Source organism: Shimia abyssi (assembly GCF_003014475.1).
GTDB lineage: Bacteria > Pseudomonadota > Alphaproteobacteria > Rhodobacterales > Rhodobacteraceae > Shimia > Shimia abyssi.
The window spans coordinates 115,344-173,014 of sequence record NZ_PYGJ01000008.1 but is presented as its reverse complement, the minus strand read 5'-3'; the positions used below and the strand labels follow the sequence as shown (position 1 = coordinate 173,014).

The window sequence follows — 57,671 nt, the reverse complement described above, 5'->3', positions numbered from 1 at the left end:
GCTAAGCGATACGGATTTTGAGTAATCCAGACCGCCGCCTACAGGCGCGTACCAGATCGCGACAGCATCCGGGTCAGGGTCTAGACCTTGCGGCCTGTCGAGCCCGAACTTTTCGCAGTGATCAAGTCGAACCTTATCGACTTCATCGTCGTCGAGCCCTTCGAGCCAGTCTGGGTTCTTAAGCCATGCTGAGATCGCCTCATGCTCTTTTGTCAGTACATAGCTTGTGTACTCGCCCCCACTGCCGCCAATATGCCTGTACCAGTGGATTACGTCCTCGCGCTTCGGTCTTGGTGCAGCTTCTGGTGCAGTGTCAGGTTTTTCGCCGGCCTTGCGCGCCAGATGACCCTTCATGAAGTCCTTCGCGCCTTGCACCACCTGCGTCGGCATCTCGCGCAACGCTGAGCCCGCACCTAGATCACGGGCCCTGACCCACTCCAGAGCCCCCTCAATCGACTTGGGGTACCGCTTGTGCCAACGCGCCGTGTCCTTCACCTCAGACGCGTGAAACGCCTCATGCAATGCGTCTTCGACCTCGGTCGTGCTGACATAGTTCACAGCCCGAGCCGCAAACGCCACCGTCGCCGGGGGCAACGACGCGCCTGAGATAATATCTTCCAGCGCTAGGTGCATACCATCGCGCCCAGCCGGATACATCGACGCGAACTTTGCCATTGAAGGGCGCCCCTTCTCAGCGTCCATCTTTGCCCAATGCGCCCATATCGCTTTCTCTGAGCTACCTGATAGAGGTTTGATGGGTCTCGGGTCGCTGACGTCGACGAGAGAGCCTGTCAGGGTCACAAATTTGCTCGTAGGCGCCCCGTACAGGCCAAGATTGTGACGTTCGTGCCCATTTGCCAGCGCTGAAAGGCTTTCTGAGACGCTGCTGACAAGCATGCGTATACCCGTCCCGCTCGGCGATACCTCAGCATAAGCCGTGCCGATGATGGGCTTGACCCAGTCGTCGAGGGTTCCAGCCTTTACGTATGCGTCCGCGTCAAGAGCGATCAGGCCGGCCGCAGGCGGATACAGGCCGATACCGACAGGCAAACCCTGATCGATCAGAACCTCAACCGCTTCCTGCGCTTCATCAAATGTCAGTACGCCTCGGGCCTTTGCCGTGTTTGGCTTTGTCGCCAGTCCCGTGTCTGGATCTACGGGCAGCTTGGAGAACTTAGTTTCGTTCTCGGTGCTGAATGCACGCCACACCAGATAGGCTCTGGCATCCGCGTATTCAGCCAACGCGGCTTTCAGGATTTTGAAGTTCGGGACGGGTAGTTTACTCGTATCTTTGGCCATTGGTGGCACCTGTATGTTGTGGCCGGTAACCGTTGCCTGCACACTATCTTGCGTTGTGCCAAGCCGGAGTTTATAACTAGACCTATGGTGAAAATTGCTATCGGTCGGATAGCAGCGATAAAAGGGACCGCGAAAAATCGCGGTCCTTTTTTATGAGAGCAGCAACCGCTCCTCAGCATTCAGTCCGTGGCTCAAATCGAAACCGCTATCAATTTCGGCCTGTATCAGCCTACGTAATAGCCCGATATCTAAAGTGAGGTGCTCAGGCTGGCTCATGCTGCATCACCGCAACCAGTCAGGAATGCCTCGAGACGCCCTGCCACCCATTCCTCTGGCGGTTTGGCGCCTGTTTGCTCCAGCAAAACGTCCAGCCCCAGAAAACACTCACACTGGTCTGTGAATACCCCTGTGCGAGGGTCATAGATGTAGATGCCTTCAGGTACGCCATGATACTCAGGATAGCGCGACGTGCCTTCCACTGTGACTGGAGTGGACACGCTGCCGCCCATAGGATCGATCCGCCAAGCCAGTATATCGAGCAACTCCAAGGATCTGCCCTTTAGAGCCTTCACAGCCCGCAGTGGGGTGCGGTTCGGCACGACGGAGAACTCATGAGGCTGGGACCTGCGCAGCACTTCAACTGCCATCGCGGGGGACCCTTTGAACTCTACCGCCATTTTACGGGCATCGCTGAGTACCCCACACCAGACTTTCCAAACAGCCTCGGCACAATACGGACATTAGTTGAGTTGTTGAGGACCGCAATGAGGCGCGGACGCTGGAAGTCGGCCCGCCAATCCAAATCGCACAACGACCCGCCTAAAACTCAATCTGGTATCTGGCAGCCACACCAACACTTGCCGAAGATGAACTATTGAGTGTTTTCGCTGTAAACACTTCTATGGAAGCAACACTGTTGCCACTCATTATGTCCAACCCGCCTCGGATCGACATAACGTTTTGATTATCGCTTGGCCTGTTGATTGTGTAAGTCGTCTCTGGCGTATCGGAATAATACAGTGTCTGAGTGTATCCACCGATTCTTTGGTGACTGAATTCCCCTTCAATCCATCCAGTCAACATACCCCAACTTTGGATGAAAGAGCGTTCTGCATTTACACCCGCACTGAAGCTGTGGAAATCTTGATCGGCTGCATTATAAGAAAGGCTAAGCCCAGTTGCATTAGATTCAGAGTAGGAATCCAATTTCGTTCTCTGAGCATCATATCTGGCATAAAGTGAAAGCAATGACCCACCAGTCATTTGTCTGGACTGGGTAACCCTCAACGAAATGAATTTAGCGTCGCCATTGCGATTACCTACCTCAAACCCTCCTGCACCTGTGAGGTAGCGCTGGGTTTGATAGTCCAAATTGCTGACGCCAATTACGCCGTCAAAGTATGAGTTTTGACCAAATTTGTGTGTGAAATACGCAGCAATTGATCGAGATTCTGCGTCTAGTGCGGAACCCAATTGCCCTATGTCGGATTTTGTCTGACCATATCCGAAGCTCAGTCCAACAATTGTGTCGCTGCGTACCTGATAGTCGATACCGATCGCATAGGAGGCAAGGGACGAATAGTCCGATTCAACGTATCTTCCTTCTTGCCAACCGCCAATCAAAAGACACTCCTCCAAGAGTTCTCCACATTCGAATTTCTCCCGAAGTTCTTCTAAGCGACGCGTTATGCTCTGTCGGTGGTTTTCTACCAACTCACGGGCAACACCAAATTGTCGTTCGATAAGTTCTATTACTTCTTGATCTTCACTCGGGTCTGGGCGGCCCTCTTCGATAATGAGACCGTAAGTTACCGTGCCAGTGTTGCCCTGGCTGTCAACAGCTTGGACAGTGAAGTTGAATGTTCCGGCAACTTCGGGAAGGCCGAGAATAACGCCTGTTGATGCACCTAACAGCAAGCCACTTGGCAATTCACCGCCTACTACAGAATAGGAATAAGGTGCGATGCCGTCTTTGGCTGATAAGCGTGTACTGTATTCTACAAAAGTCTCACCTGCAGGAACCGTCGCTGGATTGATAGCGATAATGCCTTTTGCTGGTGCCACATTGATGATGTAATCTTTGGTCCCGGTGTTGCCCTGCGAGTCTTCGACCGTGATGCCAATCACAAAATCTCCCGTTTCTTTGGGCGAACCAGCCAAATCTCCATCAATCGTCAATGTGATCCCGCTCGGTAAAGCGCCGGATTCAAGAAAAAACTCGTAAGGTGCTTCACCACCTGCGGCACTAAGTGCTTGAAAATATGTGCTCCCGAACACGGCATCACTCAGTGTATCCGGTGTGATTGTGATGAGGCCGGGGATCGCATCGATGACGAGAGTGTAGTCGCGGGTTCCCGTGTTGCTCTGTTCATCAATTACAGTGGCTGTAAACGAGAATGTGCCGGTCTCAAGCGGGGTGCCGGACAACAATCCCGTCGTCTCCAACGCTATACCGGCCGGAAGCGACCCGGAGGTTTGGGCAAAGTTGTAGGTCCCGGACCCACCCGTCGCCGTGAGCTGCTCGGAATATGCTGTGTTATAAGTCCCGTCGGAAAGCGACGATGGCGAAATCGATAGATCCGTCAAGCGCTCAACCGTCAAAGTGTATGTGCGCTGGCCTGTGTTTCCCTCTGTGTCGTCCACGTTCACGGAGAAAGTGAAGTCGCCGGTTTCCGTTGGTGTTCCCGACAGCAGGCCGGAAGGGCTCAGAGCAATCCCCTCGGGCAATCCTGGTGTTGTTGAAGGCCCTCCGGCATTTACCGTCGAGAACACGTAGCTGCCAGTGCCCCCGTCTGCCGTCAATTGCTGGCTGTAAGCTTGATTGAAGGTAGCATTGCTCAAAACCGCTGGGGAAATTTCAATCACCGAGATCGTTAGGACTTCAAGCACGTAGGATTTCTGGCCTGTGTTCCCTTGCCCATCTACAACATCCACCGTCACCGGGAAGCTGCCCGTCTCCGTCGGCGTGCCTCGGAATGTTCCGTCTGAAGTGTCAAAGCTGATCCCCGCAGGTAATGTGCCTGTTAGGCTCGGCGTGTAATCTCCATCACCCCCGGTCGCCCCAAGCGTAACCTCGTAAACGCTGCCAAAGGTCGCGGGCGGCAGGCTCTCCGGTGTGATCACAATCAGATCGTCAACGGCATTTACAACCAGCGTATAATCCTGACTTCCCCTGTTGTCCTGCTCATCACTGACTTCGATGGTCAGGTCGAAGCTGCCCGTAACCGAGGCACTCCCATTGATCAGGCCATTTCCGGTCAACACAATCCCCGCAGGCAACGCCCCGGACTTCACCCTGAACTGATAGGTTCCATCAACGCCCCCTGAGGCCGTCAGTTGCTGGCTATAGCCCGTCCGGAACATCGCCTCCGGCAAATCAGTTGGCGAGATCGCAAGCGTTGTCAGCGCCTCAACCACCAGCGTATATGTCCGCTGTCCGGTATTGTCTTGGGCATCGGTTACTTCAGCTGTAAACTGGAAACTTCCTGTCTGGGTCGGCGTTCCAGAGATCAGACCGTTCGTATCCAGCGTCAGACCCGCTGGCAGTGTGCCAGAAGACCTCACGAAGCTATAGGCAGGTGAACCGCCAGAGGCCGACAGCTGTTGGCTGTAGGCCACTCCGAAACTGGCAATGGGAAGAGTTTCAGGCGCAATTGCGAGGGTCGAAACCGAATCGATCACAAGTGTATAGGCCTTCTGACCTGTGTTCCCTTGCCCATCTAAAACATCCACCGTCACCGGGAAGCTGCCCGTCTCCGTCGGCGTGCCTCGGAATGTTCCGTCAGAAGTGTCAAAACTGATCCCCGCAGGTAATGCGCCCGTTAGGCTCGGCGTGTAATCCCCATCACCACCGGTCGCCCCGAGAGTAACCTCATAAAACGTCCCGTATCGCCCGACAGGCAGTGTATCCGGTGTGATTGTGATGAGGCCGGGGATCGCATCGATGACGAGAGTGTAGTCGCGGGTTCCCGTGTTGCTCTGTTCATCAATTACAGTGGCTGTAAACGAGAATGTGCCGGTCTCAAGCGGGGTGCCGGACAACAATCCCGTCGTCTCCAACGCTATACCGGCCGGAAGCGACCCGGAGGTTTGGGCAAAGTTGTAGGTCCCGGACCCACCCGTCGCCGTGAGCTGCTCGGAATATGCTGTGTTATAAGTCCCGTCGGAAAGCGACGATGGCGAAATCGATAGATCCGTCAAGCGCTCAACCGTCAAAGTGTAGTCTTTAGTACCTGAGTTGGCGATTCGGTCGCTATCCAGAGCCTGGACTCGAAAAGAAAACAATCCAACCTCTATGGGTGTGCCCGTTATTCTGTCTCCGACAAGGTTGACGCCTGCAGGCAGGCCACCACTCACAACAGAATAGGTGTACGGTGCCGTTCCTCCGCTTGCAGACAAAAGCAAATCGTAGCCGACTCCAAATGTGGCAGGAGGCAATTCCGGCGGCGCAATTGCCACCAAGTCCGGATTTGGATTCACGGTGATGATGTAGAAGCGATTACCTGTGTTTCCCTGCCCATCCTCTACAGAGATTTCAATGTCTGGAAAGACCGCGCTCGTTGTAGGGACGCCCGAGATTAAACCGCTAGCAGAGAGGGCCAATCCATCCGGTAGTGCACCGCTGCTTAAACGAAATGTGTAATTGCCATCGCCGCCCGAAGCACCGATTTGCTGGGTATAAGACTGTCCATTTACGCCATCTGCCAGCTCTGACGGTTGCAATGACAATCCTGTTGTGGGCGCGATCAATAGTTCGTATTCACGGCTGCCTTCGTTTCGCTGTTCATCCTGAACTCCTATGGTGAAGTTAAAGGTACCAACTACCGCTGGCACTCCAGAAAGAGTTCCATTCGAATTGAGGCTGAGTCCTGTCGGCAGCTCGCCGTCAGAAACCGAATAACTGTACGCTCCGCTTCCGCCAGTGGCAGAAAAAATCTGGGAATAGGCCATACCAAAAGTACCTGCTGGTATGGAAGCGGGATTGACGACAATTAGAGAAGGATCCGGACTCACGGTGATCGTATAATCCTTGACACCTGAGTTGCCCTGACTGTCCGTGACGGTGACCTCTATCTGGAAATCACCCGTCTGGGTTGGCGTTCCAGAAATAAGCCCGTCTGTTCCGATTTGAATCCCTGTCGGCAGCGCACCTCCTGACAGCGCGAACGTCAATGCGCCGCTCCCACCTGTTGCCGTCAGCTGTTGACTGTAACTCGTTCCATAGGTCGCATCCGGCAGCACCGATGGTGCAATCTCCAACGAGTCGATTGAGTCTACTACCAGCGTATAATCACGTGAGCCGTCATTGTTCTGTGCGTCCGTAACTCCCACGGTAATCGGAAACGACCCGACCTGCGTTGGGGTCCCGGACAAGGTTCCATCTGCCGCCAGGTCCAAACCCGCCGGCAATGGACCCACATTCAGGCTGAATGTGTAGGGCGCTGCTCCGCCAGACGTGTTGAAGCTTACCGAATAGGCTTGCCCAAACTTACCTGTGGGCAAGCTCTCCGGCAGGATCGTTAGAAGTCCGCTTACCGCGTCGATCCGTAGAGTGTAATCTCGCGTGCCACTGTTCAATTGACCATCCAAAACGATCACAGTGATCGGGAAATCGCCGGTCTCGGTAGGGATCCCAAACAAAAGACCGTTTACGCCCAATTGCAGTCCGCTTGGCAATGACCCGGTCTCGATTCCGAAAACATAAGTTCCGTCCCCGCCGCTCGCCGTCAGTTGCTGCCCATAAGCATTTCCGAAAGAGCCCGCTGGCAGCGTTTCAGGCTGTATGTCCAGATCGGTCAATCGCTCAACCGTCAGTGTCAAGGCACGCTGACCGGTATTACCGGCACCATCCGAAACCGATACACCGAAAGTAAAATCTCCTGCTTCAGTCGGGACGCCCGAAAGCAATCCGTCCGCGCCCAAAATCACACCATTCGGTAGCGTCCCCGCACTCAGCGCGAACTCGTACGTCCCATCGACGCCACCGGAGGCTGTCAGTTGCTCGCTATAAGCTACGCCGAACGTCGCGTTATCAAGTATCGGTGGGGCAATCTCAAGCGTGTTGACCGGCACCACCACAAGATTGTAGTTCTTTTGGCCCGTGTTGCCCTGACCATCCGTCACAACCACAGTCAACGGAAATGTCCCGGTTTGCGTCGGCGTGCCCGCAAACGTACCGTCTGAGGGGTCAAAGGAGATCCCGTCGGGAAGATCCCCAGTTAGGCTGCCCGTGTAATTTCCATCACCCCCTGTGGCTCCAAGAGTGATATTGTAGGGTGCGCCAAACGTCGCCTGCGGCAGGACCTCCGGCGTAATCACAATCAGCCCGTCTACAGCGTTCACAACCAGCGTATAGTCCTGGCTGCCCGTGTTGCCCTGACCGTCGAGGACACTCACTGTGAAATCAAAGGACCCGGTCGCCGCAGCAGAGCCTGACAACAACCCCGCATTAGACAAGCTGATCCCGGCCGGCAGCCCGCCTCCACTAAGACTAAAACTGTAACTCCCGTCGCCTCCAGACGCCGTAAGCTGCTCGCTATAGGCTGCACCATAGTCAACTGACGGAACCGTTGGTGGCGATATGGTGAGCGTCGAGATCCGCGTCACGGTGATCGTATAATCCTTGACACCTGAGTTGCCCTGACTGTCCGTGACGGTGACCTCTATCTGGAAATCACCCGTCTGGGTTGGCGTTCCAGAAATAAGCCCGTCTGTTCCGATTTGAATCCCTGTCGGCAGCGCACCTCCTGACAGCGCGAACGTCAATGCGCCGCTCCCACCTGTTGCCGTCAGCTGTTGACTGTAACTCGTTCCATAGGTCGCATCCGGCAGCACCGATGGTGCAATCTCCAACGAGTCGATTGAGTCTACTACCAGCGTATAATCACGTGAGCCGTCATTGTTCTGTGCGTCCGTAACTCCCACGGTAATCGGAAACGACCCGACCTGCGTTGGGGTCCCGGACAAGGTTCCATCTGCCGCCAGGTCCAAACCCGCCGGCAATGGACCCACATTCAGGCTGAATGTGTAGGGCGCTGCTCTGCCAGACGTGTTGAAGCTTACCGAATAGGCTTGCCCAAACTTACCTGTGGGCAAGCTCTCCGGCAGGATCGTTAGAAGTCCGCTTACCGCGTCGATCCGTAGAGTGTAATCTCGCGTGCCACTGTTCAATTGACCATCCAAAACGATCACAGTGATCGGGAAATCGCCGGTCTCGGTAGGGATCCCAAACAAAAGACCGTTTACGCCCAATTGCAGTCCGCTTGGCAATGACCCGGTCTCGATTCCGAAAACATAAGTTCCGTCCCCGCCGCTCGCCGTCAGTTGCTGCCCATAAGCATTTCCGAAAGAGCCCGCTGGCAGCGTTTCAGGCTGTATGTCCAGATCGGTCAATCGCTCAACCGTCAGTGTCAAGGCACGCTGACCGGTATTACCGGCACCATCCGAAACCGATACACCGAAAGTAAAATCTCCTGCTTCAGTCGGGACGCCCGAAAGCAATCCGTCCGCGCCCAAAATCACACCATTCGGTAGCGTCCCCGCACTCAGCGCGAACTCGTACGTCCCATCGACGCCACCGGAGGCTGTCAGTTGCTCGCTATAAGCTACGCCGAACGTCGCGTTATCAAGTATCGGTGGGGCAATCTCAAGCGTGTTGACCGGCACCACCACAAGATTGTAGTTCTTTTGGCCCGTGTTGCCCTGACCATCCGTCACAACCACAGTCAACGGAAATGTCCCGGTTTGCGTCGGCGTGCCCGCAAACGTACCGTCTGAGGGGTCAAAGGAGATCCCGTCGGGAAGATCCCCAGTTAGGCTGCCCGTGTAATTTCCATCACCCCCTGTGGCTCCAAGAGTGATATTGTAGGGTGCGCCAAACGTCGCCTGCGGCAGGACCTCCGGCGTAATCACAATCAGCCCGTCTACAGCGTTCACAACCAGCGTATAGTCCTGGCTGCCCGTGTTGCCCTGACCGTCGAGGACACTCACTGTGAAATCAAAGGACCCGGTCGCCGCAGCAGTGCCTGACAACAACCCCGCATTAGACAAGCTGATCCCGGCCGGCAGCCCGCCTCCACTAAGACTAAAACTGTAACTCCCGTCGCCTGCTGACGCCGTAAGCTGCTCGCTATAGGCTGCACCATAGTCAACTGACGGAACCGTTGGTGGCGATATGGTGAGGTCAACCGGAGGCAAATTGGCCTCATCAATTGTCAAAGTGTATGAAGCGGTTCCGTTGTTACCTTCATTATCAACAACGTTGACAACAAGAGGAAATACGCCAGACGTCGTTGGTGTGCCGAAAACGAGTCCCGCGGACGAAAAAGAGATTCCCGGGGGCAAGGAAGAGTCATCTTCGATTGAAAATGTATAGGGTGAAATACCACCGCTTGCCGACAGCTGCTGCGAATAAGACTGATCTTCCACGCCATTTGGCAAACTTTCAGGCGAAACTACAAGCCCACCGATGACAGGTAGGATAATTAACGAATACTCGCGTGATACAGTGTCAGCTTGGCTGGCGGTGGCTTCTACCCGAAAGCGGAAACTGCCTGTCTCAGTAGGCGTACCAGATAGGACACCCTCTGCACTTAGTGAGACGCCGTTTGGGAGCGTTCCTGAAACCTGCTGAAATGCGTAATTGCCAGTGGAGTTTTCAACGAATAGAATCTGCTCGTATGTCAGGCCAAAGACGCCGTTACCTAAGGACGAGGGCTGAAGAATCGGAACTTCTGCCTCGCATAGGTTTGGGTTTCCTTGCCCGTCAATTTTTATTGAGAAGTCGAACTCACCGACAAGATCTGGGATTCGCGTGATTCTCACAGAGAACCGTTTGTTGCCGCGACCGTCGCACGTAGCGCCACTTACGACACCGTCTGAACTTAGAACGAAACCCTCCGGCAAGTTGTCGTCTAGTGCTTCAAACAAAAACGGTCCTTCAGAGGGCTCTGACGGAACAATTCGGTATTCGTAAAACACTCCTTCGTCAGCGTTTGGCAACTTTGTGTTCACAACAATCCCACCATCCTCATCGCTGGAACGCGCAAAGGACTGCGGAGTTACACCCCGCGAAGGAAGGGGGCCATCTGTTCCCGAAAGAAGTGGAAAAAGTGCGGCGCCGGCTACTACGCCTTTTGCTACTGACGCAGACGATGGAGGTGGTTCGACGTCGAGAACCACATTAACGCGAAAAACTAGAGTATCTACAATAGTTTCATAGAAACGAACAAGAACCTCGAATTCGGTTGACTCGACCTTTAAGGGTCGACCTGACAGGCGACCGCTTTTGTCTAGCTCCATCCCATTCGGCAAAGCTCCCGATCGAATTTCAAACTGATACTCTTTGAGCCGATTTTCGTTATCGTCATCGACCGGAAGCGTTCCAGTTGGACTAATCTGCCTTGGAGCGAACTGAAATTCTTGATAGGCACCAACCGTTATGTCCGGCAAATCAAGTTTTGTCATGTCTTGGGCAAGAAGGGGATTGCCTGAGATCCCAATCAAAGTGATCCAAAGCAATGGCGCCCAAACCTTGAAAAGCCTGAAAGACAAAAATCTCACGTGAATTCCAATGAAAAAACCTGAAAAAGCTGCTGTTCTAAACCGAAATACTGTCTTCTTTTTAATAAATGCTCAACCCCAACTCTTCAGTTGAACCGATACCACCAACACTTGGATCAATGAACGAACTCCTCAAATCTTTCATTACTTCCACTTGCCGCTCTTCTGTAACCGGAAGATAGCTGGAGACGGTTGTTAGGATGCTATCGTGGCCTAGGTTTTGAGACCAGGCTTTTTGTTGCTCCAGCGTGAGGTTCATGTCGTTCATCAGTTTGGCAAGGGTCTTACGGAAACTGTGTGGAGTGTAGGGATGAAGGCCCACGTCTTGAAAAGCCGAACGAACCACCTGATTGATTTTCTGGGAGTTTGCGTAGGGCTCGCGAGACAGGGTCGTGAAGGCGAATTTCCCGGCGACCATCTGCCTTTGGGGGCGCGGAAAGAGCGCGTCTTCAGGACCGAAGAGTTTCTCTTCTCGCAGGAAACGTACCCAGGTCGAAAAGCATACGAAGTAAATCGCGTCCACCGGAAAAAACACAGTCATAAAGGACTTGCTGTTCTTGGTATTCACCTCCCGCCCATCCTGAAAGACCGTTTGATCTACAAGGTTGATGTGCTTCAGGCGCAGCGAGCCGTTCAATATGCACTTGCTGAGCAAATTCCTGAAACGTCGGTAACTCAAGATTGGCATTGAACCGGGGGTTCAACCCCTGCCGTGCCATACGCCGATAATCCAGCGCTCTTTCCCTGGCTTGGTTCAAAGTTACTAGATCAGCTCCACCCAAACCAAAATCGGTGCGAAGCGGTCCCCCTTTCCGATTTCGTTGACCTTTGACAGTTACGCGAACAATCCAACGCCGCGCACCAGACGGATCAACGACCAGATAGAGACCTGCACCGTCACCGTGGCGACCTGGCCCCAGATTCTGAACCAGCTTTTTCGTTAGTCTCCCGCTCAACGCGGCCATCAATCATACCACATTTCATACCACCCAAGGAAACAACACCAAACCGATCGAAATAAATCGAGACAAAACTCAAAGTCATCTTTCCCGCTGAAATCGTTGAATTAAAGCCACCAAATTCAAGTTCAAACAAACGAAGAAAAAGGTGGGGTGGCGGAGGAGGTGGGATTCGAACCCACGGAGGGCGTTAACCCTCGTCGGTTTTCAAGACCGGTGCATTCGACCACTCTGCCACTCCTCCGACGCGCCCTGATTAATCGCGCCACGCGCCATCTGCAAGCCCAATCAGAGTGATTTTTTGCCTATACCCAACCACACGCTTTCCTTGCGCTACGCATCCAGCTAAACTCCGCGCAACAAAACAGACAGCCTCTGATGGATCAGGTCAGCGGTATGTTCACAAAAACATCGTGTGCGACAATGATCGCAAGCAGGCAAGGGGCAAGACATGGCCGAAAGAATGACGCTGAACCACGGGTACGTTCGCCCATTCATACCCGTAATTTTCCTGTCTGCCGCAATGCTTTTGACGGCCTGTGAAGACGTTCAGGACTTTTCGCTCTTGAAGAAAGCAGATGACCCGACAACACCCACCAGCGGCCAGACGACCAAGCTGGTGGAGCGCGACGTTGAGGCCCCAGAGGTCTTCAATGCCGCCGAGGCTGGCCTTTGGGACGGCCGCCCGTCTCTTGGTGGTGTTTGGGCCGCGCACCCCGATGTGACCGACCCGGAAAGGGTAATTATCCGCAACCAGGCCAACGGCAAGTTTGTAATCGGCGCCCTCTTCCGCCGCGAACGAGAAATTCCGGGGCCCCGTATCCAAGTGTCCTCTGACGCAGCCGAAGCACTCGGAATGCTTGCTGGCCAACCCGTGGCTCTGAACGTCACTGCGCTGCGCCGCGAAGAAGTCACCCCAGAACCGGCAGCCGAAGACCTCGTTTTAGCCGAAGTATCCGACGTCGAAGAAGCGCCGCTCGAGCCAATCGCAGCGGCTTCGGCCGCTATCGCTGCGGCCGAAGCCGTGGAAACGCCGTCACCAACACCAGACGCCAAACCTGCTGCCCAGTCCGAAGTTGCTCCCCCACCTCAAACCAGTTCACTCTCAAAACCTTATGTGCAAATCGGCATCTTCTCGGTCGAGGATAACGCCAAAAACGCCGCCAACCAGATGAGCGCTGCCGGACTTACCCCCCTAATCCGCAAGACGACATCTGGCGGCAAAACATTCTGGCGTGTCATTGTAGGCCCGGCGACCTCTAAATCCGGCCTCAGCTCAATGCTCAAGACCGTGCATGGCACCGGCTTTACCGATGCTTACGCCGTAACCAACTAACGGAGACGCCGAATGCCCCGGTCACGCTCGCCCATTATTGCCATACTCAGCTCCTTGGTACTGGCCTTCCTGACACCGGCCCTCGCTCTTGCGTTTGAAACGCGAGCCAAGGCCGCCTTTGTCATGGATCAACCAACGGGCACCGTGCTCATGGCCAAAAACGCCGATGATGCCCTTCCCCCCGCATCGATGTCCAAACTGATGACACTTTACATGGCTTTTGAGGCCATCCGCGACGGGCGATTGTCAACGGAAGAACGCCTGCCAGTGTCACAACACGCGATGAGCTATGGCGGATCGACGATGTTTCTGGACACCACGGACCGGGTCAAGGTGATCGATCTGCTGCGCGGGATTATTGTTCTGTCGGGCAATGATGCCTGCGCCGTCATTGCCGAAACCCTCAGCCCGGACGGAACCGAGGCCGGGTTTGCCCGCCTTATGACGCGCCGGGCGCGTCAAATGGGTATGACCAATTCGACATTTGCAAACTCCAACGGCTGGCCTGCCGCTGGTCATCGCATGTCTATGCGCGACCTCGCACTGCTTGCAAATCGTCTGATCACCGACTTTCCCGAATTCTACCCAATGTTCGCGGAAACCGAATTTGCCTTTGACGGGCGCGCGCCGCAAAACATCCGCAACCGCAACCCGCTTTTGCGCCTTGGTATCGGCGCCGATGGCCTCAAAACCGGTCATACACAAGAAGCGGGCTATGGCCTTGTTGGGTCTGCTGTCCAAGGTGGCCGGCGCGTAATCTTTGCGATCTCTGGGCTGGAAAGCGTGAAGGAACGCGCAGAAGTGTCCGAACAGATTGTGAACTGGTCGTTCCGCCAATTCTCCGAGTCCACCCTCGCTCGGGCGGGCGAGCGTGTCGCCGAAGCAGACGTCTGGATGGGCAAAGTTCCACGCGTCGGGCTGGTCCCCGCCAATGACATCACCGTTCTTCTGCCTGTCTTGGCACAAAACAAGGCCGCAGCCGAGGTGATTTACCAAGGCCCCGTTCAGGCCCCCGTGGTCAAAGGACAAGAACTCGCACAGTTGGTGATCACACCAGAGGACCTGCCAGAAATCCGCATCCCACTCGTTGCTGAAACGGACGTCGCCGAAGGTGGGTTTACCATCCGTATGCGCACCGCTGCCACCGTTCTGATGGGCCAGTTCGGCCTGACCTCCGAAGGTGCCCTTTGACGCGCGCCTCTATGTTTATCACATTCGAAGGTATCGACGGCTCTGGGAAATCAACCCAAGCCCACCTGCTGCGCGATACACTCGTTGCCCAAGGATTTGACGTCATCCTGACCCGTGAACCCGGCGGCTCCCCCGGCGCAGAAGAGATCCGCTCTCTCGTGCTCGAAGGTGATCCGGATCGCTGGTCCGCCGAAACCGAAATCCTGTTGTTCACTGCCGCCCGTCGCGACCATCTCGAACGCACGATCCTGCCCGCGCTTGCAAAAGGAAAGGTGGTGATCTGTGACCGGTTTGCCGATTCCACACGCATGTATCAGGGTCTCTCTCGCGGGGATCTGCGCGGTATTGTGGACCAGCTGCACAACATCATGATAGGGCGTGAACCGGATCTCACCATCCTGATCGACATGGACCCAGCCATTGGCCTGAGCAGAGCTAAGTCCCGCCAAACGTCCGAGGAGCGCTTCGAAGATTTTGGCCAAGCGCTTCAGGAACAGATGCGCCGCGGCTTCCTGTCCCTCGCTCGCGAATACGCGGACCGCTTTCACGTTATAGACGGCGGGCGCTCCCAGTCCGAAGTCGCCTCTGACATCGCAACGCTCGTTCAGGAGCAACTGGTGTGAGCGATGATCAGACGCCCGAGGCTGACCGCGTCGACGGTGCGCCCCATCCGCGCGATACGCAAACACTGTTTGGTCAGCAATGCGCAATCGACACGTTTCTGACTGCTCTTAATGCCGACCGTCTGCATCACGGTTGGTTGATCACTGGCCCTCTAGGCGTCGGCAAGGCAACACTCGCCTGGCAGATCGCACGCTTTCTGCTTGCAACATCAGATGAGGCAGATGGCGGTCTCTTTGGCGGGCCGCCGCAATACGACTCACTGCTTGTCGATCCCGAACACCCTGTCGCCCGCCGCATCGCCGCGCGTTCTGAGCCGGGGCTTTACGCGATTACCCGGTCCGTTAACGAAAAGACCGGACGCCTCAGAGATCAGATTGTTATCGACGACGTGCGCGGTTTGACCCATTTCCTGCACATGTCTGCCTCTGATGGCGGACGGCGCGTTGTCATCGTCGACAGCGCTGACGAAATGAACCCAAACGCCGCAAACGGCTTGCTGAAAATGCTCGAAGAGCCCCCGGCCCGTACCACTTTGCTACTCATCTCGCATCAACCCTCGCGCCTCTTGCCTACCATCCGCTCACGCTGCCGCGAACTGCGTCTCTCACCGCTCTCCCCCGAGGATATGCACGATGCCTTGATACAAGCTCAGGCCGAAGTCCAAGAGACCCCGGCACTGGCCGAGCTTGCCGCCGGATCCGTTGGCGAGGCTATGCGCATCCTTCGCCTTGATGGGCTCGAAATCTACAATCAGCTCGTCCAGCTCTTTGCCACAATGCCCCGATTCGACCGCCCCCGCGCGCTGGCACTTGCCGAAACCGCCGCCCAACGTGGCGCCGCTGACAAGTTCGAACTTCTCCTCACGCTCCTTGATATCTTCATTTCCCGCACGGCCCGCACCGGCGCAACCGGCCATCCTCCCATGACCGAGGCCGCCCCCGGCGAAGCAGAGCTGCTCATGCGTCTTGCACCCGATCCACTTCGCGCCCGCGCATGGGCCACCACGGCACAGGAAATTTCGGAACGTTCGCGCCACGGTCGGGCGGTCAACCTTGACCCCGCAGCTCTTGTGCTTGATACGGTTTTCAAGATTCAGAAAACCGCCAGCGCGTGAGCATATGACCAACCTGCCCCAAATCACCGACAGCCACTGTCACCTCGATTTCCCGGATTTCGAAGGCCAGCTCGACGATATCATCGCCCGCGCCGCCGCCGTTGGTGTCACTCGCATGGTCACTATCTGTACCCGGTTGCGCAATGAACCAACCGTCCGTGCCATTGCGGAGGCCAATGCGCCGATTTTCTACGCCGCTGGCACGCACCCCATGAGCGCTGCGGAAGAACCACTTGCGACAGTTGATGAACTGATCGCGCTGGCGCAGCACCCGAAATTTGTCGGTATCGGCGAAACCGGTCTTGATTATCACTACACCGCCGAAAGCAAAGACATCCAGCAGGCCTCGTTGCGCGTACATGTTCAGGCGGCCCGCGAAACGGGTCTTCCACTGATCATCCACAGCCGGGACGCAGACGAAGACATGGCCCAGATCCTGACCGAAGAATACCAAAACGGCGCCTATCCATGCGTGATGCACTGCTACAGCTCCGGGGCGCAACTGGCACAGCAAATGCTAGACCTTGGATTCTACCTGTCGATGTCAGGCATCGCTACTTTCCCACGCAGTCAAGACGTGCGTGATATTTTCGCGGCTGCACCCGTTGACCGCGTCCTCGTGGAAACCGATGCGCCGTATCTTGCTCCCCCACCCTATCGTGGGAAACGCAACGAACCGTCATACGTTGAAAAAACCGCCCGCGTCGGCGCCGACGTCTTCGGCATGGATTATCCCGACTTTGCCGCCCAAACACAGGCCAATTTCGACCGTCTATTTTCCAAGGCACAGCTCAAGGCCCAAGCAGCATGAGCGCACGCCTGACCTTTACGATCCTCGGTTGCGGCAGCTCTGGTGGCGTGCCGCGCCTTGGTGGCCATTGGGGCGACTGTGACCCTAACAATCCCAAAAACCGCCGCCGCCGTTGCTCCATGCTGATCGAGCGCGAAACAGAGGCAGGCAAGACAAGCGTCCTGATCGACACCTCTCCCGACATGCGCAGCCAGCTGCTCGACGCCAATGTCGGTACGCTCGATGGTGTCATCTATACGCACTCACACGCCGACCACGTGCATGGCATCGACGATTTGCGCATGGTGGTTTTCAACATGCGCGAACGCATCAAAGTCTGGGCCGACGGCCCCACCCAGGACGCGCTTTTGTCCCGCTTTGGATACGCCTTTGTCCAACCCCATGGCTCACCCTACCCGCCTATCCTCGATCTCCATACAATTGATGGCGACACGACAATCTCTGGCCCGGGCGGTGACATCACGCTGAAACCGATCCTCGTCAATCACGGCAGCATCGACGCCTTGGCGTTTCGCGTAAATGATCTGGTTTATATGCCGGACGTGGCGGACATAGACGAAGACGCTTGGATGAACCTACAAGGCTTGGATTGCTGGGTGTTAGACACATTGCGCCGCACACCGCATCCAACCCACGCCCACTTCGAGAGATCACTTGAATGGATCGCACGCGCCGCACCCCGGCGCGCGATTCTCACAAACATGCACATTGATCTCGACTATGCGACCGTCGCCGCCGAAACCCCCGATCACATCACCCCGGCATTTGATGGTATGCAGATCATTTATGACGACTAGGGTCGACACCATATGGAGACCCTGATTTCGGTCATCCTCCCGGTCTTTGTCCTGATCGGGTTTGGCTACGCCGCCGCATGGCGTGGCTATTTTTCAGAGGCCAATGTCGATGGTCTCATGCGGTTTGCCACCAATTTCGCCGTCCCAGTTCTGCTATTTCGTGCCATTTCCACGCTTGATCTGGGGGCCGAGTTCGATCTGATCATGATGGGCAGCTTCTATGCAGGCGCTCTCATCTCCTTCACCATCGGTATGCTTGGCGCCCACTACCTGTTTGGACGTGACTGGGAAGACGCCATCGCGATCGGTTTTGTGTGCCTGTTCTCAAACTCGGTTCTGCTTGGCCTCGCCATCACAGAACGTGCTTTTGGCACACAATCCCTCACCGGAAACTTCGCCATCGTCTCAATCCACGCGCCGTTTTGCTACGGCGTTGGCATTACCGTGATGGAGGTGTTTCGCGCGCGTCAGACACCGGGTCGCAAGATCATACCAACTGTGCTCAAGGCGATGTTCTCCAATGCCCTAATTCTTGGGATCTCGCTGGGGTTCGTCGTCAATCTCGCGCAGATCCCGGTGCCCGGCGCAATCACGACCGCCGTGAACATGCTCGCAGGCGCCGCCTTGCCTGCTGCGCTCTTTGCCATGGGCGGTGTTCTGTTCCGCTACCGTCCCGAAGGTGACATGCGTGTCATCCTTTTCTGCTGCGCTATATCGCTTGGCCTGCACCCTGCCCTTACATGGACGTTCGGCACTCTTGGAGGTCTTTCGATCGACGGTTTCCGTTCCGCAGTGCTAACCGCAACCATGGCGCCCGGCATCAACGTCTACCTCTTTGCCAGCATGTATGGCCGTGCTCAGCGGGTCGCCGCATCCACCGTCCTGATTGGCACAGCCGCCTCCATTGTAACAGTCTGGCTCTGGCTGTCCGTCATCCCATAGAGAAGACACTCCTTCGCCTACTTGCACAGTTCCTAACGTGCCCCCATCTGGAAACAAACGCGACAAGGAGCTACGCATGACCGCCACCCCGATCCGTGTCGACATCATCTCGGATGTCGTCTGCCCATGGTGCATCATCGGCTACCGCCAACTCCTCGCCGCCAGCGCGCAATCTGGCATTCCGGTCGAAACCTACTGGCACCCGTTCGAACTGAACCCCAACATGCCACTCGAAGGCGAAAACCTAACCGATCACATTCAGCGGAAATATGGCAGCACCGCTGCGCAATCGTCTGCGGCCCGTGCACACCTGACCGAATTAGGGCAATCGTTGGATGTCACCTTCGACTTCACACCGAACTCGCGAATTTACAATACATTCGACGCACACCAACTCATGCACTGGGCCTTTGAAACGGGCAAAACCCAAGCACTCAAGCTGGCGCTCTTTGACCGCTATTTCACCAAGGACGAAGACGTCTCATCAAGCGACACCCTGATCGACGCCGCCATAGAAGTTGGTCTTGACCCAGACGAAGCCCGCAACGTGCTGACGGATCAACGATTTGCCGAAGCAGTACGCGACAAAGAACAGTTCTGGACATCTCGCGGTGTCAGCGGCGTTCCCACGATGATCTTCGACACCCGCCAGGCAACATCCGGTGCGCAGGGTATCGACACATTTGCACAGATCCTCTCCCAACTGGCAGCACGGCATCACGAGGTCAAACCATCAGCGACTTAGTCCACCAAGATCACGCTAGGCTCACCCGAAGGCGCACATGCCAAATTTTGTGCTGATTGCCAAAAAAATTTGCGTACCGGAGAAAAGGAGCATCGACCAATTTTCGTCGACCGAAATCTTTTAAAACCCGTGGAGTGGTCGGCCAACCCCGACTCACAGCCAAGACAATGCCTGCGGAATTGAAGAAATTTAGTCTCCAGACCCATGCGCGAATTGGTTTGAACCAGCCGCACAAGACGCCCAAACGCTTGATCGAGTTTTTGTAGCAAATTTCCCCTGTTCGTGAGAGTTTTTCCCAAAAATTCCCTTTTTTCGGGCACACCCGATCACAGTGGCCCACTATAGTGCCGATATGAAACACACATCGACACTCAATCCAGTAGAACCTATTGCTTTGCCAGTCTCATTTCTGGCTTATCATGCCCACCCGTTTCGAATGAGCTCTATCTCAGCGGGCAAGGACATTCTGAAAAAAGCAATACTTGGCGAGGTCAACGACATATTTGCCTCAACACTCCTGTCGGGTTTGGCTCGGCTTGCCGCCTGTCTGTTTATCAACCCACATATCCAGTTTGTAATTTTTGCAGAAAGGCGGATTTCACATGCTTGACCTCAAGGCTTTCCGTCGTGATTTGCACGCCCATCCGGAAACCTCGTTCGACCTCGAACGAACGCCACGGCTAATTGCAATGCAACTGGAACGTGCGGGCCTCGAAGTAACTCGCGATGTCGGGCGAACCGGTCTCGTGGCGACCCTTCGCCGGGGACCTGAGGAAACGGCGATTGGGTTTCGCGCTGATATGGATGCCTTGCCGATCAAGGAAGCGAACGCGTTTGACCATCGCTCCACTATTCCTGAAAAGTTCCACGGCTGTGGTCATGACGGTCACAGCACTATGCTACTAGGTGCGGCACTTGCTCTCGCGGCTGATCCTACAATCGAGAGGACAATCCATTTTGTTTTCCAGCCGGATGAAGAGAATGGAAATGGTGCCGCAGCCATGATTGCGGACGGTCTCTTCGACCGCTTTCCGATGCAGGCAATATATGGGCTGCACAATATGCCGGGGATAGAATTGGGGCATTTCGCAACGCAGAGCGGCCCATTCTGCGCATTCGAGGACAATTTTGAAATCAGGGTCGAAGGGCGCGGCGGTCACGCATCTATGCCCGACAAAGGCGTCGATCCGATTGTTGCCGCATCAGCCATCGTTCTGCAACTCCAGTCGATCGTATCCCGGTCCTTGCCACCCAGCGAACATGCTGTCGTCTCGGTAACCGAGTTCATCACGGACGGGGCTCGAAATATTCTGCCCAGCAATGTGACGCTAAGAGGCGATTGTAGGGGCTTCTCTGACCACGTTTCGAAGCGGATCGCATCCAGACTACGCGAAATCGTTGCCGGTGTTTGCGCCGCACATGACGCCAGGGCTGAGGTGGACTATTCGACGTCTTTTCGACCGCTGGTGAATAATCTCGTCGCGACGCAGAAAATAGCTAAGGCGGCGGGCGCAGTTGGATCGGTAAACGCCAACTATGGGCGAGTTGGTTTTTCTGAAGATTTCGCCGAGTTTCTAAAGCACGTTCCGGGCGCGTTTTGCTTAATGGGGAATGGAACAGACGGGCATGCCGCAATGCCTCTTCACAATCCCGCGTATGATTTCAACGATGATGGCATCGACCACGGAATTGCTTTTTGGCTGGAACTCGCAAAATCAGAGGTGTGACCAAGTTAATAACGTGTGGCCCAAAAGGGCTATACCAACCCCGTTATTGATCCGGCAACGCCCGCAACGTCTGATAAATCGCAGAAAAATCGAGCTGTCCATGCTCCTCTGCAAAGGATGTAAAGGCGCGGGCAGCTTCAGCCCCAAAGGGTGTTACTTGTCCGGTCTCCTGTGCCGCGGCCTGAGCAAGACGGAGATCCTTCGCCATCAGAGCCGACGCAAATCCCGGCGCAAAGCCACTGGAAGACGGAGCTGCGGGAACGATACCTGGAATCGGACAACGGTTTTCCAAGGCCCAGCTTTGAGCCGCGGCGCCGGCACACAACCCGTAAAACTTGTTCAGATCCAACGACAGCGAATCCGCAAGCGCGAACCCCTCCGTGACAGCTATTGCCGTTATTCCGCAGATCATGTTGTGGCAAGCTTTAGCAGCCTGCCCAGATCCCGCGGCGCCAAAATGAGTGATTGTTGATCCCATGACTTCCAACACTGGACGCGCGCGCTCAAATGCGTCCTCATTGCCCCCCACCATAAAGCTGAGTGTGCCCGCTTCTGCACCCGCTGGACCGCCCGATACCGGTGCATCCAGCATTGCCGATCCTTTTGCCTCGACCGATGCGGCCAAGGCCCGTGCTGTCCCAACATCAATGGTGGAACAATCGATCAGGAGTGTGCCCACATCTACACCCGAGAAGAGGAATTCGTCATGTACCTGAGCAACATGTGCCCCTTCGGGCAGCATCGTAATGATGATATCAGCACCGCCCATTTTCGTTTTGTCGAGCGCTGTGGCCCCTGGAAACGCAGCTCGTGCCTCTGCGTTAATGTCCATCCCGACAACATCATGGCCAGCCGCGGCCAGCCCCCGCGCCATATGCAATCCCATTGTGCCCAGACCGATAAATACGATGCGACTCACTTGGCCTACCTCCGCAAAAACATTTTAGGAACTCACAAGTTCTGGCAGCCAAGTGGCCAATCCAGGAAACGCAGTAAGAAGGACGATCATGATGGCCATCACTATTACGAACGGCAGTGCGCCAATCATGACGTCTTTCATGGGGCCGCCGCCGCGAACGCCTTGTACAATGTACAGGTTCAAACCGATCGGCGGCGTAATCAAAGCAGCCTCAATAAGGATCATCATCAAGATGCCATACCAGATTGGATCAAATCCAAGGCTGAACATCAGTGGTGCCACAATCGGTATAGTCGTGATCATCATGGACAACGTTTCCATGAAACAGCCCAGCAATATGTAAAACAGGACGACAACCAATAGCATCTGCATAGGCGTCAGCCCAAGACCAGTTACAAAGTCGTTCAAAGTATCAGTAAGGCCAATCCCAGCGAGGATCGCGTTCAAGAAATAAGCCGCCATAATGATCAACATAATCATCGACGTCGTTACGACCGTGCCTTCGGCCGCCTCCATCAACATGTTCCATCCCAGCCTGCGTCGTGTTGCTGCGATGGCCAGAGCGCCCACCACTCCGATAGCGGCTGCTTCGGTAGGTGTTGCCCAACCAGCATAAATCGATCCGATGACGAGAACAAAAATGAGAATGGGCGGTAACACACCAACCGTGCTTTGAAGCCGCTCCGCCCATGAGTAACTCACCTTGCGACCAGCAACCTCCGGCTTCCATATGACAATTAAGATGATCGCGATCATGAAGAGCGACGCCAAAATTAAGCCGGGAATAATTCCTGCCAAATACAGCTTGGGCACAGAAGAGTTGGTCAGGATGCCGTAAATGATCATATTGACCGAAGGTGGAATGAGGATCCCCAATGTTCCACCTGCCGCGAGCGTTCCCAAGAATAGGCGCGGACCATACCCGTGGCGTTCAATCTGCGGCAATGCCACTGTTCCAATCGTAGCGGCCGTCGCGACCGAAGACCCGGACGTCGCAGCAAATAGCGAACATGCACCAACATTTGCGTGCATAACACCACCGGGCAGCCAACCAAGCCATTTGGCCAACGCATCGTACATTGCGTCGGCAATCCCTGCGCGCAGCATGATTTCACCCAGTAGGACGAAAAGTGGAATAGCCATCAATAGGAAGCCCGAGGACGAGGTCCACGCCACTTCCCCTGCTGCCTTGTATAGCGGCAAAAAGCCGAAGCTGCGATCAAGTATGACTCCGAGCACACCAAGCGCAGCCGCAATTGGCAAACTTAGCGCGATCATCACCAAAAGAAGAATAAGTGCCGTTGCTAACATGGTTCAGTTCGTGCCCTTCAGCGCAACAGTCTCTTCGCGCGCTTCAACCATGGCACCGCGTATGCCCGCAATACGGGAGACTTCAGCGAAATCGCCTTTCAGCAAAGCTCGCAGACATAGGAGTATCAGTACGGCAGTCACTGCAACCAAAGTCCATAAACCAACGACCCAAAGCGACTGCGGTATCCAGAGAGGTATTTCCATCGACGTGTTGGAGACGGCTCCAAACCGAATATTCGTGCGCAACAGCTGCGTTGCAAACCATGCCAAAAGGCCTGCAAAAAACAGCATCGACACTAGCGCCAGGATATCAAAGATAGACTGCAAAGCACGCGGCAATTGAGCATGTAGTATGTCGATGCGTACATGCGCGCGGCGCACCAGCGCAAAGGATGCTCCCCAAGTCACTGACACTGCTAAAACATACTCAGATATTTCGTCGGCTCCGACCAGCGAGATCCCAAGTAATTTGCGCGATACAACCTCGACAAAGATCAGCGCCGTACATAGTAGAATTGCAATTCCGGACAGCCGCGCCATAGTGCGTGTTACGGTAAAGATCAAACGTTCTGTTCGGCCCGTTTCATCGAGTGATCCGGTCATGAGCACCTCTTTAGATGGACTGCGCGGAGAAAATCCCCGCGCAGTATAACTTTATTCGATGTTGATACCGGCGACTTGGCCCACCGATGCATTCCATGCGGTGACACAGTCTGCCCCGCATTGCGCAGCCCAATTGGACAGCACAGACTCTCGGAGCACTTTATCACGAAGCGCGATATCGCTTTCTGATACTGCGACCAATGTCATGCTCCCGGGTGCGTCTTTGGTACATGCTGCCCCACCGGTGTTACATGCAAACCCTTCAGCAGTCTCGGAAGCGGCACCTGCCCAAATATCATCCGAAAGCTGGTTGATCTGATCGGTCAGGAATTCCTGCACAGAATCGTCAAAACCATTCCATGTATCCATCCCAACAACTTGGACAACAGGGGACCAAGCAATCGGAAGCTCATAGATATGTGTCGACACTTCGTGCCATTTCGCACCAAAACCAGACATGGAACCGGTAATTGCACAGTCAACGACACCTTTTTGCAAACCCTGCACCACTTCGCCAAAACTCATCGAAACAGGCGCACCCCCAAGAGCAGACACGAAGTCACCGATTGCAGCACCTGAGGCGCGGATTTTTTTGCCTTTTAGATCGGCCAGCCCAGAGATTGGAGCATTACAATAGACCACCTGAGCTGAATAAGGATAAACACCCAAGACTTTCACGCCATAGCTGTCGGCGTAAAGTTTTTCCAACGTTGGCAACCATGCATCTGAAATCGCCTTGGCGGTTTCAATATCTGGGGCTAGACCAGGCAAATCGTTGCCACCGTTGATCGCATTGTCACCGATCATGTACCCCATCGGCGTTTCCGCAAACTGAAGAGTTCCCGCCGAGACGAGGCGAATAATTTCCGACCCATCAAGGCCAAGTTCATTGAATGGCTTAATCTCAGCCGTGACTTTTCCGCCTGAAGCATCGGGGATCGTCGTTTCAAAGAAAGGTTTGGTGTAGTCGGTATACATGGACACCATACCCCAACTTCCAACCACGTTTAGCTTTGTTTCAGGTAAGTCCTGAGCCGCGGCATAGCTTGCACAAGTCGCCATCATCGCTGCATAGACTGACAGATACTTCATGAGTTTCCTCCGTCTGATTGTTTGCACAACGAACGCTACGAACTTAGCTCCATCGAGTCTAATTGTTGTTTTTGATGTCATTCAATCGGTTTTTCCGATTGGGTTGCAATCCACTTCTTTGCGGCTTCTACAGATAGCTCGGCCGCGGCCGCCGCCAGATCGTTGCCAGTTTCAATTCGAAACGACGCGGTAAAGCGCAGCGGATTAAGTGATATTGGCGCCTTCACTTCAACTAAGTCGCCTGCTTCAAGATGTGGTTTTGCAAAAACTTGGGGCATCGTTGCAATTGCCAATCCGGCTTGAGTAATCGACAAGCTTGCGCCAAGCGCGTTGGACGAAAACAGCTTAGGTTTGTGAATGCCAATTCGTTTCAAGGCGTCGCTAAGTTCCGCAAATGGTCGAGAATCAGTCGCGTAGGACATGATTGGCGTGTTCACCAAGTCTTCCGCAGATAATTTTTGCACCGACGCCAAAGGGTGGTTCGCACTTATGATCCATGTCATCGGCAGATCAATGAGTGGAAGATTGGCCACTCGAAATTCGGAAACCGGCCCCATAAGGAATGCAAGGTCGACTGCTCGGTCAAGAAGCTGCGCACGTTGCCCTGCCGTACTGTTAACCGACATTTCTACATTGGCTTCAGGATGTTTAGCTGAAAACGCTTCGATGAAACCAGGGAGAACAGTTGCTGCCAGTGTTTCTGACAATGCCAACCGCAAAGTGCCTGCCCGATATGGGTCCACACCTGCCGCTTGTGCCATACGGTCCATGCTTTCCAGCACCTGAACTGCGTGATCGAGCAAGTCTCGTCCCTGAGATGTCAACGTCACACCGCGTGGCTCGCGATTAAAGAGCGTGACAGACAGTTCCTCCTCCAGAACGGCAATGCGTCCCGAAACCGTGGATTGGGTTGTATTCAAGTGACTGGCCGTCTTTCCGAAATGCTTGAAGCGAGAAAGCGTCAGGAATGTCTCAAGCAAAACGCGTTTCACAACGGCGCATTCAAAATATCTGAAAATGTCGCGGGCACATCGCAAATCAACATTTTGCCCGGTTCATGCGTAATTGCGAAATCCAGTTTCGCGGTTCGCAGAGCTGATTGGGGCGTAACTCCACACGCCCAGAACACCGGAATTCCGTCTCCGAGTGGTGGATCGCCATAGTCCGGAGCATTCAGATCGAATATTCCGATCTCATCAGGGTCACCAATATGCACAGGTTCCCCGTGGCACTGCGGAAACGCGCCGCAAATCGAATAGACGTCCTCAACCCTATCGCGAGGTACATAGCGCATCGACACAACCATGCTTCCCTTAAATGGCCCCACAGAAGCAAGCGGAAGCGTGGTCTCAAACATCGCCACATTTCGCCCCTGAGAAAAGTGAGGCAACTCAATCCCAGCCTCGATCAGAGCAGCTTCAAACCCAAACGAACATCCGAGTGCAAATGCTATCAGGTCGTCGCGCCAAAATTTTGTAATATCGGCGACTTGTTCGCTTGGTTTCCCTCCTTGCCACACTTTATACCCCGGAAGATCAGACCTGAGATCAATGTCCGCCCCAAGCGTTGGAAACCGCGGCTCCCCCGGCGCCGACACCGCAAGAAGTGGACAAGGTTTAGGGTTGATCATGCAAAAATCGTGAAAGCTGGTCGCATCCGTTCGTGGCAATATCACAAGATTTGCTTGCATCAGATGGGGCGCCATGCCCGAAGTAGGCCCAGTATAATCACCGCTGCGAATTGGTATCCGTGAAAACTCAGGGATGTCTTTAGTATTGGTGGATTGACTCAGCGAAGTGCCCACAGTTTTCCCTCACTTGCTCTACACATCTGATCGTTTCAGTCTATCGACTATGTGCGGCGTAGCAATACTCGGTCAAAGAGCATGAAAAGAAACAAGATGCGTTTGTTGAGCACGTAGTTGAGACTCCGAATCCGATGTTAGACCGAGTGCGCAAACAAGGGCATAAACACCAACGAGAAAGCCTGCGGAATGTCGTTTTTCAGAACAAACTACGCGTGCAAACTAATTTAAGGCTTGGGGGATTAGCAGGGGGGCTCAAAAACCCAAATGCAATTTCATTCAATATTATCAATGATAATTTGGTGCGGCCGAGAAGACTCGAACTTCCACGGGTGTTACCCCACAGCGACCTCAACGCTGCGCGTCTACCAATTCCGCCACGGCCGCACTGCCATGATTGGTGAGGGGCGTATAGACGAGGGTGACGCTGATGTGAAGAGGCAAAAACATCATCTTGCGCAACTTTTGCGCGGACACTTCCCGCACACTTGTCGCCCGCGTGCACCACTGGACAATACCCTTGCCCCGCCTATAGGGTCCCGGCGCTGAAACAAGGCATTCAAGGATCGCGACCATGGTAGAATGGATCATTTCCGACGGGCTAACCGACTATGATACTGCTGTCGCGTTCATGGAAACTCGTGCGGCGGCCGTCGCAGCGGGCGAGGCTGACGAATGCATATGGCTGATAGAGCATCCCCCGCTTTACACCGCCGGGACATCGGCACGTTCCCAAGACCTGACAGACCCTGACCGCTTTCCGGTATATGCGTCAAAACGCGGCGGGCAATACACCTATCATGGCCCCGGCCAACGCGTCGCATATGTAATGCTCGATCTCAATAAACGGGGGCGCGACGTGCGCGTGTTTGTCAAAAACCTCGAGGAATGGGTGATTGCGACCCTAGCTGAATTTTCTGTATCCGGAGAGATTCGCGAAGGACGCGTCGGCGTTTGGGTCACACGCGATGACAAGCCGCTCACTGTTTCCGGACAAAAGCCAGAAGACAAGATTGCTGCAATCGGCATCCGTCTGCGCAAATGGGTAAGTTTTCACGGCATTTCGATTAACGTAGAACCCGATCTGGAGCACTTTTCCGGAATCGTGCCCTGCGGCATTACCGAACACGGGGTAACATCGCTTGTCGATCTTGGCCTGCCCGTAACGATGGATGATTTGGACGTCGCTTTGAGACACGCCTTCGATCAAACCTTTGGCGACTAAAGCCGCAAAAAAACCGCCGTTCGTCCCTAGCACGACAACCGCAATCACAATGCCGTACCCGCGCGGATTCGCACATTGTAAATCTCCCGGCTTTACGAAAAGCTGCGCCCAGACGCGTAGCAAACACGACCAAAGAGGCAACAACTATGAAATTGATGATTGCATCGGCCATCGCAACCGTATCCCTTACTACGACGGCATTCGCCGAAGGTGACGTCGAAAAGGGCGAAAGCGCCTTCAAGAAATGCAAGGCGTGCCACACCATCACGTCACCCGAAGGTGAAGTCATCTTTAAAGGTGGTCGCACCGGCCCAAACTTATACGGCGTCATTGGTCGTGTCGCGGGCTCAATTGACTTCAAATATGGCTCTGGCCTTCTGGGTGCCAAAGACGCTGGGTTCGTCTGGACCGAAGAAACGCTGGTCGAATACACCAAAGACCCCAAAAAGTGGTTGGGAGACAACGGTTTCGACAGTAAGTCCAAAATGACTTACAAGCTAAAAAAGGGCGGCGAGGACGTTGCGGCCTATCTGGCATCCGTCGCACCTGCCGCTGACGCGGCCGCCTCGGAATAACCTCTCCACAGTTCGCTTGCGCCAAATTTTTAGCGGCGCAAGCAGCTCTGCTTAGTTTCGCCCGCTTTTGCCTGACATCAACGCGGCAATTTCAGCGCCCGGCATCGCATCCTCGGCATAGGTGAAACTGCCACTGTCCAGAACCTCCATCGCCGCGCGTCGCACGGCGCCAAACGCCGCGCGCGCAAACGATCCGCCCACGCTTACTCGCTTCACGCCCACTTCGGCCAATTCAGACACCGAATACAACGGCGGACGCAGCCCCATCACAACGTTCACTGGCTTATCAACTTCGCGGCACACCGTAGAGATCGCCCCTAGATCGGGTAGGCCCGGTGCGTAAAGTACGTCAGCACCTGCTTCCGAGAACTTTTGCAACCGGCGGATCGTATCAAGCAGATCGTCCCGCCCCCACAGGTGGTTCTCGGCCCGCGCCGTCAGCAAAAACCCCCGCCCTTTTGCAGCCTCTGCCGCAGCGCAAATGCGCTCTGCCGACAGGCCAATGTCAATTATCGGCGCTCGGTTGTCTCCGGTCGCATCCTCAATGGACCCGCCAACAAGCCCGACTTCAATGGCGGCGCGTATCGTCTCGGCACAGGCTTCAGGCGCCATGCCAAACCCATCCTCCAAATCCGCAGACACCGGCAACTCTGTCGCGGCGACAATCGCGGCGGCGTTTTGAATAACCTCATCCCGGCTGAGCGCAGCACATGCATCCCGCCGCCCCTCAGCAAACGCAAATCCGGCGCTGGTCGTCGCCAACGCTGGAAAGCCCAAACTGGTCAAAAGCCGCGCCGTTCCTGCATCCCACGGATTGGGCATCACAAAGATGTCCGGCGCAGCGTGCAGAGCCTTGAATGATTCGAATTTCACCAAGTGATTCATGTTCGCCCCCTTCGAGTCGCCCAATTCTCACAGAAATTGGAACAAATGACGAACAAATTCCGGCGCAATTTGACGTGTCAATCGTCAAAACTACCCCTGTATCCCCGAAAATGACCCTACTCGGCCTTATGCGATGGTCACACTGCGGCACTTTTTCTTGATCTGCGTCAAAGACGGACATTGCCGCCGTCCCCCGACCTCTTTAAAACGGTCGCGAACTTGCGGTGAACGGGGAGACTCGTGCGCTCAATTAACACTTCAACAGGAGGCAAGGCATGGCAGACGCAGCCATTCAAGGCCACGACCACCATGACGACCGCGGATTCTTTACCCGTTGGTTCATGTCGACCAACCACAAAGACATTGGTCTGCTTTACCTGATCGTCTCGGCGTTTGCCGGTCTGATCGCAGTATTCTTTACCGTTTTGATGCGCCTGGAGCTCATGGATCCCGGCGTTCAGTACATGTGCCTCGAAGGCGCCCGCTTCTTGGGCGGCGGCGAAGGCCCGTGTACCCCCAATGGGCACCTTTGGAACGTTCTGATCACCTACCACGGCGTTCTGATGATGTTCTTCGTGGTGATTCCGGCTTTGTTCGGCGGTTTCGGCAACTATTTCATGCCTTTGCAAATCGGCGCGCCGGATATGGCGTTCCCGCGCATGAACAACCTTTCCTTCTGGCTTTATGTTGCGGGCACAACCTTGGGTGTGGCCTCGATGCTCAGCCCAGGCGGCAATGACCAGCTCGGCTCTGGTGTTGGTTGGGTACTCTACCCACCGCTGTCCACCAGCGAAGGCGGCATGTCTATGGACCTCGCCATTTTCGCGGTGCACGTTTCGGGTGCCTCATCAATCCTTGGCGCCATCAACATGATCACCACCTTCCTGAACATGCGTGCCCCCGGCATGACGCTGTTCAAGGTACCTCTTTTTGCATGGTCGATCTTTGTCACCGCATGGCTGATCCTTCTGGCACTTCCCGTTCTGGCCGGCGCCATCACTATGCTGTTGACCGACCGTAACTTTGGCACGACTTTCTTTGATCCTGCCGGCGGTGGCGACCCGATCCTGTATCAGCACATCCTCTGGTTCTTCGGTCACCCCGAAGTGTACATCGTGGTCCTGCCCGGCTTTGGCCTTGTCAGCCACGTGTTCGCAACATTCTCGCGCAAACCCGTCTTTGGCTATCTGCCAATGGTCTGGGCGATCATCGCGATTGGTGCACTGGGCTTCGTTGTTTGGGCGCACCACATGTACACGGTTGGTATGTCGCTGACTCAGCAATCCTATTTCATGCTGGCCACGATGGTCATTGCGGTTCCAACCGGGGTCAAGATCTTCTCTTGGATTGCCACCATGTGGGGCGGTTCAGTTGAATTCAAAGCACCAATGCTCTTTGCTCTGGGTTTCCTGATCCTGTTTACCGTTGGTGGTGTAACTGGCATCGTACTGTCTCAGGCGGGTGTGGACCGTGCATATCACGATACATATTACGTCGTCGCGCACTTCCACTACACCATGTCGATGGGGGCGGCCTTTACCATCTTTGCCGGGGTCTACTTTTACTTTGGCAAGATGACCGGGCGCCAGTATTCCGAGTTCTGGGCCAAAGTGCACTTTTGGATGTTCTTTATCGGCGTGAACGTGACCTTCTTCCCTCAGCACTTCTTGGGTCGTCAGGGCATGCCACGTCGTTATATCGACTACCCCGAGGCATTTGCATACTACAACAAGATCAGCTCCTACGGTGCGCTGCTCTCCTTCGCGTCCTTCCTGCTGTTCTTCGGCATCGTGTTCTACGCCCTCTTCCGTGGCGCGCGCATCACCGAAAACAACTATTGGAACGAATATGCGGATACGCTGGAATGGACACTTCCATGCCCACCGCCAGAGCACACCTTTGAAATCCTGCCCAAGCAGGAAGACTGGGACAAAGGCCACTCACACTAAGCAGGGCTTTTCACAAAATCCAAAAGGGGCCCCAATGCGGGGTCCCTTTTTTGTTTGCCTCATCGGGTCATACCATGTCTGCCGACAGCCCAGACTTTGAACAGATCAAGGCACAAACCGCCGATGTCTATGACCGTCAGGCGGCAGCATGGGATGCGCGGCGCGCCAATCTAAATGGTGAAAACATCTGGCTTGACCGCATGTTTAGCGACCTGCCCCAGCAATGCGATGTGCTCGATTTAGGGTGCGGAACAGGTCGTCCTTTAGCCGCATATATTCTGAACCAAGGCCACCGCCTCACCGGCCTTGATCAAAGCACTCAAATGATCGCGCTGGCCCGCACCCGCTTTCCATTGGCAACATGGCACCTCATGGACATGTGCGTGATTACATTGACCGAACAATTCGACGCGGTCCTCAGCTGGGATGGATTCTTTCACCTCAGCCCCACAGAGCAGCGAGCCGCCCTTCCTGCCATCGCATCCAGGGTCCGCGACGCGGGCACACTCCTTTTGACCATTGGCCGTGACCACGGGCTAGCCACTGGTACCGTGAATGGCGAAACCGTCTATCACGCGAGCCTATCGCATACTGAATACACAGACATCCTCATCCGGGCGGGCTTTGAATCCGTAACGATCACACCCAACGACCAGGATGTGCTGGGTCGCACCGTCCTCCTCGCCCGAAACAAAAGGACCGCTCCCTGATCATGCCGCACCACTGGACGCCTCAGACCGCGACGGTCCTAACCCTCTGGCCGCACCGCTCCTTACCTCGCCGAGGCTTTGCCGCAATGGTGCTGATGGCATTCACGCTGGGCACAATCCCGCTCTACGGTCTACTGGGCACGGTCTTGCTCTGGGGTATCCTGCCCTTCATCCTAATTGTCGTCGGCGGCCTTTGGTGGGGGCTGGAACGTTCCTACCGGGATGGTGACATACTTGAGGAATTGTCGCTTTCCGACGATATACTCACCCTTCGCCACCGCCCGCCAAAAGGCGATCCCAAGACATGGGAGTGCAATATCTACTGGGCCCGCGTCGAGATGCATGTCACCGGCGGCCCGGTGCCGCATTACGTCACTTTGTCCGGCAACGGCCGCACAGTTGAAATCGGTAGCTTCCTATCCGAAGACGAACGCAAATCTCTCTACGGCGAACTTACCGATTTCCTGAAGTCTCACACCACGCCTTAAACGAGGCCGCCCGCCAGGGCGAAGGAGCATACGTGATGACATTAAATCCGAAACTAGGCCCCAAACCGCGCCATAAAGGTCTCGATCGCACCTTCAACCGTGCGGTCAATCTCTTCTTCGCTAAACTCGGTTTGAATGCCTGTCACCAAACGCAGGAAAACTCCGGCTTTGCACAGTTCGGGGAACTGATCCGCAGCCAGCTCTACATCGTCGATCACCAGCTCTCCGCGTTCCACACTGCATTCAAGAAACTCAACCATCCCGGCCCGCATCACAGCCGGACCGCTTTCGTAAAACTGCTGCCCTAACTCGGGAAATTTGTGTCCTTCTGCGACCACAACACGGAACATGTTGCGCCCAAAATCCGACAGGATGATCTCCATGAACCCCTTGCCGACCACCCGCAACACTTCGGGTACAGATTTCTCACGATCAACCTGCGCCTCCAAATGGTCGGCCTGTCGAATGCACTCCAGACGCGCGACCTCCATGAAAAGATGCCGCTTGTCTGGAAAATAGGCATACAGCGTCGCCTTGGACACACCTGCTTTGCGCGCAATCTCATCGACCCCAATACCTTCAAATCCATGTTGCAGAAACAACTCCCGCGCGCTTTCCAACACTTGGTCGAATTTGCGTCCCTTTCTTATGATGGGCGACGATTCGTTCATGAGGTATCCTGAGCAGTGAGGATCAATATATAGACCGAACAGTTCAGTTCCAGCAAGCACCCGACTGATCGTGTTGCCAATCACTTAAGCCGGTACTAGCCTGCCCACATACCGCAATCGGAACGATTCAATGCGCTTTCTGACCCATCGCAAACAATTCCGCGACTTGTCTGAACAAGAGGTGATCGCACTTGCCATCTCCTCCGAAGAGGATGATGCCCGGATCTATCGCAGCTACGCTGAGATGCTACGCGCCGACTATCCCGCCACGGCCGCCACTTTTGATGGCATGGCTGAGGAGGAAGACGCGCACCGCCAACGCCTCATTGACCTGCATGTCCAGCGCTTTGGCGAGATTATCCCTTTGATCCGTCGCGAACACGTTGCTGGTTACTATGCGCGCCGCCCGGTCTGGCTGGTCGGCAATCTCGGCATTGGGCGCATCCGCGCCGAGGCCGAAGCCATGGAGCGCGACGCAGAACGGTTTTATTTTGCTGCTGCAAAACGCTCGACCGACGCTGACACACGCAAACTTCTCGGAGATCTGGCCGCCGCCGAGGCGGGGCATCAAAACACGGCCCGTGACCTTGAAAAACAGTATCTGGACGGCGACGCACTCTCGGACGAGGATGCCACCGCCAAGCGTCAGTTTATCCTGACATGGGTACAACCCGGCCTAGCCGGTCTGATGGATGGATCCGTCTCGACCCTCGCGCCCATTTTTGCTACCGCCTTTGCCACGCAAGACACCTGGACCACATTCCTCGTGGGCCTCGCTGCTTCCGTTGGGGCGGGCATTTCCATGGGCTTTACCGAAGCGGCCTCCGATGACGGTGAACTCTCTGGACGCGGTAGCCCGGTCAAGCGCGGCTTTGCCTCCGGTATCATGACAACTCTCGGCGGGCTGGGACACGCCCTGCCCTATCTGATCACCGATTTCTGGACCGCCACGATTGTTGCCCTGATCGTTGTCTTTGTCGAACTTTGGGCCATTGTCTGGATACAAAACCGCTTCATGCAAACCCCGTTCCTGCGGGCCACATTTCAGGTCGTCTTGGGCGGTGCACTGGTCTTTGCCGCAGGCGCTTTGATAGGGTCAGGCTAGCAAACGACATTACCCCCAAGACCAAAGTCTTAAGCGCGCTGGGGGCGCGTCGGGATTGACGTGTCAACCAGACCTGCTACCAATCTTTCATGCTGGCCATCTTCCTGAAAACAGTACCGTTCTTCGCCCTGATTGGCCTTGGCTACTGGGCCGGGCGCACCCGTTTTTTCTCCGAAGAGGCAACGGCCTACCTCACCAAATTTGTCTTCTACTTTGCCTTGTCGGCTATGTTGTTCCGCTTTGCCGCCAATCTCAGCTTTGCCGAAGTCCTCAACTGGCGACTGGTCGGCGGCTACCTCTGGGGCACGGGTGTAGTTTATGGCATCGCCACCGCCATCGCCTTCTTGCGCGGCCTTGATGTGCCCACCGCCGCTATTGAGGCCCAGTGCGCCGTCATCGGCAATGTCGGATTCCTCGGCATTCCCATGTTGGCCCTGCTACTGGGTGAACAAGCCGTTGGTCCCGTCATACTCGTTCTCGCTGTTGATTTGATCGTCTTTTCGAGCCTGATTGTCATTCTGATCACAGGCGCGCGCGACGGGCGTATGTCGCTGGCGGTCCTGCGCACCGTTGGGATGGGCTTGCTCAAGAATCCCATGATTGTCGCCATCAGCGCAGGGCTTATCTGGTCGGCTCTGGAAATACCCATACCGGGCCCGATGAACGAATTTCTTGCCATTCTGGGCGGCGCGGCTACGCCCGGCGCGCTGTTTGCCATAGGCGCCTCGCTCGCATCCAAATCCGCCGAGCGCGTACATATCGCGCTCTGGCTGTCGTCCTGCAAACTGGTCATTCACCCGATCTTTGTCACAATCGGCGTGATCTGGCTCTTTCCGATCGACACCTATTCGGCAGGTGTGGTGATTGCAGCGGCCTCACTGCCCGTGGCGGGCAACGTCTATATCCTTGCACAACATTACGGTGTCGCGCCACATCGTGCCTCGGCTGCCATTCTGTTTTCCACCATTTTCAGCGTTGCAACCGTCTCTCTCGTCGTTGCATGGGTCGCGCAACTCTGACATCGTGTCAAAAATCGCGCGAACAACGCATAAGGAAGACCCCATGGAAACGATGTCCGAAAACCGCGCCTTTGGCGGCGTTCAGGGGGTGTATAATCACCTCTCACAAACCACACGCTGCGAAATGACCTTTGGTCTCTTCCTCCCAGAAGAAGCGCGGGACGGCCCGGTGCCCCTACTCTGGTATCTCTCCGGTCTGACCTGCACCCACGAAAATGCTATGGTCAAAGCCGGGGCTCAGGCGTGGGCGGCAGAACAGGGTATCGCTGTTGTCTTTCCCGACACGTCCCCGCGTGGTGAAAAAGTGGCGGATGACGACGCCTATGACCTTGGCAAAGGCGCCGGGTTCTACCTTAACGCAACCCAGAAACCATGGGCACCACATTACCAGATGTGGGACTACATCGCCGAGGATCTCCCTTCGCTGCTTCAGGAACGGTTCCCGCTTGATATGACCCGTCAGTCGATCACCGGCCATTCCATGGGCGGGCACGGGGCGCTGACATTGGCCATGTCTCTACCCGGACGCTATCGCTCGGTCTCGGCCTTTGCGCCGATCACTAACCCCACTGCAACTGACTGGGGCCGCAAACAGTTCTCGGCCTATCTCGGCAATGACGAAAGCACATGGGCCGCGCATGACAGCTCGCTCCTGATGCGCGAGCGTGGCTTTGATGGCCCCATCCTCGTGGACACCGGCACCGATGACCAGTTCATCGACCTGCTGCGCCCCGAGGCCCTCGCCGCCGCAGCTGCCGAACGCCGCCAACAGGCCACCCTGCGCCTGCAAAAAGGCTACGATCACAGCTATTTCTTCGTCTCGACTTTTATGGAAGACCACGTCGCCTTCCACGCCGAAGCGTTATACGCAGACTGATCTCAAGTAGGCAAAGACCACATCATGAGCGACTTCGATTACGACCTTGTCATCATCGGCAGCGGCCCCTCAGGAAAATCCGCTGCCATTCAGGCCGGCAAACTCAAACGCCGCGTCCTCGTGATTGACCGGCGCGACCGGTTGGGCGGGGTATCGGTGCACACCGGCACAATCCCGTCCAAAACCCTGCGCGAAACCGTGCTTAACCTCTCTGGCTGGCGCGAGCGCAGCTTCTATGGCCGCTCCTACAGGGTCAAAGATGACATTCACGCCGAAGACCTCAAAACCCGTCTTCACATGACGCTGGACCACGAGGTCGACAACCTCGAACACCAGTTCAACCGTAACCATGTGGATACGCTCAACGGGCTGGCAAAATTTGTTGGTCCTAACGAGGTCGAGGTTGCGACCGAAGCAGGCGAAGTCACCAGGATCACTGCGCGCAAATTCCTGATTTCTACCGGCACTGTTACCTATCGACCCGACTACGTGCCGTTCAACGGCACCACCGTGGTCGACAGTGACGAGTTTCTCGAACTCGCCCGCATTCCACGTTCCCTGATCGTGGTGGGTGCGGGCGTGATTGGCGTGGAATATGCCACCATGTTCTCCACCCTTGATGTGCGCATCACCCTGATCGAGCCGCGCGACAGCTTCCTTGATTTCATCGACACAACCTTGATTCAGGAATTCACGCACCAAATCCGCGACAACGGCGTCGACCTGCGCCTTGGCTCGGCCATCGAAAAAATCGAGGATGGCGGCGATCACATCGAAGTCAGCCTTGAAAACGGGCGCCACATCCGTGCCGAAAATCTGCTGTTCGCAGCCGGTCGTATGGGCGCTACGCACAAGCTAAACCTAGAGGCTGCAGGGCTGGAAACAGATCACCGCGGCCGCCTCGATGTCGACCGCAAAACCTATCAGACAGCCGTCCCCCACATCTACGCCGCTGGCGACGTAATCGGGCACCCGTCCCTTGCGTCCACATCGCTGCAACAGGGCCGCGTCGCCGCCTGCCACGCCCTCGAAACCCCAACCCTGCCAGAAAGCCCTTGGTACCCCTACGGCATCTACTCGGTGCCGGAAATGTCCACCTGCGGCATGTCCGAAGAAGAACTGCAAGAGCGCGGCATTCCATACGAAGTTGGCATCGCCCGCTTCCGCGAAACCTCTCGCGGGCATATCATGGGGATCGAGCACGGCATGTTGAAAATGCTGCTCAGCCTCAAAACCCGCCGCGTGCTGGGCGTGCAAATCGTTGGCGAAGGCGCGACCGAACTGATCCACATTGGCCAAGCGGTCATGAACCTCAAGGGCACGGTGGATTACTTTGTTGAGAACACGTTCAACTACCCCACCTTGGCCGAGGCCTATCGCATTGCCGGGCTGGACGCGTTCAACAGAATGCCCATCCCCGAAGAATATAAGATCGCGCCAGCCAAAAAGAAAAAATCCTGAGCTTGGTTCGGTTCGGCCTGCCAAACCGACAAGTGGCAGCCCGGCCATTTTGCATTTGCAACCTATCTCAATCATGCTTGAATGCGCCAAGCGTCCAAACACGGCGCGGTCTCCACGCTCAAAGGTAAGGCTCGACTGATGAAACTCAACGCATTGCTCGTCGTTGCCCTCTTGATAAGCGGGTCGATTGCCGCATGGGGTTTGATCGATTCTCAGGGCCTTGGCACCTTGGCCGCATCCATCGTGTCGAAACAATTCGACAGTCGCGGCTGGTTTATCATGCTGGTCGCCAGCGGCCTGTTGTTTGTCGCAATTTTCCTCGCCGCTTCGCCTTATGGCTCCATCCGTCTTGGCCCAGATGACGCCAAACCCGAGTTCTCTACCCCCACATGGATCGCCATGCTCTTTGCCGCCGGTATGGGTGTCGGCCTGTTGTTTTATGGCGCCGCCGAACCGCTCACACATTTTTCGGTCCTGCGCACACATATGGGCGACCCGTCCGCGGCGGGGTTTGCCTTGTTCGTGACTTACCTGAACTGGGGATTTCACGCTTGGGCTATTTACGGCGTTGTCGGTTTGGTTATCGCTTATTTTGCCTTCCGCCGAGGCGGCACCCTTTTGCTCAGCGCACCGCTCACCGATGTCTACGGACACGCAAGTTGGTCCCGTGCCCTTGCTTGGCTCTTTGATCTCTTGTCAATCGTCGCAATCGCGGTCGGGCTGGCCGGGTCGCTCGCCATGGGTGTCTTTCAAATTCAATCCGGCCTCGCAGGCGTTATCGGTGTTACTGATCCGTCATCTCTGACTATCCCGGTCTTTGTCGCCATGTGTGTCGCGTTCTTTATCCCGCTGCGTCGTGACCTTGGCGATGGCATGTCCAAACTCTCCAATTTCGCGATGCTGATCGCCATCGGCCTGATGCTGTTCCTGCTGCTGTTTGGCCCCACCTCATATATCATGAATTCCATTGTCTCAGGGTTTGGCCGCTACGTGTTCAATGTCCTGCCTGCAGGGTTCTCAACCGCCGAGTTCTTTGATCGGGACGTTGTCGGCTGGTTTCAGGACTGGACACTGAATTACATGATATGGTGGCTGGCATGGTCGCCCTTTGTCGGCATCTTCATCGCCCGCATCTCTCGTGGGCGCACGATCCGAGAATTCCTCGTGGGCGTAATTATCGCACCCACCCTGTTCTCGATCTTCTGGTTTGGCGTATTTGGCGGCGTTGGGTTCTTCAACGCCCTGCGCGGCGACGCGGCCCTGCTCGACGCCGCCAAGACCAATATCGACGGCACGACATTTGTGCTCTTGCAGGGCTTCTCGCTGAACGCGGTCACACAAATCGCAACGGTTCTGGCTGCGTTTCTATTTGTCGTGACCAGCGTGGTCAGCGCTGGTTTCACGCTTGCCATGATTGGCTCTGGCGGCGACGACAATCCATCCCCCGCCATTCGCACCCTCTGGGGGGCCGTGCTGGGCGCATTGGGCCTTGCGATGGTGTTCGTCAATGACGTCGGTTTGGTGCGCTCGATCATCGCGGTCTCGGCACTCGCCTTTATCTTTATCGTCCCCATCCTTGTGATCTGCTTGCTGCGCGCCCTCAGAAAGGAGCCCTGACATGACCGATGGCCAACTTGATACCATTCTCAATATCGTCGTCTTCCTTTACATCGGATTTCTGGTCTGGCTGGCCACCCGCAAGGTCTGATCCGTGCCACGTCACCACGCGCCTTAACCACACCCCCTTCAATCCGCCCCACAAAGCCACTATACGCCCCCCATGACCAACCTCTACATCGACGCAGACGCATGCCCCGTCAAATCCGAGGCCGAACGCGTGGCCACCCGCCACCGCGTAAAAATGTACGTCGTCTCCAATGGCGGCCTGCGCCCCTCTCAAAACCCACTTGTCGAAAATATCATCGTCCCCGAAGGCCCGGATGTGGCCGACATGTGGATTGCCGACCGCGCAACAAAGGGCGACGTGGTTGTCACCGGCGACATCCCCCTCGCCGCCAAATGTGTCGAGGCGGGAGCCCAAGTGCTCAAACACAATGGCGAAGCGCTGACACAGGCCAATATCGGCAATGTTCTCGCAACTCGTGACTTGATGGCCGATCTGCGCTCCGCTGATCCCTTCCGTCAGGGGGGCGGGAAAGGTTTCACCAAGGCAGATCGCTCGCGTTTTCTCGATGCTCTGGAACGCGCCCTGCGCGCCGCCGCGCGCGCTTAACACCCACCCCAATGATCCGGGACCAATACCGGTTGCGTGCCACCATCATGCAATCGGATTGTCTCGACCAGATCGCCCATATGCAGCACTGCCCGCACCATCTCGACCACCGAAAACAACACCGCCGACAACCCGTTACCCTGCCCAGCAAACACCCCCAAATCCGCCAGCGCCGCGCGCCGCTTTTCGGCGTCCCGATGATATTCGAACCCGTTCAGCCACCTCATTACAGACGCTGCATCCATTGGGGGCCGACCGATCGCGGCAAACCGATCTAAAAATTCGATCCCTTGCAAGGCGAACATGTCTGAAATCAATCCGATTTGACACCGAAATGCTGGATGGGTCGCATAGCGCCCCAGCTCTTTGGCAACAGCTGGCAGGAAACTCTCCTCACGCTGCAAGATAAACGGGCGCAACTTGAGCAACATATTACCCGCCGCGTCTTCATTCTGCGCAGCTCCCTGCGACCACACTTGGCCATCCGCCCCAAGCGTCAACGAAAGTTGTCCGCCCATCCCCTCGCCTACAAATCGCGTCGCCCGCAATGTCTGCGCATTCTCGTGAAACCGCGCCAACCGCGCCCAAACTCCGTTCGGAATACTGAACCGCACGGTTTCATCCACAATGCCCCGTTCAGATTTCAACCAAATCTCGAATTGCGCCATCACACACTCCCTTGGCGGACCAGTGTGAAGCGCCCAATCTTTAGATTTGATTAACTATACCAGCCATTCCCTCACAATGTGAAAGACCGACCGCCAAACGCCGCGCCAGCGAGCTCAGATCAACCTTTCGCCGCCGGCATACACCTGCCGCCACGCCAAAATCGATACCGACGCCCGCAGCCCGGTCTCCCAGAACGGATCTTCATGCACCAGCTTCTCAACCGCCGCTACACTCTCCGCATCAACGATCCACACACCGTCCCTCCCCTTGTGCTCCACATCCGCCACCGGCCCAGCGGCCTCAATCACTCCGACATGTCGCTCCAGAAACGCCAGATGCGCTTGCATGTACCGCTGCCGCACATCACCCGGCGCACTCGCTGCATCTTCGAACAGAACAATAAATTTCATGGCCGATCTCCCTTTCGACCAAGGAATAGCACGGCAAAACCACCCGTTGATCCGGCAAGGTCACATCTCTAAACTGCAAAAATGCAGGGTTTTGACTGGGACGATCTGAAATTTGCACTGGCCCTTCACCGCACCGGACGCATGGCGCGGGCGGCACGGGCGCTTGGGGTCAATGAAACTACCGCCGCACGCCGTGTGCGCGCGTTGGAACACGCCCTTGGCGCGGCCCTCTTTCTGCGCGACCAGTCCGGCACTTATGTCGCAACGGACATCGGCCTCACCATCATTGATCACGCTGAAACGATCGAGCATGAACACCACCAGATCCTCGAACAGGTATGTGAAACCGCACAGCGCATCTCGGGCACGGTCCGCCTAAGCGCGGTGCCCCTGATCGCCAACCGGTTCCTGGTGCCTCACTTACCGGCGCTCTTTGCCCAGCACCCCGAACTCACCGTCGAACTCCTGCCCAGCGCCTCAAACCTCGACCTGACCCGCCGCGAGGCTGACCTCGCCATCCGCCTCGCCATGCCAAGTGACGGCGGATTGGCGACCAAGGCGCAGAAACTCGCCACTCTCTCATTCGCGGCCTACACATCGACCACCCCGCCAAATCAAACCCGCTGGATCACCTATGACGACGCGCATTCCAGCCTGCCACAGGCACGATGGATCGCCACCACCCTCGCCCGCTCAAATGACTCGATTGCCCCTTTACGCGTTGCCGACGCAGAAACCGCGCTCGAGGCTGTCGCGGCCGGTGTTGGTGCAGCACTGCTGCCCACCTGTGTCGCCGACAACGACCCACGGCTCTCACTACTCCCGTTTACAGACGCGCCGTTACTCACCCGCGACGCTTGGCTCCTCAGCCATACGCGCGACGACACGCGCGCTTCCATCGGCGCAGTCAAAGACTGGCTTGGTGGTCGCCCATGGGGATAAAAGACCTATTGCTTAGATCGCCCGGTGACACCCTCATTATTGCGCCCCCCCCTGCCTCCAGTAATTTTTTCATTGCCCAAAGTGATAGTGGAATTTCTCTCAGTGTATTCTTCAAACGCATGCACCGTGTCTGACTTGATCCAATAGTGCTTTTGCGTGCCAGTAAATAACGCCTTGATCCAGATTCCCTGACAATCGACCACAAATGCCCGATACGCCAGCGCACCTTCGTGATAGGATTTTACGGCCTTCCCATCAGGCGCGGTGTAATAATTGCCAGCACTTGAAAAAAGATAGATCTCACGGTCCATTAATTCGCAAGCTTCCGCTGTATGCGGAACGGACCACGCAACTACTGCAAGAATCGAACTCGTAATGCACTGACGGCCCCAGCCACGGAACCTATAGAAAGAGATGTCGCCCATTGTAGAAACCCCCAATCCAGAACCCAAAAAGATAAGAACACAAATATAATATAGAACGGAAAAAATTTAATTAAACCTATGAGCTCGCCGAACCACCGCCTGAGTTCAGAGCTGTTGCGAGGGGCATTAGGCTCTCGCATACCGATCAGCATGAATACACCACACAAGTAAGAGAAGAGAAAAACACCCCATCCGGGATTGAATGTGAAGCCAAAAACATCCGTCTGATCAGTCTTGAAACTACGCCCAAGCGCCAAAAAATTGTCCAACGCCATGCGGTGCAAAAACGTACCAGTCGTTTGAACGGAAACGCCGCCCGCGACATCCCAGCTATCCCGCAGTTCGTCCCGAGCCGTGCTTATGAACACAATCCGGTTTTCCAGTTTCGGCAGGGTCGTGCGCCCGTCCAGCGCATCAGTCAGCACAATTGCATCGGCGTGAGAGCATGGGTTGTGGGCCCAAAGCCAAAGTCGCGAAAAAAGGCCAGATGGCTCCTCAAGAGATTGAGGCATTTCCGAAACTTTGAGACCGCAGGTGATAGTGCGTCTCTTCCAGTCAAACTATGGGTCACCGATGCCCCAGAAAACCTCCATCTGACCGTCTGCTTTCGAGATCCGCGATATTTTGGCGATTGTCCGCTCGCAATCTTGCGGTAACCAGTCAGCCCAACGGTTTGCGCAGAGGTTTTGATAGATACCAACCGCCATCGAGGGCAGTTCGCCGTCGCGCGCATTGGTATCTTGAACCGACAGCGGATAAAGCCGCTTGCCAATAAACGACTCCGAAACCGTAATGCTAACCTGCACCACATGCGCGCATTCCTGTGCTAACCGCCTCAGATCTGCCTGCGCGCTTTCCCCCTCGAACTGCGCGACCCTTGTCGCTGAAATAAAGATATGCGTTGCATCCGCGGATGGAGGTCCGTCCTTGCAATACCGACTTGCCCCGCTTGGATCTATGCAATCGGTCCCGCCCAACTCACACAAAGTCGACAAAAACGACTCCCAGCCTTCATCGGGACGCACATATTCAAAAAAGATATCCAGCGCGATTGCCGAAGGTCGCCCATCACGTTCAAGGGTCTTAATGATCAGCGCCCAGTTTTCGTAAGTGGGCGGCCAACCGGGCCGGGCCTGGCGTCGTTTCAGGAACACCGAATCGACTTCCAGTATTGCTGTACGATCCTTTTCAGAATCTGGGTAAAGGTGCGCAAAAAAATAGTTCGCTACATCCGCCCCCGCCCGACTGGACACGCCAGCATAGTCAAACAGCATAAACGGCAGGCCGAACAACCACAAAATACACAGATATAACGCAAGCCTTGCAAATGAACCAATCGAAGGCATTATTCTATTCTAAATCCATTTTGAACAATCCGTAATAGGGACGATAATTTGAAACATTTTCTTAGTCCAATCGTATTTGGGGCAAGCATGTCCCTCGCTCTATCCGGCTGTAACTTGTCCGAATAAGAAATGGTGGCACTGGCTGGAACGGCTCTGGTGGTCGCCGCCACGTCCGACATTAGTCTGGACCGCCAACGCGCAATTGCGAACAAATCAACCGAAAACTACCTGCAGACACACCGTCGCAGCAGTGACCGCGCGCTCGAACGCAAGTTGCAAAGCATGGTCAAACAGATCGCCAGTGCAAACGGCCTTGGACCCGACTGGACGCTCTACCTGATGAACGAACGGGAACCAAATGCGCTAACACCGGGTGGTGGCGTCATTTTTGTGCATACCGGCTTTATTCCGATCGCCCATACCGAGGCTCAGATGGCGATGGTTCTAGCGCATGAAATGGCCCACTCAACACAGGCGCATTCGGCCAAACGCATACGCGACATGACCCGCACAGCTGTCCTCATCAATACGGCCGCTGGCGAAGTAAGTGGCGCGGGGCAGCGTGCCGCCCTCGATATCCTCGCCGCTAGCTCGGTCTCTGGTTACAGCCGCTCGGCAGAGACGCAGGCCGACAATGTCGGCTTTCAATATTTCGTCCGTGCCGGTTACGCGCCAGATGAGGCGAGCAAGGTTTTTCGTAATATGGCCAACGAATTTGGTGACATCGATGGCATTGCCCACGCGTTACACGGAACCCATCCCAGGAATCGCCAACGCGCCATTTCTCTCAGTAACAAGGCTGGATCGTCCGGGCGAACTGTTGGTCGTGTGTCATCACGTGACTATGATCGCCTGACCGCGAAATACCGATAACCCCAAGCGTATCATACTGGCCTTACACTGGGCTTCCGCGCCCGTACGTGCAGAAACATCGGCACCACACGCGTATCCGCAATCTTTGGATACGCGATCGCCGCCGCCTCTGACGCGCGCGGTTCGGCCATATGTTCGATAACAAACCCCGTTGAGATCAACATATTCACCCATGTTGCCAAGGTCCGGTGAAACCGCGGAACCCGAAACAACTCCGAAATCTCTTCTCCTGCCCGCTTTGCATCTCCAAAGGTCCATTCTTCGACGGACCCGTCATTCTCCTGATAATACTCACCCAGCCGCACTCCCGTCACACTGCCTGCCGCATCACGCAAAGTTTCGCGGCTGGGCGGCGCAAAGCAAGGATGCAGGATCGAAAACTGAAAGAAACCGTCGCTGCGGATCACCCGATACGCTTCTTTCACGGCACTCTCCTGATCCGCCACATCCATTAGGCTCATGAACGCAACCGCAAAATCAAACACGCCATCCGCAAACGGCAACGCCGTTGCATCCGCAACCTCATAGTCCATCCCCAACGGCGCCGTTGCCTCGGCCTGACGCGCGTGCGCCACAAACGTCGGAGCTACATCAATTCCGGTCATCCTCGCGCCAAGCTTGGCTAACTGGCGCGTATTGCTGCCCTCGCCACACCCAATGTCCAGCCCTTTCTGGCCGCCAATATCAGGCAGATTTCCCAGAAAGACTGGCGTATTCAGCCGGTCGCGATACACGTCATATCCCTTGCGCGACAGCCGCGTCCACGTCTCGGCATTACGTTCCCAACACGCCGCCACTTCAGACGTAGTCGTTTTATATTCGACCATCCGTGATCACTCCCGCAAAATCCAAGCGTCGCATTCTACGCACCATGTCGCTTTCCCGCTAGACCGTGTGTCTTTCCTAAAGCCAACTGACATCATGACCAATCGCATTCCTCTTGGCCCGCTCTCTGCGGTGTTGGCGGCGTTTTTCTTTTCGATCAATGACGTTGTCATCAAATTTCTTTCCGGCAATTACGCCCTGCACGAGATCGTGCTTGCCCGCTCCATTGTGGCGCTCTGCCTGCTGTTGATCGTCATTGTCCCGTTACAGGGTGGTTTCTCGGTGTTGCGGACAACACGCCTGGGGATGCACATGCTGCGCGGGGCTTGCGTAGTTTTTGCCAATACCACCTTTTTTCTCGGCCTCGCTGTCCTGCCTCTGGCTGATGCAGTGGCCGTGTTCTTTATCTCACCGCTGATCATCACCGCCATGTCCGCAATCTTTCTGGCGGAAAAGATTGGCCCCCGCCGTATCTTGGCGGTTGGCGCCGGAATGCTCGGTGTACTGATCATGATCCGCCCGGGCACGGGTGCTTTCAACCTTGCCCTCCTGTTGCCAATCATAGCGGCCTTCGCCTACGCCACGCTGCACATTCTCACCCGCAAAATTGGCAACACGGAAAGCGCGGCCACTATGGCCGTCTATATTCAGATCGTTTTTGTCGTCATCAGCGGTTGCGTCGGCCTCACTCTTGGCCATGGCGGATATGTCGATCAGGGCGGCGAAATGCTCGCGTTTCTCTTGCGTGAATGGATCCGCCCGGCCTCAGCTGACATCCCGCTGCTTGTACTTTTGGGCGTGGCCAGCGCGTGTGGCGGCTTTTTCATTAGCCAAGCCTACCGCATTTCCGAGGCCAGCATGATCGCCCCACTGGAATATTTTGCGATGCCCATGGCCGTAATCTTTGGCGTGCTGGTCTTTGGCGAATGGCCCCCACTCACCACATGGATCGGCATGTGCCTGATCATCGGCGCGGGCCTCTTCGTTTTCTGGCGCGAGGCCCGCACCAACACGCCCCCAACAGAAAGCCCCCGATTGCGTCGTTGATCCGGTTGCCCCGGTAATGGGCACCCCCTACTGTGCCTAAAAACCAAACGCATTTTCAGGACCAATCCTATGCCCTCAATCGACGCCGTCATATTCGATATCGGCAACGTGCTCATCCAATGGCAACCGGAAAACTTCTACGACCGCACCATCGGGGTCGCGCGGCGAAAGGCTTTCTTTGCCGCCACAGACATCCACACCCATCACCTCGAAATCGACCGGGGCGCGTCGCTGCCGGAAACCGTAGACATGCTGGTGGCAAAATTCCCCGATTGGGAAACCGAATTGCGCATGTGGAACGACAACTGGAACGATCTCGCCGCGCCCGATATCCCACATTCCGCCCGCCTGCTCTATGCGCTCAAGGCCACCGGCATCCCGGTCTTTACGCTGACAAACTTTGGCCACGACAATTTCCCTCTGTCGCAAATGGTCTACCCGTTTCTCAACGAATTTGATCGCGAATATGTCTCGGGCCGTTTGAAACTGATCAAACCCGACCCCGCAATCTACGCCCATGTCGAGGAAGACTGCGGCATAGCCCCTGCCCGCCTGCTGTTCGCCGACGACCGCCCCGAAAACATCGACGCCGCCGCAGCGCGCGGATGGCAAACCCATCTCTTCACCACCCCCCAAGGCTGGGCCGACCGCCTCGTTGCCGAGGGACTGCTCACCCCAGAGGCCGCGACATGACCACTATCATCCCCTTTGCAGCGGGCGAGGAAAATCTCGACTGGCTCGCTCTCACAGACGCGCTCGCCGCTGGCCACACCTTGCCTAAGGCCGAGATCTCCGACAGCTTCCTCTATCGCGGCAAAGACACCCTGCTGCAACGTCAGGCATGGATCGACGGGTTGGGCATCGGTGTGAAATCAGCCACCGTCTTTCCCGACAACCCAGCGCAGGAAGTGCCGATGATCCACGGCGCTGTCACCTTGTTTGACGATGCCCATGGCAGGTTAGAGGCCCTGCTCGACTTTCACCTTGTCACCAAATGGAAAACCGCCGGCGATAGCCTTCTGGCCGCGCGCCGCCTTGCCCGCCCGGACAGTCGCAATATCCTGATCGTCGGCGCAGGTACCGTGGGGCGCAATCTGCACGCAGCCTATTCAGCGGCGTTCCCCAATGCGCAGTTCACAGTTTGGAACCGCACCGCCGCCAATGCTGAAAAGATGGCAGCGCAAATCCCCGGTCTCAAAATCGCACTCGACCTGCCCGCCGCTGTTGCCGCCGCCGATATCATCACCTGCGCCACCATGTCGACCGAACCCACGCTACTGGGTGAATGGCTCCGGCCCGGCCAACATGTCGACCTGATTGGCGCCTACCGTCCCGACATGCGCGAGGCTGACGACGTAGCCCTGCAACGCGCCCGCATTTTTGTCGACAGCTTTGAGACGACCCTCGACCATATTGGCGAGTTGAAACGTCCTCTGGCGTCCGGCGTAATTTCCCGCAACGATGTGCTGGCCGATTACTACGCGCTTGATGCGTTCAAGCGCCAATCGGACGACGAAATCACCCTGTTCAAAAATGGCGGTGGGGCCCATCTTGATCTGATGACCTCACGCTACATTCTCGACCAATGGACCGGCGCCTAAATCGCGAGGAGAGCCCGCCAAAGGCTTGAGGAGCGCGCGTCGCGTTAACCAAATCCGCTGCGCGCAACGTCCAAAATGGAACCGACGCAATACCGATGTTTTACCGACGGAATACCGACGTGGTATTTTCCCCGCAAAAGCGCCGTTAACTCACGCCACCACCGTCTGGCGCACGCTCTCCTTGATCGGCAAATGCACCACGGCGCTAAACGCTCCTACAGCCACACCAACCCACCAAACCGCTGTGTAATCGTGAAACGCATCGTACATCCGCCCGCCCAGCCAGATCCCGACAAAGCTGCCCAGCTGATGGCTGAAAAACACGATTCCATACAGCGTGCCCATATATCGCACGCCATACAAATGTGCGACCAAGCCAGACGTCAACGGCACCGTTGCCAGCCACAACGACCCCATCACAAGTGAAAACACAACCACACTCAGCGGCGTGATCGGCAACAGGATGAACACAGCGGACGCCACTGTTCGCGCAACGTAAACCCCTGCAAGCAAGTACTTTTTAGGAAAACGCTTCCCTGCCCATCCGGCGGCCAGCGTGCCAAAAACATTCGCAAAACCAATCAGCGCGATGGCCACTGCCCCCAGCGCAGAAGTTGTCGATACGCCCACGCTGGCCAACATGCCCGACGGGTCCACCGCAGCGCACATCTCAGTGATCATCGCCGGGAAATGCGCGGTGATAAACCCAAGCTGATATCCGCAGCTAAAGAACCCGAGGAAAATCAATGTAAACGACGGATCCCGCACCGCACGGCCCAGTATCTGCACCATGCTTTGACTCGTCCCAGCCTTGCTCTGAGCAGGCAAACGCATGAAGGGCAGCAAAAAAAGCACCGCCAAGATACTGACCGCAAACAACAAAAACGTCGCCTGCCAGGTCATAAAACTCAGCATCCACTCCGCCAACGGCGCGCCAAAGATTTGCCCCCCGGATCCCGCAACCGTGGCAATTGCCAGCGACATTGATCTGTTTTCCTCTGAACTTGCACGCCCCACCACGGCAAGGATCAGGCCAAAGCCTGTGCCTGCGATCCCAAAACCGACAAAAATCTCATACATTTGATGTGCTTGCGGGGTCACGGCAAAGGACGACAACACCAACCCACCGGCATAAGATACCGCACCAAGGATGATAGCTTTGCGATCGCCAAATTTCTCTGCGATTGCCCCAAAAATGGGCTGCCCTATACCCCATGCCAGATTCTGAATGGCAATCGCCATCGAGAATTCACTGCGCAACCAGCCAAATTCTTCGGCAATTGGAATCTGAAACACGCCAAAGCTGGCACGAATGCCGAAGGACACCAGAATGATCATACAGCCGACGATCAAGGCCGGTGTAAAGAGGGGGATGTGTCGCTCCATATCGGCCTCCTGATGCGCGCGAAAACCATGCCGCGCGCTCGACCTTCGGTCAATTCAGCATTTGTTCAGACATTGATCATATTCTGTCATATGTCGCGCGTGTCTTCCCTCCGCGCCGCGCATTGGCTAAGTCTTGGGCATGAGCACTTTGCCCGAGATTTACGCCGCAAAAATCGCGGCAGGCACGCTTCAGGCCGATCCGGCCCAGGAAGCGATCCTGCCGCAATTCGAACGCATCCGTGCGGAGCTTTTGAAGCCCGTCAAAAAAGGTTGGTTTCGCAAGGCCACGCCTGAACCGGTTCAGGGGCTGTATATCTGGGGTGGTGTTGGCCGTGGCAAATCCATGTTGATGGATTTGTTTGTCGACTCGCTTGACGTCCCGGTACGCCGCGTGCATTTCCACGCCTTCATGCAGGAAATTCACGAGGCAATGCACAAAGCCCGCAAGGACGGCGTCGCAGACGCGATCCAACCTGTGGCCCATGCCGTCTCCGACAGCGTGCGCGTGCTCGCCTTTGACGAAATGCAGATCACCGACATCACGGACGCCATGATCGTCGGTCGGCTGTTCGAGCACCTCTTTGCCGCCGGCACCGTTGTCGTCACCACCTCAAACCGCATCCCCGACAACCTCTACAAGGATGGCCTCAACCGCCAGCTTTTCCTGCCGTTCATCGACCTGATCAAACAACAAATGCGCGTCTGGGAACTGGTCAGCCCAACCGACTATCGTCAAGACCGCCTCTCCGGAAATCAGGTATACTTTGTCCAAGCCGGAACCGAGGCCCGCGCCCAGATCACCTCGATCTGGCAAGACCTCACAGGTGGCGATGCAGAACCGCTGGTCCTGACGGTCAAAGGGCGGCAGGTCGAACTCCCCGCCTTCCGAAACGGTATTGCCCGTGCCAGTTTCTTTGACCTATGCGGCAAAATGCTTGGCCCCGGCGATTACCTCACCATCGCCAATTCGGTCAAAGTTTTGATCCTAGAGGATATTCCGCAACTTTCGCGCCATAACTTCAACGAAGCCAAACGCTTTGTGACTCTGATCGATGCGCTATACGAGGCCAAGGTTCGCTTGATCTGTTCCGCCCGTGCCGAGCCCGAAATGCTCTATGTCGAAGGCGAGGGCACTTTCGAATTCGAACGCACCGCCAGCCGACTGCGCGAAATGCAAGATGCCGATTGGGGCCAAGACGCCTAGAACGGCAACCCTACGTAATTTTCCGCAACCGCCGCCTGTGCCGCTTCGGACGAAAACAGATACTCCATCTCTATATCCTGGAGGCGTTGATCATAGTCGATGCTGTCGGGGAACGTGTGCAGCAACGATGTCAGCCACCAGCTGAACCGCTGCGCCTTCCACACCCGCGCCAGCGCCTTCTCCGAATAGCCTTCAAGCCCGGCGTCATCACCATTCAGATAATGATCCGTAAGCGCATGATAAAGATAGTAAATATCCGACGCCGCTGTATTCAACCCCCGCGCTCCGGTTGGTGGTACGATATGCGCGGCATCCCCCGCCAGAAACAGGTTCCCGTAGCGCATCGGCTCGGCCACATAACTGCGCAAAGGCGCGATGGATTTCTCGATCGACGGCCCCGTTTCCATAACATTGGCTAAATCCTGGGGCAGTCGCCGCTTCAGTTCAGACCAAAAGGCATCGTCACTCCAATCCTCAACATCGTCGGTCAACGGCACCTGAATGTAATACCGGCTCAACACCTGACTGCGCAGCGAACACAGCGCAAATCCGCGCTCGTGCCGCGCATAAATCAGATCCGGTGACACAGGCTTGGTCCGGCTTAAAACCCCAAGCCACCCAAAGGGATAGACCTTTTCGTATTCCCTCAAGACATCCCCCGGAATCGACTTGCGGCTGACCCCGTGAAACCCGTCCGCGCCAATAACATAATCGCAATCAATTCGAACAATATTGTCGCCGTCCCGATAGGTGACATTTGGTTTCTCTGCCTTCAGGTCATGCAGCTTTACGTCCTCGACATTGTGGATCACAGTGCCCTTCATCCGGTCCCGCGCCTCATATAGATCGCGAGTCAATTCGGTCTGGCCGTATACAATGACCGAATTGCCAGAATGTTTCTGCAAATCTAACCGGTGAACCTCACCTCCGCTCGCAACGCAGAATGCGTTATGGATTTCACCTTCGCGATCCATACGATCGCCGCATTGCGCCTCTCGCATCAGCGCGGCAAACCCGTGTTCCAATACCCCGGCCCGAATACGACCCAACACATATTCCCGGCTTTGACGTTCAAGTAGGATCGTATCGATCCCCTTAAGGTGCAAAAGCTGCGACAGCATAAGCCCCGAAGGCCCGCCGCCAATGATGCAAACTTGAGTTTTCATATCCTGTCCTCCTCCCGCGCTTCCATCATACTAGGTTAAACAGCCTATTTCTGAATGGACCGGATAGGGTCAAACTTGTACAAATCAAACATGAAACCTTCAGATCACCAGACGATTGCAACCTATAATCTCTTTGGCGAGGCTGGCGATCTGCCCGACGTAGTGCATTGCGAGACCATCGAGGCGCGTTCACGCTTGCATGATTGGGAATTTGCCCCGCATCGGCACGCCCGCTTGCATCAGGTGTTGTACATTCAAAACGGACAAGGCCACGCATCGCTTGATGGCAAGCGTTGCGAATTGACGCCAAGCACCTTTGTCAACGTGCCAACAGGCGTTGTTCATGGCTTCACATTCGACAACGGCACCCAAGGGCAGGTGATCACACTTGCCACCGAAAGTCTCGACGAAACCCTGCACAGCGCAGAAGGGCTGACCGCGTTCCTGAACCGTCCATTTTCCCGCCCTGCCACGCCTGACATCTCTCAAACCGTCGCCCAGATCGCCACGGTCTTTGCCAGCCGCCCCTTTGCCCGCGCCCAGATTTTACGGGCAAGCTGCGCGCTTTTGCTTGGATATATCGCACAGGCGGCGTTCCACGCGGATATCTCGGGCAACCCAATCGCCAAACCTGCGCTTCTCGCGCGGTTTGAGGCATTGATCGAACAGCATTTTCTGGACCAATGGTCGGTGTCCGATTACGCAAACGCCCTTGCCGTCACGTCGACCCATCTTAGCCGGATCACAAAATCCGCGACCGGCCGCCCGGCGTCTCACCTCATCGAAGAACGCATCGTACGCGAAGCCCGGCGTAATCTTGTCTATACCAACCTGCCTGTATCAACGATCGCCTATTCGCTGGGCTACGAAGACCCGGCCTATTTCAGCCGGGTCTTTTCGCGCGCCACCGGATTGTCACCAAGAGATTTCCGCCAGCGCGCCATGTCAAAACGTTAGGCGCATTCCAACAGCAATGTCCCAGCGGCCGTATTGGAAATCGGAATGTGATAATTGCGCGTCAACTCGGTCACATCATCCCCCAACGCGCCGCGCATCATCATCCACATAAGGAACTCCGTTCCCTGCGCTCCGGCCTTTTCGACCAGTTCCAATCGCGAAATCTCGGTTAGAACCTCCGGGTTACTGACAATGTTTTCAAGGCAATAGAGGTCAAACTCCTTGTTGATAAATCCGGCCCGTTGCCCGTCCAATTGATGCGACAATCCACCAGTGCCCAGTACAACCACCTTGATGTCTTCGGGATAACTCAGCACCGCCTTGCGCAATGCCTTGCCAAAATCCAGCGCCCGTTTCAGCGTCGGGATCGGGTGCTGCACCGTGTTCGCACTGATCGGGATGGCCCGTGGCATATCCGGATTATGTGGAGCGCCGGGCCAGAATAGCTGCATCGGGACAGTAAACCCGTGATCCACCGGCAGTTCCTGACAAGACGTGATGTCAAATTCATCGCTGACCATCGACTCGATGATATGCCAGCTTAACTCCGGCGCCCCTGGAAACGGATCCAGCTCAGGAATACCCCAGCCTTCATCCTCATTGCGATATTCATGCGCCGCACCAATGGCAAATGTCGGCATGCGATCCAGAAAAAACCCAAGTCCATGATCATTATAGATATTGATCACCACATCTGGCTTCTGTTCCTTGATCCATGCGTGAATCTTAGGGTAGCCGTCAAAAAACGGCTTCCAATACGGATCGTCCTGCAAATTCTTGGCAATTGCATTGCCCACTGCGGGAATGTGCGACGTGGTGATTCCACCCAATATTCTGGCCATGTGAACCCCTCCTCACGCCTGTGAGTTCAGGAAATCCTGAAACTCTTCGGTCGTGCGCCCGGTTTGCAGCCCACCAACATCTTGCACAGACAGCTTAAAAATCCCTGCCAGCTTGGCCAAATAGTATATGTTCCCACCTGCCTCGATCATCCCAAGAATATCCCGCGCGCGAACCGCATCCCTTTGCGCATCGCTCAGCCTATAATTCGCCATATAGGCGTCCTCATCGGCGGCAAACGCCTCACGGTTTTCTCTGCTGTTAAACGAATAGCACATCTTATTCAGCGCATAGCCCTTCATGGCCATCCTGCCGTCAAAGATCGTCGTGCCCGGAATGTCGACATGATAGTCATAGCCCGGTTGTTCCATCGTATCCTCCTGGATCATTGCGCCCAATAGAGTCGCATAGGGTTATCGACGAGCAGCTTTTGCCGCTGTTGGGAGGTTCGCGCGATTTTCGGAATGTAATCGACCAATACACCGTCATCCGGCATATGCGATTTCATGTTTGGATGTGGCCAGTCGGTGCCCCATAGCACCCGGTCTTCGAACCGGTCGACAATGGTCTGATAAAACGGGATCACATCGTCATAGGGCACTCCAACAGCACTCAGCCGCTCAGGGCATGTCACCTTGGTCCAGATATTCTCGTTTTGCGCCATCAGGTTGATAAAGCGATCAAAATCCGGGTGATCCACGCCCTTGGTCACATCAGGTCGGCCCATATGGTCAACCACGATGATACCGGGCAACTGTTTCAGAAATGGCTCCAGCTCTTCCAGATCCGCAGCCTCAAAATAGACCACTATCGACCAGCCAAATTCCTGAATTTTGTCTGCAATGTCGATGAACACGTCTTTAGGCGTCGCATCCACCAGCCGCTTCACAAAGTTGAACCGCACGCCGCGTACGCCGGCGTCGTGCATCTCGGCCAGCTCTTGGCGTGTGATATCAGCGCCCACGCTGGCCACCCCCCGTACCAGCTCACCACCCGCATGACAGGCGTCCACCATCGCGCGGTTGTCCTTGCCGTGGCACGTAGCCTGTACGATCACATTGCGCGAAAACCCCAGAAAATCACGCAATTCAAAAAGCTTATCCTTGCCTGCGTTGCATGGCGTATATTTGCGCTCAGGCGCAAACGGAAATTCTGGGCTGGGTCCAAACACATGGCAATGTGCGTCCACTGCCCCCTCGGGTAAATCAAAGTCAGGCACTTTCGGGTTGGGGTGAAAAACCAGCCAATTCGCGTCCATTTCCTGTTCACTCATACAAACACCTCCCCATCCATTAACTTGCGCGCCGTCCGCAAGATCGCCGTCTCGCCCACAATACTGCTGCCATCAAGACGCGCGACCACGGTCATTTCTCCAGTAGGATGCTCAATCGACATGCTGCGCTCTGCCCCTTCACCGCGACTTGCCAGCTCAAAGGCAACCGATCCCTCAATCAAACAGCCCGTCGCCACACTCACCGCCCCCAATACGCCAATTGTCTTGTGACAACGATGTGGGATGAACGTGCGGGTCGCTATGGCACCACCGCTACGCGGCGCGCTGACCATCGTCATCTTGGGCACGGATTTCTCCCGAACATCACCTAAATTCATCATCTGCCCACAGGCCAGCCGGATCGCCTCAAGCCGTGCACGTAAGGCGGCGTTGCTCTCCAAAACCTCCGGCGCTTCATCCCCGACAATCCCCAAATCCGCGGCCCGCATCACGACACAGGGCATTCCATTGTCAATCATCGTCACGGCCACATCTTCGACGAGATCAACAACATTGCCACTTGGCAGCAACGCCCCACAAGACGACCCGGCCGTATCGCGAAACGCAATCGGCACAGCTGCCGCGCCGCCCGGAACACCATCAATCTGCACTGTGCCATCATACGTCACGGCACCACCTGGCGTTGCCACCCGCGCAACTGCCACCTGCCCGGTGTTCTCCATATAGATCGCCACCGGCGTCTCACCCTCTCGTGCCTGAACCAACCCCCGTTCAATGGCAAATGGTCCTACCCCGGCTAATATATTCCCGCAATTCTGCGTGTCCGCCACAACCGGTTGATCCACAAACACCTGCAAAAACAGATAATCCACATCCACACCGGGCCGGGCCGACGCCTTCACAACCGCCACCTTCGAGGTCAGAGGATCGGCCCCACCAATCCCGTCAATCTGGCGCAAATCAGGTGATCCCATCGCCCGCAGCAAAATTGCATCCCGCGCCTCAGGATGACTTGGCAGATCATCGGCCAGGAAATACGCCCCCTTGGACGTACCACCACGCATCCACATGCACCGTATCCCGCCACTCATACCAAACGTCCTTTTTCATCTTGCCGGAATTACTTCGGGGGGAGCGGGGGGCACCCCCCGCCCGGTCGGATTGCGCAAGCAATCCGAAACACCTCAGACGTATTTCAGCCCTTTTTCCGCCAAACGCCCACGCATGTCATACATGTCTAGACCCAGCTCACCCGCCTCAAACCGCGCCCGCTTAGCCTCTTCACTGGTCTCCCGCACCCGCGCTTTCTCAAGAACGGCAACCGCCTCGTTGCGGCGCACCACACAAACACCATCATCGTCGGCCACCACGATGTCACCCGGATTGACCAGCTGATCCGCACATATCACAGGCACATTCACCGACCCCAACGTCTCCTTGATTGTGCCTTGCGCATGAATCGACTTGGACCAGACCGGGAATTTCATCTCCGTCAAGTCGCGCACATCCCGCACACCGGCATCAAGCACCAATCCACGGCACCCCCGCGCCATAGCGGATGTCGCCAACAGGTCGCCAAAATACCCCGCATCTGACGGCGTGATTGTGCCCAACAGCATGATATCCCCGGCCTGAAGCTGTTCGATGGCCACATGGATCATCCAATTGTCACAGGGCGGAGCCAAAATCGTTACCGCTGATCCGGCAATCCGGGCACCGGGATATATCGGTCGCATATACGCCGCCAACAGCCCCTTGCGCCCTTGCGCCTCGTGAACAGTCGACACACCACATTCCGCCAGCCCGTCAATCACCGCCTGATCTGCGCGCTCAACTTTCTGGACGACCACCCCTGTTGTGCCCGGCTGAGAACTCATGTCAGCTCATCCACAGTCGTCGGAAATATCGTCTGGAACCCTTCGGCATATTGCGCAGCACGTCCCCCGGCCTGCCCGCCGGAATTGCGCCGAAAATGGTTGGCGCGGTTTTCGGCCACGTTCTTATAGAAATTCCAAAGATGCTCCTGCCCCTGCATACATTGAATGGCCGCCCATTTCTTGTCCCAGACATCGGTGATGTCCAGAAACACGCTGGGTTTCCACTCCATCTGCTCGGTCTGATGCGGTTCAAACAGATACAACTGCGGCGCGCCGAGCACTTTTTGACCCGGATTATGCCCCCAAGCTTGCGCAATCATCCGGCATTCCAGCGCGAACTGGGTCGTGTTCATATGGTCAGTGTTGTACGGATCCCACTTGGAATGAGACATCATGAAACTTGGCTGAACCTCGCGGATCACATCCACCATGCGATCCTGCGTCTCCCGCCCCAGATCAAGCGGATAATCCCCAACATCAAAAAACCGGATGTCGTTCACACCCAGCGCGGCCGCTGCGTTCTCGGCTTCTTCCCGGCGCGCTACCTTAACCTTATCCAGCGTCATGCCGTCCTGTTTCCACAGCTTCGCGCTCTCACCGCGCTCGCCGTAAGACAGGCACACTACCGTCACCTCGTAGCCCTTGGCCTGATGCAAAGCGATGGCACCTCCTGCGCGCCAAACAAAATCTGCCGAATGCGCACTAATAACCAATGCTGTCTTTGTGTCTGACATAAACGGGCTCCCGCTGGTTTTGACTCTGGCCGACGCAAAAAACGACCATTCGCAGAACTTACTCCACTCAGCTTTGAATTGCCTATTTCGAAATGAGACCTT

The 57,671-nt window shown here is 55.8% G+C and carries 54 protein-coding genes, 2 tRNA genes and 1 pseudogene (1 of these 57 only partly in view); 28 read left to right on the top strand and 29 right to left on the bottom strand.

Annotated elements, in window-relative coordinates; translation table 11 throughout:
- From CLV88_RS13725 to CLV88_RS13700, 6 genes and pseudogenes are all read right to left on the bottom strand, one after another.
- Positions 1–1,299: the 5' end (the start) of an AAA family ATPase gene (locus tag CLV88_RS13725; protein ID WP_106608971.1), read on the bottom strand. It extends 1,344 nt beyond the left edge of the window; the window shows 1,299 of its 2,643 coding nt (coding positions 1–1,299); it begins with the start codon at positions 1,297–1,299; the stop codon falls past the left edge of the window.
- Between the two features lie 272 nt (positions 1,300–1,571).
- The gene (locus tag CLV88_RS13720) at positions 1,572–1,946 is read right to left on the bottom strand and encodes a hypothetical protein (RefSeq protein ID WP_133169968.1); all 375 of its coding nucleotides are present in this window, start codon (positions 1,944–1,946) and stop codon (positions 1,572–1,574) included.
- Between the two features lie 172 nt (positions 1,947–2,118).
- A complete protein-coding gene (locus CLV88_RS13715; RefSeq protein WP_165798896.1) occupies positions 2,119–10,311 on the bottom strand; it encodes a putative Ig domain-containing protein in 8,193 nt (2,730 codons plus the stop codon).
- Positions 10,312–10,921: 610 nt separating this feature from the next.
- Positions 10,922–11,497, bottom strand: coding sequence for a site-specific integrase (locus CLV88_RS13710; protein ID WP_165798893.1), 576 nt, complete (start codon positions 11,495–11,497; stop codon positions 10,922–10,924).
- 64 nt (positions 11,498–11,561) lie between these two features.
- A pseudogene (locus CLV88_RS23365) lies at positions 11,562–11,825 on the bottom strand (Arm DNA-binding domain-containing protein); the annotation flags it as partial.
- Between the two features lie 148 nt (positions 11,826–11,973).
- A tRNA-Ser gene (locus CLV88_RS13700) sits at positions 11,974–12,063 on the bottom strand.
- A 207-nt stretch (positions 12,064–12,270) separates the two neighbouring features.
- On the opposite strand from CLV88_RS13700, the gene CLV88_RS13695 reads away from it, so the two are divergent.
- The 10 genes from CLV88_RS13695 to CLV88_RS13650 all read left to right on the top strand — a co-directional run bounded on the left by CLV88_RS13695 (position 12,271) and on the right by CLV88_RS13650 (position 21,106).
- Positions 12,271–13,155 (top strand): SPOR domain-containing protein, encoded by an 885-nt coding sequence (locus CLV88_RS13695; RefSeq protein WP_106608967.1) that lies wholly within the window; start codon positions 12,271–12,273, stop codon positions 13,153–13,155.
- 12 nt (positions 13,156–13,167) lie between these two features.
- Entirely contained in the window at positions 13,168–14,346 is a 1,179-nt protein-coding gene (locus tag CLV88_RS13690) for a D-alanyl-D-alanine carboxypeptidase family protein (protein ID WP_106608966.1), read from the top strand.
- A gap of 11 nt (positions 14,347–14,357) precedes the next feature.
- The gene (tmk, locus tag CLV88_RS13685) at positions 14,358–14,969 is read left to right on the top strand and encodes a dTMP kinase (RefSeq protein WP_106608965.1); all 612 of its coding nucleotides are present in this window, start codon (positions 14,358–14,360) and stop codon (positions 14,967–14,969) included.
- Positions 14,966–16,084, top strand: coding sequence for a DNA polymerase III subunit delta' (locus CLV88_RS13680; protein ID WP_106608964.1), 1,119 nt, complete (start codon positions 14,966–14,968; stop codon positions 16,082–16,084). Before tmk ends, CLV88_RS13680 begins: the two co-directional genes overlap by 4 nt.
- A 4-nt stretch (positions 16,085–16,088) precedes the next feature.
- Positions 16,089–16,895: a TatD family hydrolase gene (locus tag CLV88_RS13675; protein WP_106608963.1), complete on the top strand. Its 807-nt coding sequence runs from the start codon at positions 16,089–16,091 to the stop codon at positions 16,893–16,895.
- A complete protein-coding gene (locus CLV88_RS13670; protein ID WP_106608962.1) occupies positions 16,892–17,692 on the top strand; it encodes an MBL fold metallo-hydrolase in 801 nt (266 codons plus the stop codon). The genes CLV88_RS13675 and CLV88_RS13670 overlap by 4 nt, the downstream gene beginning before the upstream one ends.
- A gap of 12 nt (positions 17,693–17,704) precedes the next feature.
- The gene (locus CLV88_RS13665) at positions 17,705–18,634 is read left to right on the top strand and encodes an AEC family transporter (protein WP_106608961.1); all 930 of its coding nucleotides are present in this window, start codon (positions 17,705–17,707) and stop codon (positions 18,632–18,634) included.
- A gap of 76 nt (positions 18,635–18,710) precedes the next feature.
- Positions 18,711–19,379 carry a DsbA family oxidoreductase gene (locus CLV88_RS13660; RefSeq protein ID WP_106608960.1) on the top strand — a complete coding sequence of 223 codons (669 nt, stop codon included), beginning with the start codon at positions 18,711–18,713 and terminating at the stop codon, positions 19,377–19,379.
- A gap of 352 nt (positions 19,380–19,731) precedes the next feature.
- The gene (locus tag CLV88_RS13655; protein ID WP_106608959.1) at positions 19,732–19,989 is read left to right on the top strand and encodes a hypothetical protein; all 258 of its coding nucleotides are present in this window, start codon (positions 19,732–19,734) and stop codon (positions 19,987–19,989) included.
- On the top strand, positions 19,982–21,106 hold the full coding sequence (locus tag CLV88_RS13650; protein ID WP_106608958.1) for an amidohydrolase: 1,125 nt from the start codon (positions 19,982–19,984) through the stop codon (positions 21,104–21,106). The genes CLV88_RS13655 and CLV88_RS13650 overlap by 8 nt, the downstream gene beginning before the upstream one ends.
- Before the next feature lie 43 nt (positions 21,107–21,149).
- On the opposite strand, the gene mmsB is transcribed toward CLV88_RS13650, so the two are convergent.
- The 7 genes from mmsB to CLV88_RS13615 all read right to left on the bottom strand — a co-directional run bounded on the left by mmsB (position 21,150) and on the right by CLV88_RS13615 (position 27,222).
- Entirely contained in the window at positions 21,150–22,025 is an 876-nt protein-coding gene (gene mmsB, locus CLV88_RS13645) for a 3-hydroxyisobutyrate dehydrogenase (protein ID WP_106608957.1), read from the bottom strand.
- A gap of 24 nt (positions 22,026–22,049) precedes the next feature.
- Entirely contained in the window at positions 22,050–23,336 is a 1,287-nt protein-coding gene (locus CLV88_RS13640; protein ID WP_106608956.1) for a TRAP transporter large permease, read from the bottom strand.
- 3 nt (positions 23,337–23,339) lie between these two features.
- Positions 23,340–23,939 carry a TRAP transporter small permease subunit gene (locus CLV88_RS13635; protein WP_106608955.1) on the bottom strand — a complete coding sequence of 200 codons (600 nt, stop codon included), beginning with the start codon at positions 23,937–23,939 and terminating at the stop codon, positions 23,340–23,342.
- Between the two features lie 51 nt (positions 23,940–23,990).
- A complete protein-coding gene (locus CLV88_RS13630) occupies positions 23,991–25,031 on the bottom strand; it encodes a TRAP transporter substrate-binding protein (protein WP_106608954.1) in 1,041 nt (346 codons plus the stop codon).
- A 77-nt stretch (positions 25,032–25,108) separates the two neighbouring features.
- The gene (locus tag CLV88_RS13625; protein WP_165798895.1) at positions 25,109–26,023 is read right to left on the bottom strand and encodes a LysR family transcriptional regulator; all 915 of its coding nucleotides are present in this window, start codon (positions 26,021–26,023) and stop codon (positions 25,109–25,111) included.
- Positions 26,020–26,835 (bottom strand): putative hydro-lyase, encoded by an 816-nt coding sequence (locus CLV88_RS13620; protein WP_279338350.1) that lies wholly within the window; start codon positions 26,833–26,835, stop codon positions 26,020–26,022. Before CLV88_RS13620 ends, CLV88_RS13625 begins: the two co-directional genes overlap by 4 nt.
- A 300-nt stretch (positions 26,836–27,135) precedes the next feature.
- Positions 27,136–27,222: transfer RNA gene (locus CLV88_RS13615), tRNA-Leu, on the bottom strand.
- 178 nt (positions 27,223–27,400) lie between these two features.
- On the opposite strand from CLV88_RS13615, the gene lipB reads away from it, so the two are divergent.
- Together lipB and CLV88_RS13600 are read left to right on the top strand one after the other, a co-directional pair.
- Positions 27,401–28,060: a lipoyl(octanoyl) transferase LipB gene (lipB, locus tag CLV88_RS13605; RefSeq protein ID WP_279338352.1), complete on the top strand. Its 660-nt coding sequence runs from the start codon at positions 27,401–27,403 to the stop codon at positions 28,058–28,060.
- Positions 28,061–28,206: 146 nt separating this feature from the next.
- Positions 28,207–28,635: a c-type cytochrome gene (locus CLV88_RS13600; protein WP_106608950.1), complete on the top strand. Its 429-nt coding sequence runs from the start codon at positions 28,207–28,209 to the stop codon at positions 28,633–28,635.
- Positions 28,636–28,686: 51 nt separating this feature from the next.
- On the opposite strand, the gene CLV88_RS13595 is transcribed toward CLV88_RS13600, so the two are convergent.
- The gene (locus CLV88_RS13595; protein WP_106608949.1) at positions 28,687–29,520 is read right to left on the bottom strand and encodes an isocitrate lyase/PEP mutase family protein; all 834 of its coding nucleotides are present in this window, start codon (positions 29,518–29,520) and stop codon (positions 28,687–28,689) included.
- Between the two features lie 275 nt (positions 29,521–29,795).
- On the opposite strand from CLV88_RS13595, the gene CLV88_RS13590 reads away from it, so the two are divergent.
- The 3 genes from CLV88_RS13590 (at position 29,796) to CLV88_RS13580 (ending at position 32,667) form a co-directional block, all read left to right on the top strand.
- Complete coding sequence (locus CLV88_RS13590) at positions 29,796–31,469, top strand: cytochrome c oxidase subunit I (RefSeq protein ID WP_106608948.1); 1,674 nt, start codon at positions 29,796–29,798, stop codon at positions 31,467–31,469.
- A gap of 74 nt (positions 31,470–31,543) precedes the next feature.
- Entirely contained in the window at positions 31,544–32,179 is a 636-nt protein-coding gene (locus tag CLV88_RS13585) for a class I SAM-dependent DNA methyltransferase (RefSeq protein WP_106608947.1), read from the top strand.
- 2 nt (positions 32,180–32,181) lie between these two features.
- Entirely contained in the window at positions 32,182–32,667 is a 486-nt protein-coding gene (locus CLV88_RS13580; protein ID WP_106608946.1) for a DUF2244 domain-containing protein, read from the top strand.
- 53 nt (positions 32,668–32,720) lie between these two features.
- Here the strand turns inward: CLV88_RS13580 and CLV88_RS13575 are convergent, their stop codons facing one another.
- Entirely contained in the window at positions 32,721–33,338 is a 618-nt protein-coding gene (locus CLV88_RS13575) for a TetR/AcrR family transcriptional regulator (RefSeq protein WP_106608945.1), read from the bottom strand.
- A 130-nt stretch (positions 33,339–33,468) separates the two neighbouring features.
- Here CLV88_RS13575 and mbfA point away from each other — a divergent pair, with 130 nt between their 5' ends.
- The 6 genes from mbfA to CLV88_RS13545 all read left to right on the top strand — a co-directional run bounded on the left by mbfA (position 33,469) and on the right by CLV88_RS13545 (position 40,033).
- The gene (gene mbfA, locus CLV88_RS13570) at positions 33,469–34,443 is read left to right on the top strand and encodes an iron exporter MbfA (RefSeq protein ID WP_106608944.1); all 975 of its coding nucleotides are present in this window, start codon (positions 33,469–33,471) and stop codon (positions 34,441–34,443) included.
- Positions 34,444–34,532: 89 nt separating this feature from the next.
- Positions 34,533–35,462 carry an AEC family transporter gene (locus tag CLV88_RS13565; RefSeq protein WP_106608943.1) on the top strand — a complete coding sequence of 310 codons (930 nt, stop codon included), beginning with the start codon at positions 34,533–34,535 and terminating at the stop codon, positions 35,460–35,462.
- Positions 35,463–35,505: 43 nt separating this feature from the next.
- A complete protein-coding gene (gene fghA, locus CLV88_RS13560) occupies positions 35,506–36,339 on the top strand; it encodes an S-formylglutathione hydrolase (RefSeq protein ID WP_106608942.1) in 834 nt (277 codons plus the stop codon).
- 24 nt (positions 36,340–36,363) lie between these two features.
- A complete protein-coding gene (sthA, locus tag CLV88_RS13555; protein WP_106608941.1) occupies positions 36,364–37,800 on the top strand; it encodes a Si-specific NAD(P)(+) transhydrogenase in 1,437 nt (478 codons plus the stop codon).
- A 138-nt stretch (positions 37,801–37,938) separates the two neighbouring features.
- Entirely contained in the window at positions 37,939–39,417 is a 1,479-nt protein-coding gene (locus CLV88_RS13550) for a BCCT family transporter (RefSeq protein WP_106608996.1), read from the top strand.
- Positions 39,418–39,580: 163 nt separating this feature from the next.
- Positions 39,581–40,033, top strand: coding sequence for a YaiI/YqxD family protein (locus tag CLV88_RS13545; protein ID WP_106608940.1), 453 nt, complete (start codon positions 39,581–39,583; stop codon positions 40,031–40,033).
- Here CLV88_RS13545 and CLV88_RS13540 read toward each other — a convergent pair.
- Together CLV88_RS13540 and CLV88_RS13535 are read right to left on the bottom strand one after the other, a co-directional pair.
- Complete coding sequence (locus tag CLV88_RS13540) at positions 40,030–40,701, bottom strand: hypothetical protein (protein ID WP_106608939.1); 672 nt, start codon at positions 40,699–40,701, stop codon at positions 40,030–40,032. The two genes, CLV88_RS13545 and CLV88_RS13540, sit on opposite strands and share 4 nt — an antisense overlap.
- Before the next feature lie 114 nt (positions 40,702–40,815).
- Positions 40,816–41,112, bottom strand: a complete 297-nt coding sequence (locus CLV88_RS13535; protein WP_106608938.1) for a YciI family protein — start codon at positions 41,110–41,112, stop codon at positions 40,816–40,818.
- Positions 41,113–41,193: 81 nt separating this feature from the next.
- On the opposite strand from CLV88_RS13535, the gene CLV88_RS13530 reads away from it, so the two are divergent.
- On the top strand, positions 41,194–42,054 hold the full coding sequence (locus CLV88_RS13530; RefSeq protein ID WP_106608937.1) for a LysR family transcriptional regulator: 861 nt from the start codon (positions 41,194–41,196) through the stop codon (positions 42,052–42,054).
- A 5-nt stretch (positions 42,055–42,059) separates the two neighbouring features.
- Here the strand turns inward: CLV88_RS13530 and CLV88_RS13525 are convergent, their stop codons facing one another.
- The 3 genes from CLV88_RS13525 to CLV88_RS13515 form a co-directional block, all read right to left on the bottom strand.
- Positions 42,060–42,365, bottom strand: coding sequence for a hypothetical protein (locus CLV88_RS13525; RefSeq protein WP_106608936.1), 306 nt, complete (start codon positions 42,363–42,365; stop codon positions 42,060–42,062).
- Between the two features lie 41 nt (positions 42,366–42,406).
- Positions 42,407–42,904 (bottom strand): hypothetical protein, encoded by a 498-nt coding sequence (locus CLV88_RS13520; protein ID WP_133169966.1) that lies wholly within the window; start codon positions 42,902–42,904, stop codon positions 42,407–42,409.
- 135 nt (positions 42,905–43,039) lie between these two features.
- A complete protein-coding gene (locus CLV88_RS13515) occupies positions 43,040–43,825 on the bottom strand; it encodes a CHASE2 domain-containing protein (RefSeq protein WP_106608934.1) in 786 nt (261 codons plus the stop codon).
- 129 nt (positions 43,826–43,954) lie between these two features.
- On the opposite strand from CLV88_RS13515, the gene CLV88_RS13510 reads away from it, so the two are divergent.
- Positions 43,955–44,698 (top strand): M48 family metallopeptidase, encoded by a 744-nt coding sequence (locus tag CLV88_RS13510; protein WP_106608933.1) that lies wholly within the window; start codon positions 43,955–43,957, stop codon positions 44,696–44,698.
- A gap of 11 nt (positions 44,699–44,709) precedes the next feature.
- On the opposite strand, the gene CLV88_RS13505 is transcribed toward CLV88_RS13510, so the two are convergent.
- The gene (locus tag CLV88_RS13505) at positions 44,710–45,525 is read right to left on the bottom strand and encodes a class I SAM-dependent methyltransferase (protein WP_106608932.1); all 816 of its coding nucleotides are present in this window, start codon (positions 45,523–45,525) and stop codon (positions 44,710–44,712) included.
- A gap of 94 nt (positions 45,526–45,619) precedes the next feature.
- On the opposite strand from CLV88_RS13505, the gene CLV88_RS13500 reads away from it, so the two are divergent.
- The 3 genes from CLV88_RS13500 (at position 45,620) to CLV88_RS13490 (ending at position 48,171) form a co-directional block, all read left to right on the top strand.
- Complete coding sequence (locus CLV88_RS13500) at positions 45,620–46,570, top strand: DMT family transporter (RefSeq protein ID WP_106608931.1); 951 nt, start codon at positions 45,620–45,622, stop codon at positions 46,568–46,570.
- Positions 46,571–46,639: 69 nt separating this feature from the next.
- Positions 46,640–47,263 (top strand): HAD family hydrolase, encoded by a 624-nt coding sequence (locus tag CLV88_RS13495; protein ID WP_106608930.1) that lies wholly within the window; start codon positions 46,640–46,642, stop codon positions 47,261–47,263.
- Complete coding sequence (locus tag CLV88_RS13490; protein WP_106608929.1) at positions 47,260–48,171, top strand: ornithine cyclodeaminase family protein; 912 nt, start codon at positions 47,260–47,262, stop codon at positions 48,169–48,171. The genes CLV88_RS13495 and CLV88_RS13490 overlap by 4 nt, the downstream gene beginning before the upstream one ends.
- A 150-nt stretch (positions 48,172–48,321) precedes the next feature.
- Here the strand turns inward: CLV88_RS13490 and CLV88_RS13485 are convergent, their stop codons facing one another.
- Positions 48,322–49,557 (bottom strand): MFS transporter, encoded by a 1,236-nt coding sequence (locus tag CLV88_RS13485; RefSeq protein ID WP_106608928.1) that lies wholly within the window; start codon positions 49,555–49,557, stop codon positions 48,322–48,324.
- 139 nt (positions 49,558–49,696) lie between these two features.
- Between CLV88_RS13485 and zapE the strand changes: the two genes are divergently transcribed.
- Positions 49,697–50,761, top strand: coding sequence for a cell division protein ZapE (gene zapE, locus CLV88_RS13480; protein ID WP_106608927.1), 1,065 nt, complete (start codon positions 49,697–49,699; stop codon positions 50,759–50,761).
- Here zapE and pobA read toward each other — a convergent pair.
- The gene (pobA, locus tag CLV88_RS13475) at positions 50,758–51,927 is read right to left on the bottom strand and encodes a 4-hydroxybenzoate 3-monooxygenase (protein ID WP_106608926.1); all 1,170 of its coding nucleotides are present in this window, start codon (positions 51,925–51,927) and stop codon (positions 50,758–50,760) included. The genes zapE and pobA overlap by 4 nt on opposite strands.
- A 90-nt stretch (positions 51,928–52,017) precedes the next feature.
- Here pobA and CLV88_RS13470 point away from each other — a divergent pair, with 90 nt between their 5' ends.
- Entirely contained in the window at positions 52,018–52,884 is an 867-nt protein-coding gene (locus CLV88_RS13470) for a helix-turn-helix domain-containing protein (protein WP_165798894.1), read from the top strand.
- Here CLV88_RS13470 and CLV88_RS13465 read toward each other — a convergent pair.
- From CLV88_RS13465 to CLV88_RS13440, 6 genes are all read right to left on the bottom strand, one after another.
- Entirely contained in the window at positions 52,881–53,726 is an 846-nt protein-coding gene (locus CLV88_RS13465) for a class III extradiol dioxygenase family protein (RefSeq protein WP_106608924.1), read from the bottom strand. The two genes, CLV88_RS13470 and CLV88_RS13465, sit on opposite strands and share 4 nt — an antisense overlap.
- 12 nt (positions 53,727–53,738) lie before the next feature.
- A complete protein-coding gene (locus CLV88_RS13460) occupies positions 53,739–54,095 on the bottom strand; it encodes a protocatechuate 4,5-dioxygenase subunit alpha (RefSeq protein ID WP_106608995.1) in 357 nt (118 codons plus the stop codon).
- Positions 54,096–54,109: 14 nt separating this feature from the next.
- Positions 54,110–54,997, bottom strand: coding sequence for an amidohydrolase family protein (locus CLV88_RS13455; RefSeq protein ID WP_243403665.1), 888 nt, complete (start codon positions 54,995–54,997; stop codon positions 54,110–54,112).
- Complete coding sequence (locus CLV88_RS13450; protein WP_106608923.1) at positions 54,994–56,049, bottom strand: 4-oxalomesaconate tautomerase; 1,056 nt, start codon at positions 56,047–56,049, stop codon at positions 54,994–54,996. Before CLV88_RS13450 ends, CLV88_RS13455 begins: the two co-directional genes overlap by 4 nt.
- A 93-nt stretch (positions 56,050–56,142) precedes the next feature.
- On the bottom strand, positions 56,143–56,835 hold the full coding sequence (locus tag CLV88_RS13445) for a 4-carboxy-4-hydroxy-2-oxoadipate aldolase/oxaloacetate decarboxylase (protein ID WP_106608922.1): 693 nt from the start codon (positions 56,833–56,835) through the stop codon (positions 56,143–56,145).
- Positions 56,832–57,569 (bottom strand): PIG-L deacetylase family protein, encoded by a 738-nt coding sequence (locus CLV88_RS13440; protein WP_106608921.1) that lies wholly within the window; start codon positions 57,567–57,569, stop codon positions 56,832–56,834. The genes CLV88_RS13445 and CLV88_RS13440 overlap by 4 nt, the downstream gene beginning before the upstream one ends.
- Positions 57,570–57,671: the final 102 nt, after the last annotated feature.

Excerpts from the sequence above, each read along its gene's own strand:
- CLV88_RS13720 (WP_133169968.1), bottom strand. The coding sequence starts at position 1,946 with ATGGCAGTTGAAGTGCTGCGCAGGTCCCAGCCTCATGAGTTCTCCGTC.
- CLV88_RS13695 (WP_106608967.1), top strand. The coding sequence starts at position 12,271 with ATGGCCGAAAGAATGACGCTGAACCACGGGTACGTTCGCCCATTCATA.
- CLV88_RS13690 (WP_106608966.1), top strand. The coding sequence starts at position 13,168 with ATGCCCCGGTCACGCTCGCCCATTATTGCCATACTCAGCTCCTTGGTA.
- tmk (WP_106608965.1), top strand. The coding sequence starts at position 14,358 with ATGTTTATCACATTCGAAGGTATCGACGGCTCTGGGAAATCAACCCAA.
- CLV88_RS13675 (WP_106608963.1), top strand. The coding sequence starts at position 16,089 with ATGACCAACCTGCCCCAAATCACCGACAGCCACTGTCACCTCGATTTC.
- CLV88_RS13670 (WP_106608962.1), top strand. The coding sequence starts at position 16,892 with ATGAGCGCACGCCTGACCTTTACGATCCTCGGTTGCGGCAGCTCTGGT.
- CLV88_RS13665 (WP_106608961.1), top strand. The coding sequence starts at position 17,705 with ATGGAGACCCTGATTTCGGTCATCCTCCCGGTCTTTGTCCTGATCGGG.
- CLV88_RS13660 (WP_106608960.1), top strand. The coding sequence starts at position 18,711 with ATGACCGCCACCCCGATCCGTGTCGACATCATCTCGGATGTCGTCTGC.
- CLV88_RS13655 (WP_106608959.1), top strand. The coding sequence starts at position 19,732 with ATGAAACACACATCGACACTCAATCCAGTAGAACCTATTGCTTTGCCA.
- CLV88_RS13650 (WP_106608958.1), top strand. The coding sequence starts at position 19,982 with ATGCTTGACCTCAAGGCTTTCCGTCGTGATTTGCACGCCCATCCGGAA.
- CLV88_RS13640 (WP_106608956.1), bottom strand. The coding sequence starts at position 23,336 with ATGTTAGCAACGGCACTTATTCTTCTTTTGGTGATGATCGCGCTAAGT.
- CLV88_RS13635 (WP_106608955.1), bottom strand. The coding sequence starts at position 23,939 with ATGACCGGATCACTCGATGAAACGGGCCGAACAGAACGTTTGATCTTT.
- CLV88_RS13630 (WP_106608954.1), bottom strand. The coding sequence starts at position 25,031 with ATGAAGTATCTGTCAGTCTATGCAGCGATGATGGCGACTTGTGCAAGC.
- CLV88_RS13600 (WP_106608950.1), top strand. The coding sequence starts at position 28,207 with ATGAAATTGATGATTGCATCGGCCATCGCAACCGTATCCCTTACTACG.
- CLV88_RS13595 (WP_106608949.1), bottom strand. The coding sequence starts at position 29,520 with ATGAATCACTTGGTGAAATTCGAATCATTCAAGGCTCTGCACGCTGCG.
- CLV88_RS13590 (WP_106608948.1), top strand. The coding sequence starts at position 29,796 with ATGGCAGACGCAGCCATTCAAGGCCACGACCACCATGACGACCGCGGA.
- CLV88_RS13585 (WP_106608947.1), top strand. The coding sequence starts at position 31,544 with ATGTCTGCCGACAGCCCAGACTTTGAACAGATCAAGGCACAAACCGCC.
- CLV88_RS13580 (WP_106608946.1), top strand. The coding sequence starts at position 32,182 with ATGCCGCACCACTGGACGCCTCAGACCGCGACGGTCCTAACCCTCTGG.
- CLV88_RS13575 (WP_106608945.1), bottom strand. The coding sequence starts at position 33,338 with ATGAACGAATCGTCGCCCATCATAAGAAAGGGACGCAAATTCGACCAA.
- mbfA (WP_106608944.1), top strand. The coding sequence starts at position 33,469 with ATGCGCTTTCTGACCCATCGCAAACAATTCCGCGACTTGTCTGAACAA.
- CLV88_RS13565 (WP_106608943.1), top strand. The coding sequence starts at position 34,533 with ATGCTGGCCATCTTCCTGAAAACAGTACCGTTCTTCGCCCTGATTGGC.
- fghA (WP_106608942.1), top strand. The coding sequence starts at position 35,506 with ATGGAAACGATGTCCGAAAACCGCGCCTTTGGCGGCGTTCAGGGGGTG.
- sthA (WP_106608941.1), top strand. The coding sequence starts at position 36,364 with ATGAGCGACTTCGATTACGACCTTGTCATCATCGGCAGCGGCCCCTCA.
- CLV88_RS13550 (WP_106608996.1), top strand. The coding sequence starts at position 37,939 with ATGAAACTCAACGCATTGCTCGTCGTTGCCCTCTTGATAAGCGGGTCG.
- CLV88_RS13545 (WP_106608940.1), top strand. The coding sequence starts at position 39,581 with ATGACCAACCTCTACATCGACGCAGACGCATGCCCCGTCAAATCCGAG.
- CLV88_RS13540 (WP_106608939.1), bottom strand. The coding sequence starts at position 40,701 with ATGGCGCAATTCGAGATTTGGTTGAAATCTGAACGGGGCATTGTGGAT.
- CLV88_RS13535 (WP_106608938.1), bottom strand. The coding sequence starts at position 41,112 with ATGAAATTTATTGTTCTGTTCGAAGATGCAGCGAGTGCGCCGGGTGAT.
- CLV88_RS13530 (WP_106608937.1), top strand. The coding sequence starts at position 41,194 with ATGCAGGGTTTTGACTGGGACGATCTGAAATTTGCACTGGCCCTTCAC.
- CLV88_RS13525 (WP_106608936.1), bottom strand. The coding sequence starts at position 42,365 with ATGGACCGTGAGATCTATCTTTTTTCAAGTGCTGGCAATTATTACACC.
- CLV88_RS13515 (WP_106608934.1), bottom strand. The coding sequence starts at position 43,825 with ATGCCTTCGATTGGTTCATTTGCAAGGCTTGCGTTATATCTGTGTATT.
- CLV88_RS13510 (WP_106608933.1), top strand. The coding sequence starts at position 43,955 with ATGGTGGCACTGGCTGGAACGGCTCTGGTGGTCGCCGCCACGTCCGAC.
- CLV88_RS13505 (WP_106608932.1), bottom strand. The coding sequence starts at position 45,525 with ATGGTCGAATATAAAACGACTACGTCTGAAGTGGCGGCGTGTTGGGAA.
- CLV88_RS13500 (WP_106608931.1), top strand. The coding sequence starts at position 45,620 with ATGACCAATCGCATTCCTCTTGGCCCGCTCTCTGCGGTGTTGGCGGCG.
- CLV88_RS13495 (WP_106608930.1), top strand. The coding sequence starts at position 46,640 with ATGCCCTCAATCGACGCCGTCATATTCGATATCGGCAACGTGCTCATC.
- CLV88_RS13490 (WP_106608929.1), top strand. The coding sequence starts at position 47,260 with ATGACCACTATCATCCCCTTTGCAGCGGGCGAGGAAAATCTCGACTGG.
- CLV88_RS13485 (WP_106608928.1), bottom strand. The coding sequence starts at position 49,557 with ATGGAGCGACACATCCCCCTCTTTACACCGGCCTTGATCGTCGGCTGT.
- zapE (WP_106608927.1), top strand. The coding sequence starts at position 49,697 with ATGAGCACTTTGCCCGAGATTTACGCCGCAAAAATCGCGGCAGGCACG.
- pobA (WP_106608926.1), bottom strand. The coding sequence starts at position 51,927 with ATGAAAACTCAAGTTTGCATCATTGGCGGCGGGCCTTCGGGGCTTATG.
- CLV88_RS13470 (WP_165798894.1), top strand. The coding sequence starts at position 52,018 with ATGAAACCTTCAGATCACCAGACGATTGCAACCTATAATCTCTTTGGC.
- CLV88_RS13465 (WP_106608924.1), bottom strand. The coding sequence starts at position 53,726 with ATGGCCAGAATATTGGGTGGAATCACCACGTCGCACATTCCCGCAGTG.
- CLV88_RS13460 (WP_106608995.1), bottom strand. The coding sequence starts at position 54,095 with ATGGAACAACCGGGCTATGACTATCATGTCGACATTCCGGGCACGACG.
- CLV88_RS13455 (WP_243403665.1), bottom strand. The coding sequence starts at position 54,997 with ATGAGTGAACAGGAAATGGACGCGAATTGGCTGGTTTTTCACCCCAAC.
- CLV88_RS13450 (WP_106608923.1), bottom strand. The coding sequence starts at position 56,049 with ATGAGTGGCGGGATACGGTGCATGTGGATGCGTGGTGGTACGTCCAAG.
- CLV88_RS13445 (WP_106608922.1), bottom strand. The coding sequence starts at position 56,835 with ATGAGTTCTCAGCCGGGCACAACAGGGGTGGTCGTCCAGAAAGTTGAG.
- CLV88_RS13440 (WP_106608921.1), bottom strand. The coding sequence starts at position 57,569 with ATGTCAGACACAAAGACAGCATTGGTTATTAGTGCGCATTCGGCAGAT.